Genomic DNA, 48040 nt, shown 5'->3' on the forward strand with positions numbered 1-48040 from the left:
GGTGAAGGTGTACCCGGCGTTCTTCAGGGTGGGGATCACCGTCTTCAGCGCGGTCGCGGTCTTGGACCGGTCGCCGCCGCCGTCGTGGAAGAGCAGGATCGCGCCGGCGTTGTCGTCCGGCATCACCGCCTCGGTGATGTCCGACTGGGTGACGTCCTCCTCCCAGTCCCGGCTGTCCAGGTTGTTGACCACGGTCAGGTAGCCGTCGCCGCCCATCTCGGCCATCACCGACCAGGTGTTGTTGTCCAGCGCGGCGACCGTCGACGAGTACGGCGGCCGGAAGATCACGCTGGTCACCCCGGCCGCGCCGGCGAGCGCGAACTGGGTCTCCTGCATCTCGACCTGCCGGCGCCAGTCGCTCTTGCTGGCCATGTCGGGGTGCGTGAAGGTGTGGATGCCGATCTCGTGGCCCTCCTCCTGGACCCGCTTGACCAGGGAGGGGTACTGGCTGATCTGCGAGCCGATCATGAAGAAGGTGCCGGGTACGTCGTACTCGGCGAGGACGTCGAGGATCTCCGGGGTGTACTTCGGCGCCGGGCCGTCGTCGAAGGTCAGCACGATCTCGTTGTCCGGCACGGTGACCGTGGTGGTCGTGGTGCCGTCGGTCTCGATGATCGGGCCGCCGTTGAGCGCCGCGTCCGGCACCTCGTCGGTGTCGTTGGTCGAGGCCGCCGCGCCGTCCTGGGCGAACTCGCCCTGCACGACGCCGTTCACGGTGAGGATGCAGGCGAACAGACCGAGCACGACCACCAGCAGGATCCAGCGCGGCCGGGGCACCCGTACCCGCCGCCGGACCGGTGTTTCGACGGACACCTATCTCCCCCTCGCCCGCGGCCCGGCTGGCTCACCAGCCCCATCGGCCAGATTCGCGCATATCTGAGGGTTTGACGCGGGATAGTACTGAAATGCCCCTCAAACGAGCCCTGGTCTGTGCCGCCGCCACCACGCTGCTCCTCACGGCGGCATGCTCCGGCGACGACGACTCGGAGAGCAGCAGTGACGCCACGGCGAGTGCGAGCGCCAGCGCGACGGCGAGTTCCGAACTACCCGCGGTGGCGCCGTACGTCGACATCGTGAGCGGCACGGTGGACGTCGACGAGGTCGCCGAGAGCACCAGCCAGACCGACTTCACCCTCGCCTTCGTGCTCGCCGACAGCACCGGGTCGTGCACCCCGACGTGGGGCGGCAAGACCGCGATCGACGACACCACGGTGGCGAGCGAGATCGCGAAGATCGACGCGCTCGGCGGCACCTCGATCGTCTCCACCGGCGGCGAGACCGGCACCTACCTGGAGAACGCCTGCACCACGTCGGACGCCCTGGTCACCGCGTACGAGACGGCCCTGGACGCGGCCGGCAGCAACCACCTGGACGTGGACATCGAGCAGACCATCACCGCGAGCACCGTGATGACCGCGCTCGCCGCGCTCCAGAAGGCCCGGAGCACCACGGTCACGCTGACCCTGCCGGTCGGGGGCGAGTCGGTCGGCCTCACCGACACCGAGATCTCCATCCTGCAGGCCGCCGAGGACGCCGGGGTGGAGGTCACGGTCAACCCGATGGTGATGAACTTCAAGGCCACCGAGGACGACTGGGGCAGCGCGATGACCACCGCCACCGAATCGGTGAAGACCGACGTGGCGAGCGTCTGGACCGACAAGTCGGAGACCGAGATCTACGCGATGATCGGCGTCACCCCGATGATCGGGATCAACGGCTCCGGCGGGCCCACCACGACCACGGCCGCGCAGACCCTGCTGACCTGGGCCGAGGAGAAGGGGCTGGCCTTCGTCCGGTTCTGGTCGGTCAACCGGGACAACGGCGACTGCACCGACGGCAAGGTGGCCAGCAACTGCAGCGGCATCTCGCAGACCGACTACGCCTTCACCAAGCTCTTCACCAGCTTCAGCTAACCGGTCATCACTACACACAGCAACGAAGGCGCGGCCCTGGGGCCGCGCCTTCGTCGTATTGAAATTGCTCAGGAACTGCTGCTGGAGGACGACGTGGAGGCCGTCGACGTCGAGGAGGAAGTGGACGCCGTGGAACTTGTCGACGTCGATACCGTCGCCTTCGTGGAAAGCGCCGAATCGGAGGCCTGAACCACACTGGCACCCACGACACCAATGTACAGAGCTGCGAAAAGTGCCACGAAGAAGCCGAGAACGGCCATCACGCGCTTCCGGCGGCCGGTCGAATCGACGAACACCTGGGTACCGGTGGCGGCGTCCTCGGCAGTCATGACGGCGGTGCGGATCATCGTTTTGATTCCCTTCGTGGTGCGACGTCGTTAACGTTAGGAATCGTTTCTTTGAACCGCCTTTGTGCGCCACGGACGAACTCTGTGTATAAAAACAACAATGCGCAGCTTACTGATTACTGAAGGTAATCAGATAGACGTAGCGTCACTGAGGGTTAGACAGAGCGTTCAGTCGGCCATAGTCCAGGTCACCCTGAAGCGCGGTATACGTCCCGTTTCCGAAGGCCTCCCGGGCCGCCCGGTCCACCACCGAGTACGCCGCCGTGGCCACCGCCACACCGAAACTGATCCGGGCGACGCCCAGTTTCGCCAGTTCCGGCAGCGTGGGGGCGCCCGGACCGGTCAGCACGTTCACCGGGCCCGGAATCCCGGCCACCAGCTCACCGATCACCGCGGGGTCGACCGTGCCGGGCACGAAGACCCCGTCCGCCCCCGCCTCCAGGTACGCCCGGCCGCGCGCGATCGTCTCGGCCACGTCGCCCGCCCCGCGCAGCAGCGTGTCGACGCGAGCGTTGAGGAAGGCGTCCCCGGCCGCCTTCCGGGCCGCCGCGAGACGGGCCACCTGGTCGGCGACCGGCCGCAGCGGAGCCGCCCCGCCGATCCAGCCGTCCTCCAGGTTCATCCCGGCCACCCCGGCGTCCACCACACCCCGGACGGTCTCGGCCACCTCGGCGGGCGTCGCCCCGAAGCCCGACTCGATGTCGACGGTCACCGGCACCCGCACCGCGGCGACGATCCGGCGCGCCACCTCGACGGCGAGATCCCGCCCGAGCGCGTCACCGTCCGGCAGGCCCAGACTCCAGGCCACCCCGCCGCTGGTGGTGGCGATCGCGGCCGCACCGGCCGCCTCGACGATCCGGGCACTGGCCGCGTCCCAGGCGTTCACCAGGATCAACGGGGTACCGGGCACATGAAGAGCACGAAAGTCAGTCACGCCGTCGAGCCTCCACCGGCCGGGCACGCCGCACTACTGTTTTAGCCGTACCTAAAAGGAGGGGTCATGGTGGCCATCGCCCTGCCGGCCGGCGCCGCCGCCCGCATCCGCTTCGCCGTCTCCTGCCTCTGGGAGGTCGTCACCAGCGTCCGCGAGCCCGCCGCCGGCACCCGGATCCTCGGAACCCGTCCGCGCCCCACCGGGCTGCTCGGCCGGCTCGTGCGGCCCACCGGCGGCTACACCCCGGACTTCCTCACCCCGCCGCCCCTCGGTCTCGTCGCCGACCTCGGCGCCGAGCTGGCCGCGCTGCGCGCCACGCCGTCCGCGGCGGTCCGCGCCCACCTCGACCTGATGCCCGGTGACCCGCCCGCCGAGGTCCGCGCCCTGCACGCCGACCCACCCGCCGGTCTCGCCCGGCTGTCCGGGGAGATCGAGGAGTACTGGCGTGCCACGATCGCCCCGGCCTGGCCGCGGATCCACGCCCTGCTCGACGCCGACGTCCGCCGCCGCGCCCACCGGCTGGCCACCGACGGCGCCGCCACCGTCCTCAACGACCTGCACGAGTCGGTGCACTGGGCGGACGGCACGCTCACCGCCGACCAGCGGCACTGCACCGCGCCCGACGTACCGGACGGCAGCGGCCTGGTGCTGATCCCGTCGGTCTTCGCCTGGCCGTCCGTGCTCACCGTCTCCTCGTGGGGCACCCCGCAGCTCGCCTACCCCGCGCAGGGCGTCGCCACCCTCTGGGAGGAGCCGTCCCGCGCGCCGGACCCGCTCGGCGCCCTGCTCGGCCGTGGGCGGGCCCGGATCCTGGCCGCGCTCGCCGGGCCGCTCTCCACCACCGAGCTGGCCGGCCACACCGGCATCTCCGCCGGCGGCGTCTCCCAGCAGCTGCGCGTCCTCCGCGACGCCGGCCTGGTCCGCACCCACCGCGAGGGCCGCCGCCTGCTGAACTCCCGCACCCCGATCGCCGACGCCCTCCTCGCCGCCACCGGCGGTCACACCGGGAGGACGAACGCGGAGGGCTTGCCGGAGAAGCAGGTGACGGACATCCGGTAACGGGCGAAGTCCCCGGTGAAGACGATGGACACGGTCAGCGCCGGCCCGGGATCCACCCGCTCCACCACGAAGCCCTCCGCCGGCGCCCAGTCGATCAGCTCCGCGTCACCCGAGACGCAGCGCGCGATCACCGAACCGCCCACCGAGTCCAGCCGTGTCCCCTCCGGCGGCGCCTCGGTCACCGGATCACTACCGCCACCGGTCTCCCCCGGCGCCGACGGCGACTCCGTACCGGACGTCGTCGGCACGACCACGACCGACGGAACGATCACCGCACCGCTCGCGCTCGCCGACGGATGCCGGCTCAGGCTCGCCCCCGCCGACGCACGGGTGCCCCGCGGCGAGCTCGGCGGTCCGCTGTGGCGCGCCTTCGGCCGCTCGCTCACCGGCGGCACGACGGTCGTCTCCGGCAGCGCGGCCGGCTCCTCCGCCCGCGACCACCAGAGCGCGGGCAGGGCGATCACCGCGGCCGCGAGGGCGCCTCCCGCCAGGAGTCTTCGCCTTTCGGGTACGCGTGACCGGTCACCGCCGCCCCGGGAGAAGCCGCCGTCCCCCGGGCGCTCCGCGACGTGCCCCGCCGTGACCCGGGTCTCCTCGTCCACCAGCGGCGCCCTCGACCGGCCCTCGGCGAACGTCGGCACCCCCGGTCGGTCCCCGGCGAACGTCGGCCAGTCCTCGACGAGCCTCGGTGCCGCCGGACGCTCCTCCGGAGGCAGGGGGTCCGGCAGTGTCCGGGGCGACCCGGCCGGGACCGCGACGGTGCGCTCCTCGGGCGCGGAGACGCGTACCGGAGGAGTCTGTGCGGCCTCGGCGGCGTCGCCCAGCGTGCCGGACACCTCGGCCGCGACCGGCCGGTCGGCCGGATCCTTCGCCAGACAGCGCTCGACCAGGTCCGCGATGGCCGGCGGCACCCCGGGGAGATCCGGCAGCGGCGCCGGCTCCACGTAGACGTGCGCGGTCAGCATCTGCGTCGTGGTCTCCACCGTCCACGGCGACTCCCCGGCCAGCAGGCGGTAGAGCAGCACACCGAGCGCGTAGACGTCGGAGGCCGGCTCGACGGCGCCACCGGTGAGCCGCTCGGGCGCCAGATAGGCCGGGGTGCCGAGCAGCCCCTCGTCGGGCGCGGCCGGGCCGGCGACCGCCGCGATGCCGAAGTCCACCACCTTGGCGCCGGAGGGCGTGACCATCACGTTGGCCAGCTTGATGTCCCGGTGCACCAGACCGTCCTCGTGCGCCGCCGCGAGCGCCAGGGCCACCTCACCGCAGATCCGGAACACCGTACGCGGCGGAAGCGGCCCCCGCGCGATCCGCTGCTGCAACGTCGGCCCGTTGATCAATTCCATGACGACATAGGGCACCGGCGTCCCGTCGTCGCCGGATTCCCCGAAATCGTAGATCTGCGCGATGTTCGGATGGGAGAGCGTCGCCGAGGCCCGCGCCTCGTGCAGGATCCGCTCCCGGAAGCGCTCGTCCCGCGTGTAGCGCCCGGCCAGTACCTTGACCGCGACCTGCCGGTTCAGCACCTCGTCGGTGGCGCGCCAGACCACAGCCATGCCGCCGCGGCCGAGCTCCTTCTCGAGCCGGTACCGGCCACCGAGTTTCCGCTCCTCTTCCACTCGACGCAGTTTGCCGAAATACTCGCCGAAACGCACATCCGAGACGAGTAAGAATGGTATTCGCCTTTCACGTTTCACGTATTCCGGGGAGCCGGTCAATCGATTTCGGCGCAGTCGATCATGCCCGGCGAGCGCGGGGGTGCACGCCGAGCGCCGGCGGCGCACCGCGAACGCCGGGGGTGCACGCCGAGCGCCGGGGGTGCACCGCGAACGCCGGGAGCACACGGTCGGCGCTGGGAGCACACGGTCGGCGCTGGGAGCACACGGTCGGCGCTGGGAGCACACAGTGGGCCCCGGGAGCACACGGTGACTCTCGTGAGGGCGGTACGGGTGCACGGTGACTCCCGTGAGGGGCGGTACGGGTGCACGATGCTCGATCGCGTCGCGCCACCGCCCACCGGAGGGCGGGCCGGGCACTCGAAACGCGATCGTGGATTCCTACCGCCCGAAACCGGGCTGATCCCGTGCTGCCTGCGCCCCCTGCGAGCGGAACGTGCACTCGTCGCGCCCCTGATGTGCCGGGACTCGGGGGAAGCCGCGATATCCGAGGGCTCGATGTGACTCCGGTGCCCACCGTCGGCGCGTGAACGCCCGGGCTGTGGATAACTCCGGGGCTGCGCCGGGGCGGGGTTTAAGGTCGGCGGATGACGGAGAGCTGGCGCCATCTACCCCCGCCCGCGCGGCCGATCGCGGCGGCGGCCTCGGCTGCGGTCGCCGCGGTCGGGGATGCGGACGAGACCGGGTTGGAGGCGGCCGCCGAGCGCCTCGCCGGGCTCGATCAGGCGCAGACCGGGCTGATCATGGGCACCACGGTGCGGCTGCTGCTGGAGGACGCCCACCCGGAGGGGTTCACCGCCGACGACGTCCGGGAGGTGCTCAAGCACTGCGTCCGCGGGCGGCCGGACGCCGATCCGCAGGTGGTGCTCTGGCTGCTCGCCGGCGCGCTCGGGGTGCTCGACGAGGAGGGCGCCCCCGCCCCGAAGCCGGACGTGCTGGCCCGGCACACCGCGATCCTCCTGGCCGATCTGCTGGCCGGGCGCCCGGTGGCCGCCTGGCTGTCCAGCGCCCTCGTCGAGATCGAACAGTCCCAGCTCAACGACTGACCGGCCGGCCCGCAAGAGCAGAAAGCGGAGGGCGCGAAAACGGACACCACGACGGCGCACCGGAGTGTCTCAACCGGTCGGCTGGCGATCCGGGGCGCCTCGGCTGATGGGCTGGCGATCCGGGGTGCCTCAAGCCGGTCGGCTGGCGATCCGGGGTGTCTCAGGCCGGTCGGCTGGCGATCCGGGGTGTCTCAGGCCGGTCGGCTGGCGATCCGGGGTGTCTCGGACGGCCCGATTGACCCGTGAACGCCAGCCACGCCGGGAAAGCTGGCGCCCAGAGGTCCCTCAAGCCCGCCGAGACACCCCTGACCGCCAGCCGCGAAGATCATCCCTCGCGGTTGATCATGAAATGTCGATCAAGACCGGCCACGCCAGGGCCCACCCCGGGAACACGACCCCGCCGGTGAGGAGCCCGCCGGAATCGACCAGCGGGGTCTCTCCGGCGACCGGCGCCGAGCCCGGGAGGGGGAGCAGACGACCGCGGGGTGATGACCAGAATCGGTCCGTGGCGTCCCCCGGCGAGGCGTGAATCCGCGTGAGAAGCGGATTCACGTGCCGGGACACGCTCAGGACGGGCGCAGGCCGACCGACGTCCGCGGGGACGGCGGCTCGGCGCAGCCCAGCAGGCCGACCAGCCCGGAGACCCAGAGCTGACGGTAGACCGTCGCGCTGGGGTGGCTGACCACCAGCTTGATCCCGCTGGCCGCCGCGGTGTGGAAGCAGGCCACCAGGATGCCGATGCCGATGCTGTCGATCAGCATCACCCGCTGCAGGTCCAGACAGATTCGACTCGGCGTCATCGTGGTCAGGACGTCGTTCACCGCGTCCCGCATCACGTGCGCGTTGTCCAGGTCGATCTCACCGCTCGGTGCGATCTCGACGGTGCCGTCGGCCAGCTGGCGGGTCGTGATCGGCAGATACACAGCTGCCCTCTTCCTGGCACCGGGAACCCGGCGCCGATCCTCCGCGGGACACCGATTTCCCCGAGTCCCGGAGGCTTACGCCCAGGTCTCGGTGCGGCCGGCCGAAGACAGTGGCCTGGACGCGGGTGGCAATCGCTCGGACGCCACCGGGAACCGCGTTCCTACAACAATCCGCTGGTCTGCAAGTTACGCCACGTAGGCGCGGAACGCCAGAGTAGTTCATATGGCCGGAATGTGCTGGAACGGTCACTGCGTGGCGACCACGTTGACTGTCCACCGGAGCGGAACGAATACTCACCGTATGCGATGGAGCTACCGGCGGCATGGGTGAGGCCGCGCTTCGTATCACACCGGCGCCGGGGACCGTCTACTTCGACAGCGTCGGCGCCCATCAGGCCCGGGAGTTCCTGAATCGTTTCTACCACCCGGTCTCGATCGGCGGGCCGCCCGGCGGGGAGCCCGGCCCGGACTCCGGCGTGATTCACGTGGAAGTGATCCAACTCGGACCTCTCACCGTCGGCCACCTCACTTTCGCGGGTGAGGTGACACTGGTCGCCGCGGAGGCGGACGCGTACCACCTGACCCTGCCGACGGCGGGCCGGGTGCGGGCCCGCCGGGACGGGCGCGAGCTCACCGCGACACCGGCCAGCGCGGTGGCGTTCCGGCCCGGCGACCCGGTCTGGCTGCGGCACGAACCACACTCCGCGGAGCTCGACGTACGGATCGAGCAGTGGGCCCTGGAGAGTGAACTCGCCGCGCTGCTGGGTCACCCGGTCGAGGGACCGATCGACCTGCCGCCGATCTTCGGGCTCACCGAGGGCCCGGCGCACAGCTGGAGCCAGCTGATCAAACTGCTCCGCGCCGAACTGGAGCACGAGACCAGCCTGATCCACCAGCCGCTGATCGCCGAACAACTGTGCAGCAGCGTGCTGAGCGGGCTACTGCTGAGCGTGCCGCACCGATATCACGGCGAGCTGGTGACGCCGGCCGCCGCCGGGCCGCCCCGGGCGATCCGGCGGGTGGTCGACGCGATCAACGACGAGCCGGAGCGGAACGTCAGCGTCGGGGACCTCGCGGAGATCGCCGGCACCAGCGTGCGCTCGCTGCAGGAGGGCTTCCGGCGGCACCTGGGGTGCACGCCGATGGCGTACCTGCAACGGGTCCGGCTGGCCCGGGTACACGAGAGCCTGCGGCACGCCGACCCGGCGGTGGTGACCGTCGCCGCGGTCGCGCATCGCTGGGGCTTCGCCCATCTGGGCCGGTTCGCCTCGGCCTACCGGGAGCGTTACGGCGCGTCACCGTCGGAGACGCTGCGCGCCACGCCCTGATTCACTCTCCCGGGTCGCAGCGCCGGGGCTGCGGCACCTCGCCGGCACGGCGGACCCGGGGCATGGCGCCGAAGAGGTGCCCGTGCGACGGCGTCCAGTCCCGCCAGGGCGCCAGGCCGGGTGGCACGGTGGCCACCTCGCCGTCCCCGGCGCCGCGCTTGTCCCGCAGGTAGTCGCGCACCCGGGCGGCGGCCGCCACCCCGTTCTCGGCCAGGCTCAGCATCAGCTGGCGGCCCTCGTCATGCGCCCCGGACGGATCCTCGTCCTCCCGGCGCAGCAGGGCGGCCATCCCGGCCAGCGCCCGCGCCGCCTCGTCGGCGTCCCGTTCCGCGTCCCACAGCCCCGTCACGCCGCAGCTCCCCGCACACGCCCCCCGTTCCCACGACTCCACGACCACTGCCCCCGCGCGCCTCGCCACGGCGCGCCCTGCTCTGATCCGCCACGTCCTGATCCGCCACGCCCTGATCCGCACCATCCGGGCGGGAGGTGCCGTCCTGACGTACGTCGCTCTGCTGCGGTGCGATCGGTCATGCCCATCGTTCCCCTCACCGTCACGCGCCAGGGTGACCCCTGAGCGGGGTTCCCCCCGGACAGACCGTCCGGCGCACCTGACAGCCGAAAATGTATTCGGCTCGCTACTAAGCGTCCATCCGTAACGCGCGGGTTCTGTCCAGTTAGCGCTCAGTTCGGACCCTCTTGCCGCTACCCGGCGTAGACAACGGGGAAACGGGAACACCCGGAGGAGGGAGGGGACCGCCATGGATCAGATCCGGACAGCGCGGCGCTCCCTGATCGCGGTCTCCGCGGCCGGCAGGACCGCGGTGAACCTCGGCGCCCAGCGCCAGACCGGCGGCGGCGGGCGGCGGGCGGGCTGCGGGCGGCGGCGGGCGGGCGGCGGGCGGCGGACCACCCGCGGCGGCCGCGGCGAGCTGGTCCACCGCCTGGCCGAAAGCGGTCACGGGATTGATGTCCGTGGCCGGCACCGGAAGCACCACGGCGAGCGCGTGCGGGCCGACGTCGCAGAGGCTGCCGCGCTCGTACCGCCAGGGTGAGGAGCCGAACGGGTTGCCCGGCGTGGAGGTCGTGCCGAGGCGGTCGACGCGCGCCTCGGTCGTCCCGTCGGCCCCGGAATTCACCGGCACAGGGCAGCCTAAGTAACCTGGCCGGGTGAACGGTCCCCTCTCGGCGGCGACGATCGTGGTCGCCCTGCTGCTCGCGGCGTGGTACTTCCTGCGCTGCGCCCTCGACCGGGCGCCCAGCCGCTACGACCTGCTGGCCACCCTGGTCCTCAGCGCCCTGGTCGCGGTGCTGGTCGTGGTCGCCGTGGTGGGGCTCTTCGACGGCACCAGGCCGTCGGACACCGGCACCTTCGCCGGTTACCTGATCACGACCATCGCCTTCGCGCCGACCTCGTTGTACCTGGCCAGGATGGAGCCGACCCGCTGGGGCAGCCTCATCCTCGGGATCGGCGCCATCGTCCTACCCGTTCTCGTGCTGCGGCTGCAGCAGATCGCGTCGGTGACCGGTGCCTGACGAAACCACTCCCGCCACCTCCGCCCGCCCCCGGGACGCCGCGCTCGGCACCGGGATCGGCCGGGTCCTGCTGCTGGTCTACGGCACGTTCGCGCTCTCGGCGAGCGCGCGTGCCCTGGTCCAGATCGCCACCAAGTTCTCCGAGGCCCCGCTGGCGTACGTGCTCTCCGCGCTGGCCGGCCTGGTCTACATCGCCGCGACCGTGGGCCTGGCCCGCGGCGGCGAGACCGGCCGGAAGATCGCCCTGGTCAGCTGCTCGTTCGAGCTGGTCGGCGTGCTGGTCGTCGGCACGCTGAGCATTGTCGACGCGGTCGCCTTCCCGGACGCCACGGTCTGGTCCGACTACGGCAGCGGCTACGGCTACGTCCCGCTGCTGCTCCCCTTCGTCGGTCTCTGGTGGATCTGGAGCCACCGAGCCTGATTGCCTCGCTCCGCTCGGCTGCATTGCGACTTGGGCCGCTGTCAGCCCTCGCCAAGGGGGAGGGCTGTGTCAGGTGTCCGCCTCGATGGTGTGCGGGACGAAGTTGCAGGTGTCGGTGGTGACCAGGCCCTCGACGCCGAGGCCCTCGCGGATGCCCAGGCCCGCGGGCTCGCCGTCGATCAGCCACGAGCCGATCACCGGGTGGACCGTGCCCTCCAGCCCCTCGAAGGCGGGCAGCTCGCAGAGCTCCTGCACGACGTAGCGGCCGTCGGAACCGTACTCGGAGGGCTGGCTCGTGATCGGCACACCGTCCTTGACCAGGGTGACCGAGCCTCCCTCACGACCCCAGACCGGCTTCTTCGCGTACGACGTCAGGGTGGCGGCCCCGGCCGACTCGGAGAAGTGGGCGGGCAGGAGATAGCGTCCCCGCTCCGGGTCGTCGCCGAAGAGCTGCCAGAGGACCGGCAGCAGGGCCTTGTTGCCGAGCAGGGCCGCCGTGTACGGCGGCTCGATCCAGACCGTGCCCCGTTTGGCCGGGTCGGCCATGTTCCGGAAGAAGCCCTTGCCGCCCTCCTCGTGCCAGAACCACTCCCACGGGTAGAGCATGAAGATCACATCGATCGGCTCGGCCCGGTGCTCCCCGCCCGGCGCGGGGACGTAGAGCACCCGGTCGCCCGCGACGTCCCAGCCGATCTGGCTCATCGCGATCAGCTCGACCGGGAAGCCGGCCTCCTCGGCCGTGGCCATCAGGTACGCCACGTTCATCCGGTCCTCGCCGGAGAGCTCGCTGGTCTCGTACGCGAAAAAGATCTTGGGTTTCTCCGGGAGCCACGGCCGGGCCTCCCGCAGCAGGCCGATGTTGCGCCGCCACGCGCCCGGATCGGCCGGCTCGCCGTCGGACGCCTCCCAGCCGACCAGGCGATCGTGGATCGAGTTCCACTGCCGCCAGGGATGCCGGGTGACGCCGGTCTGGTCCATCCAGTGCCACTGGACCACCGCGGCCTCGACCAGCGACGTCGGCGTCTGTGCGTTGAACTCCAGCAGTCGCGGAGTGGTGCCGGCCCCCGCGTACCAGAAATCGAAGCGACCATAGACGGAGGGTGAGAAATCCGGGGTCTGCATCGGCAGCCGGCCGTCCGGGTCCTTGTCGCGGTGCGTCCACGTCTCGGCGTCACCGTCCAGCCAGGTCCGGATGATCTGCTCGTGGGTGTACTCCGGGATGCCGATCCTCGACAGGAAGCACCGGTCGGGGCCGCAGACCGCGCCGAAGAAGCCCTCGCGGCGGCCCTCGGCGGTGTGCCGGGGGCAGTGCGCCACCATCCAGTCGCCGGCCTCCAGGCACATCGCGTAGACGATCGAGGTGGCGGTCTCCAACTCCTCGATCTCCGCCGCGGTGAAGTCGTAGTACGGCCCCTCCTGCCAGTACGACCGCATCGTCCCGTCGGGCAGCTCGGTCTCGTTGTACGTCAGACCGAGGCTGTAGTTGGTGAGCCGCCAGCCGTCCCGGACCGGCCCGTACGGGATCCGGCGCATCGCTCAGCCACCCGACTTCGACGAGGAGTGACCGCCGCCGGTCCCGCTGCCGCCCTTGCCGACCACGCTGGTCTTGATCGTGCCGTTGCCGATCCGCCCGCTGGAGGAGAGCCCGTACCTGCTGCGGGCGGCGGCGTCGTTGTACGCGAACCTGCTACCCCCGGTGGGCAGTTTGTAGCCCACCGGGTAGCCCGAGCGGTACCGGGGCGAGTGCCAGATGTAGTAACCACCACCGAGGTAGCCACCGCCGTCGTCGTCGCAGTAATCCTCGTCGACGACGACCCCGTCGGCGTCCGCGCAGTAGAAACCCTCGTCCTGGTAGTCGTTGCCCCCGTTGTCGCAGGCCGCCGCGCCACCCGCGGCCAGCAACAGGAACGTGCTGGTCAGCGTGACGTTGCGGGAGCTCATGCGTCGGTTCATGTTCTTCTTTGTAGCCGTTCCCGGCAAGCCGCCGATCTCAGTCCTGGGGTCCACCCGCAACATAGATGACCTGGCCGGAGACGAACCCGGCGCCCTCGCTCGCCAGGAACGAGACCGTGTTGGCGACGTCCTCCGGGCGGCCGGCGCGGGCCACCGGGATCTGGGTGATCGCGCCCTTCTCGAAGTCGGCGAAGTCCATGCCGACCCGGGCGGCGGTGGCCCGGGTCATGTCGGTGACGATGAAACCGGGTGCCACCGCGTTCGCCGTGATGCCGAACTTGCCCAGCTCGATCGCGAGGGTCTTGGTGAAACCCTGGATGCCGGCCTTCGCCGCGGCGTAGTTGGCCTGGCCCCGGTTGCCCAGCGCGGAGGTGCTGGAGAGGCTGATCACCCGGCCGAAACCGGCGTCGACCATGTGCTTCTGCACCGCGCGGCTGAACAGGAACGCGCCGCGCAGGTGCACCGCCATCACGGTGTCCCAGTCGTCCTCGCTCATCTTGAAGAGCAGGTTGTCGCGGAGCACACCGGCGTTGTTGACCAGCACGGTCGGCGGGCCGAGCTCGGCCACCACCCGCTCCACCGCGGCCGTCACCTGGGCCGGGTCGGAGACGTCGGCGCCGATCGCGGCCGCGGTGCCGCCCGCGTCGTGGATCGTGGTGACGGTGTTCGCGCAGGCACCCTCGTCCAGGTCGACGACCGCGACGGCGAGACCGTCCTCGGCGAGCCTCAGCGCGATCGCCTCGCCGATGCCGCGTGCGGCTCCGGTGACGATGGCGACCCTGGACGGTGCGGACTGCGACATTGCGGCCTCCGGTAGTGATCTCCGCTACTTCCTGCGAGGGAACAATAGCGCTCAGGTCTGTTTGCGCAGACGGATCCACCGGTATCCGTATCCCTCGACGGTGAGGGCGTCCAGCTTGCCCGGATCGGCGTACTCCCGGTCGGCCAGCACGTCGTTGGGCAGCACGGCCTCCCCGGCCAGCTCCTGAAGATCGACCACGCACCTCTCCGTGCCGAGATTGTGCAGGAAGAGCATGGTGCCGGTGACGTCGTCGGCGCGGTGCACGAGCAGGCCGTGCGGGGCCGGGACGTCGACGTACGCGCAGGTGCCGTTGCCGACCTCGGGCGCCTCGCGCAGGGTCCGGATCATCCGCTCGAACCAGGAGAGCAGCGAGCTCGCGTCGTGCCGCTGCCGGGTGACGTTGACCCGCTCGTACCCGAAGTCGCCGTCGGTGACCACCGGGCGGATCAGCTTCTCCGGGTCGGCGGTGGAGAAGCCGCCGTTCGGCAGTGCGGACCACTGCATCGGGGTACGGATCGAGTCGCGCCCCTCCAATGCCAGGTCGTCGCCCATGCCGATCTCCTCGCCGTACCGGAGGACCGGGGTGCCGCGCAGGCTGAACTGGAGCGCGTACGCCAGTTCCAGCCGTCGCCGGTCGTTGCCGAGCATCGGGGCCAGCCGCCGCCGGATGCCGCGCCCGTAGAGCTGCATGTCCTCGTCCGGGCCGAACCGGGCGAAGACGTCGTCGCGCTGCTCGGCGGTGAGCCGGGAGAGGTCGATCTCGTCGTGGTTGCGCAGGAAGGTGGCCCACTGCCCGCCGGCCGGCAGCTTCGGCGTGCTGCGCAGCGCGTCGATGATCGGCTCGGGGTCCTCCCGGGCCAGCGCCAGCACCATCCGGGCGTTGAGCATGAAGTCGAAGAGCATGTGGATGCGGTTACCGGAGCCGCCCTCGTCACCGAAGAAGACCGGCAGCTGGCCGGGCTCCACATTGGCCTCGGCGAGCAGCACCGCGTCGCCCTTGCGCCACTGGACGTGCTGGCGCAGCTCGGTGAGGAACGGGAAGTCCTTCGGCGAGTCCGGGTTGCCCGGTTCGGTCTGCTCGATGATGAACGGCACCGCGTCCATCCGGAACCCGGCCACCCCGAGTTGCAGCCAGAACGCGCAGATCTTCTTGATCTCCTCGCGTACCTCGGGGTTCTTGATGTTCAGGTCCGGCTGGAACCGGTAGAACCGGTGGTAGTACCAGAGCTTCGCGGTCCGGTCGTAGCTCCAGGTCTCGCTCTGCTCGCCCGGGAAGACCATGCCCTGGTTGCGGTCGGCGGGTTCGGTCTCGCTCCAGACATACCAGTCCCGGTACGGCGAGTCCGCCGACGCCCGCGCCGACTGGAACCACGGATGCTTGTCCGACGTGTGGTTCACCACCAGGTCGATGATCACCTTGATACCCAGGTTCCCGGCCTGGTGCAGCAGCTCCGCGAAGTCCCCGAGCGTCCCGAACCGCGGATCCACGTTGTAGAAGTCCGCCACGTCGTACCCGTCGTCCCGGTCCGGCGAGGGGTGGATCGGATTGAGCCAGATACAGGTCACCCCGAGCCGGGCGAGATAGTCGAGCCGCCCGATCAGCCCGGGTATGTCCCCGATCCCGTCCCCGTTGGCGTCGGCGAAGGTATCGATGTCCAGGCAGTAGACGACCGCCTTCGTGTACCACCGGTCACTCATGCGCCCTTACATGTCCGGCCGCCGGGACCCCGAAACCGCGCTCGCCGGCCATCTCGCCGTCGTCACCCGTCCTTTCTCGACCGCGGGTCGCCTCCCGCCGGCGGTTCAGCTCCGCCGCCGCCATGAAGGCCGCCACGGGGATCAGCACCAGGGCGGCCCACTGCGCCGGGCCGATCAGGCGCAGCGCCTCGGGGTGACGCATGTTGTGCTCGATGAAGCCGCCGAATCCGAGCCGGGTCAGCGGCAGGGTCACGACGACCGGGACCGCCCAGGCCACCATCCGCCGCCGCACCTCGGGCGCCTGCCGGTAGACCGCGAACGTCACCAGGGCGAGACCGGCGTAGGGCATCGCCATGCGGACCTGCCACGGGCCGAGGAGCAGCCAGAAGCCGTGCAGGATCAGGAGGGCCCCGGCCACCGTCACCGGAACCACACCCCGTACCACGCGGTCGCCCGGCGCACCCGGCTCGGCGCTCTCGCCGCGACCGCGCCGCAGGCGGAGTCGGCCGGGCTCAGCGGCCAGGCCCGCGATCAGCACGACCGCCGCGGCCGCCATCACCCAGTAGGTGTAGAGGACCATCGCGGGAGTGTCCAGGTAGTACCGACCGGGGCCGACGATCTCCCCCGCCAGGCCGGCAACCGCGCCGAGGGCGCCGACGACTCGCAACCCGAACACCGCGGCGATCAGCACCACCGTCCAGGCGCCGACCCGGAACAGGTCCACCGGATCGATCACCAGATGGTCGATCCAGCCCCGCAGCAGACGCACCGGGATCCCCGCGACGCGGCGCACCGCGGCGGCGAGGAGCAGGAGCGCGCCGAAGAGCTGGACCAGCCGGGCCGAGCGCGCCCACCCGTCGCCGGGGAGCGGGGCCAGCTGACGGAGGTGGGCCAGCATCGCGTGCCCCAGGATGTCGAGCACCTGGGCCGGGCCGGGGCGCGGATCGGCCATCAGCACGCCGATCATCTCGTCCTCATACTCCCGGCGGAAGTCGCGCGGATAGAGCGCGAGCAGGCGCCGGTAACGGCTCTCGGTCATGCGGTTGCTCCCCCGAACTGAGTGCGGCGCGCGCTCAGGCGCTGCTCCGCGATGGTGGCCTGGGCGCGCAGCCGGGCGGTCTCGGTGGCGAGGCTCCGCTCACCGGCCCCGGTGAGCCGGTAGTAGCGCCGCAATCGGGACTGCACGATCTCCTCGCGGTCGACCTCGATCAGACCCTCGGCCCGCAGCCGGTCGAGGGCCGCGTAGAGCGTGCCGGCCCGCAGCCGGACCCGGCCCCCGGTCATCCCGGCCACATCCTCGATCACGGCATAGCCGTGCCGGGGCTCGGCGGCCAGGGCCGTGAGCACCAGGAAGGTCGGCTCCCGCATCGGCGCGTCGGTCATGGCGGAAGTATATACCGATGGTCGGTATATACGGTACCGGTTCATCGGCGCCCGCCGGGGTATGGATCGGGAATGGCACAACTGGACGGACTGGCCGGATGGGTGGCCTCGGTCATCGACGCGCTCGGCGAGGTGGGCGTCGGCCTGCTGATCGCCCTGGAGAACCTGATCCCGCCGGTCCCCAGTGAGATCGTGCTGTCGATGGCCGGGTACCTGGCGAGCGAGGGGCGGGTCGGCCTGGTCCCGGTCTGGCTCGCCGCGACGCTCGGCTCGCTCGCCGGGGCGCTGCTGCTCTACGCGCTCGGGCGCGGGCTCGGCGAGGACCGGTTGTACCGCTGGCTGGACCGGATCCCGCTGGTCGACCCGGCCGACCTGCGCCGGGCCGACCGCTGGTTCGAGCGGCACGAGCGGGCCGCGGTCCTCTTCGGACGCTGCGCTCCGGTGGTACGCAGCCTCGTCTCGATCCCGGCCGGCGCGAACCGGATGCCGGTCGGCCGCTTCACCGTCTGCACCGCGATCGGCAGCGGGCTCTGGAACGCGATCTTCATCGGTGCCGGGTACGCCCTCGGCTCCCGTTGGCAGGACGTCGAGCGGTACGGCCACTGGTTCGACTACGGGGTCGGGGCGATCGCCGTACTCATGATCGGGTCCTGGGTGGTGACGAAGCTGCGCGGCCGCCATGCCCGGCGGCCGCGCAGCGGGGAGAGGGTCAGAAGCCCGCGCTGACCTTGGTGAACGCCCAGTCGTCCTGCGCGATGCCGGAGCAGTCGGAGACCACGCCGCCACCCGCGCAGCCGCGGTCCCGGTTCACCGACCAGAACGCCAGCCGCGCCAGGCCCTTGCCCTTCGCGTAGTCCCGGATCCGCGTCCAGGTGTCCAGCGAGGTGAGTTCCTGCTGGTCGGAGAGGCCGTTCATGCCGGAGATGCCGATGTGCGCGTACGCCTGCGCCTCGGTGTACCCGAACGTCGACATCAGCGTGGTCCTGAGCCCCTCGGTCGCGCCGACCGTGGCCGTGTAGATGTCCGAGGCGCCGAAGTCGAACGGCATCTGGGTGAAGACGTCGATGTTCGCGCCGAGCGCCTCGGCCTGCTGGATCAGCCGGGTGCCGTAGTAGGTCGGGCCGGTGGTCGAGGTGCCGAAGGTGACGATGGTCTTCACCGACGGGTTGTTCGCCTTGATGATCTTCAGGGCACCGAGGATCCGGTCCTGGACGGCGGTGTTCTCGAACTCGTCGGTGTTCTCGATGTCGACGTCGATGGCCTTGAGACCGAAAGCGTCGATCACTTTCTGGTACGCCCCGGCGAGCGCTTCCGCGCCGGCACAGTTCGGGCCGAGCTTGTTGCCGCTCCAGCCGCCGATCGACGGGACCACGTCCGCACCGGCCGCCTTGATCTGCGCGATGTACGTGGCGTGCGCGCCCCCGGTCAACCCGGTCTCCCCGTCCCACGCCGGGTTGCAGCCGTTCGACGCCAGCACGAACGCCATGGTGAACGCCTTGATCCCGGTGGCGTTGACGACTGTGGACGGCGCGGGCGGGTTGCCCCAGCCGGGATAGACGTAGGGCGCGGCGGCCATCCCGGTGCCGGTGCCGGCCGTCGGCGACGTGGTGGGTGAGCTGGTCGGCGTGGTCGTACCGCCGCAGGTGCCGTTGTCGGCCCAGACGTCCCAGGTCCCGCTGTGCGTGGCCGGCGACTCGTTCTGGGTCCACCACTTGGCGGTGTAGTCGTGGCCGTTCTGCGAGGCCGTGCCGCCGCCGAGGTAGACGGCGCTCGCGCTCCACGCCGTGGCACAGGCGGTGGCGGCCGAGGCATCGACCGCGAAGAGGGTGGCGGTCCCGCCGGCGATCAGGGCCGCCGCGGCCGCGAGGAGGATAGATCGAGATCGAGGCATACGTAAATATGTAGGACTCTTAACAGTCGATGTGAAGGGTCCGGAACCTTAAACATCCTTAAAAGTCAGAGGGCCGTAGCCGCAGGTCAGCGACTACGGCCCGGGTAAGAATTGTCACCGTCTGAACTGGATCCAGTTCACGTTGACGAAGTCCGCGGACTGGCCACTGGTGAAGGTCAGATAGACCGTGTGCGTCCCGGTCACGCTCGTCACGTTGGCCGGCACCGAGCTCCAGGTCTGCCACCCGCCGGTGGAGGCGAGCGCGAAGCTGCCGATCGGCGCGTTGCTCCGGCTGTCCAGGCGCACCTCGATCAGGCCGCTCACCCCGGACGCCGCGCCCGAGGCGACCCGGCCGACGAAGTCCAGTGGTGTCGACGTACCGAAATTGACGTTGTTGAACTGCAGCCAGTCGCCGTTCGCGATGTAGCCGACGTCCTGGCCGCCCTCGGAGCAGGTCTCGATCGTCACCCCGGACGCGGCGTCGTACGACTCGGCCTGGATGGCCGTGTACGCGTCCCGCGTGGTGCCCGAGGTGGCCGACGCCGAGGCGGTCGGCGACGTCGTCGTGGTGGTGGTCGACTGGTAGACGGCCACGTAGTCGACCAGCATCGGCACACCGGACTGGGTCGCCGAGGTCGGGCCGCCGCCGAAGGCCGCCGGGAAGCCGCCGCCGATCGCCACGTTGAGGATGACGAACATCCCGTGGTGCGTGGCGTTGTTCCAGGTGGTGCTGTCGATCTGGGACGAGTTCAGGGTGAAGTAGTTGACCCCGTCGAGGTACCAGCGCAGCTGCTCCGGGGAGGTGCTGCGGTCGAACTCGATCGCGTACGTGTGGAAGGCGGTCTGGCAGCCGGAGCAGGCATGCTCACCGCTGGTCAGCCCGGTGGTCTCGTTGCAGACGCCGCCGGGGTTGGTGCCGCAGTGCAGGGCGGCGAAGACCGAGGACCGGCCGTTGATGTCCTCCATGATGTCCCACTCGCCGATGCTCGGCCAGTTGGTCGCGCCGACCGGCCGGGCCGCGTCGCCGAGTGCCCAGAACGCCGGCCAGTAGCCGAGCGCCGCGTCGCCGCTGACGTTCGGCTGCTGGATCCGGGCCTCGATCCGCACCTTGCCGCCGGACGGGGCGGCGAAGTCGGTGCGCTGGGTCTCCACCCGGCCGGAGGTCCAGTTGCCGGCCGAGTCGCGGATCGGCTTGATCGCCAGGTTGCCGCTGCCGTCCTGGTAGACGTTCGCGGTCGAGCTGGTCATGGTCTCGACCTCGCCGGTGCCCCAGTTGGCGGCGCCGCCGGCGTATCCCGTGCCGGTGTCGTAGAGCCAGTTGGACGTGTTGAGGCCGGTGCCCGCCGCACCGGTGAAGTCGTCGCTGAAGACCAGCGACATGCCGGACGGGGCGGTGGGGACCGCCGCCTCCGCCGTGGCCACGAACGTCACGGAGGCACCGATCGTCAGCAGGGACGCGATCAGCGCGAGGAGTCTTCGGGGAGCTGCCATGGGGACACGCCTTCCGGGGGACGGATGCCGGGGGAACGGGGGTCGTGAGAGCGCTCTCTTGACGAAGAATTTCACGCTTGTTTCCGGCACTTGTCAACGCTTGTCGATGAGCCGGCGGCGTACCGCCTGCTCCCCCGCGGTCCAGAGAGAGGATGTGACCAGGTAGAGGCCGCCCGCGAGCGGCAGCCAGGCGACCGCCGCGACACTCATCCAGGGCAGCCACCGCAGAAATGACAATTGTTGCGCCGCGGCGGCGACCCGGCGCATCGACCACCACGCGACCGCGGCGGCGATCGCCAGCAGCACGGCGAAGACCGGCAACCCGGCCGAGAGGTGGGCGGTGAGCGGGACGCCGGCCAGCACGCCGGGCGGCGGGGCCGTCGCCACCCGGTACATGATCATGAAGAACGGGGCCTGGGCCAGCGCCGGGAGCAGTCCGGCGAACGGGCCGATCCCGTGCGCCCGCTGCAGGTCCAGCGTCGCGGTGGCGAGCTCCACCGGGTCCCGGTGCTTCGCCCGCAGCCTCTCCATCTCGGGGGCCAGCGCGGCGCGGCGGCGCTCGGTGCGGATCTGCAGATAGGTGAGCGGGGTCAGTGCGAGACGGACGAGCAGGGTGAACAGGACGATCGCGAGGGCGGCGCCGACCGGCCCGGCGAGCAGGGTGATGGCGTGGTGGGCGGCACCGGTGACGGCGCCGAAGATACTGGAGAAAGGCATGGGCGTACCCCGGAATGCCGGCGAAAGCGGAAGGGACCGTCTGAGGCCGGCCGCTTACGCAGCCGGAAGAGCGGTCGCCGGGGCCCGGGGACGAGGCCGTCCGGCAGCGTCGGGGTCACGGAGACGGGGAGCCTGCGTCCGCGATCGGCGCGCGAACGCCGACATCCCCGGAGTGATCGCGGTGCCGAGCACCGGAAGGGCCACCGCGGCGACGACGAGAAGGGCCGCCGCGACCAGCGCGAGGGTCATCACCAGGGACGGTCCGCCGCTCATCTGGGGATCGAGCAGGGCGGCGCGCGCCATCGCCCAGAACCCGAGGAGCAGCATGGCCGCAGCCTAGCCATCGGGGTCAAGTGCGGTTTCCGGGTACCGCGCGAGGGGTAACCAGACGGCATGACAGCCACCGCCGAAGGCGGCACGACGATCTCACCGGAACTCGCCGCCGTGGCGGAGCGCCGGGACCTGCTCACCCTCGGCATCGAGGAGGAGTACCTGCTCGTCGACGCGGTCGAACCGCGCGGCGTGGAGGCCGTCGAGACGGTCCTCGACCACGTGCCCGAGGCGATGCGGGACGGGGTGCAGCACGAGTACCTGCGCAGCCAGATCGAGGTGGCCAGCCCGCCGCAACTGGAGCTGACCGGCCTCTACGGCGCGATGCGGGACCTGCGCGGCGCCCTCGCCGAGGCGGCCGAGCGGGCCGGCGCCCGGCTCGTCGCGGTCGGCGCGGGACCGGCCGCCGGACCCAGCCTGCGGATCGTGGACAGCCCGAGGTACCACCGCATGCGGGAGCGCTTCGGCGACCTCTCCCCCGGTCAGGGCCTCTGCGGCACCCACGTGCACGTCAGCATCCCGGACCCGGAGACCGGCGTCCGGATCCTCAACCACCTGCGGCCCTGGCTGCCCGTGCTGCAGGCGGCCACCGCCAACTCGCCGCTCTCCGGCGGACGGGACACCGGGTACGCGAGCTGGCGCTCGATGATGTGGGAACGCTGGCCCACCGTCGGGCCGACGCCGTATCTGCACTCCCACGAGCACTACCGGACGCTCATCGTGGACCTGGTGGCGAGCGGCGCGATGCTCGACGAGGGGATGCTCTACTGGTACGCCCGGCTCTCCGCGAACTACCCCACCGTGGAGATCCGGATGGGCGACGTCACGCCCGGCCTGGACGACGCGATGCTGCTCGCCGCGCTGGCCCGGGCCCTGGTCGCCACCCTGCTGAACGAGGTCCGCGCCGGCGTCGAGGCGCCGGACGTACCGCATCCACTGCTGATGGCCGCGCACTGGCGGGCCGCGCACGACGGGCTGGAGGGCCTCGGCCTGGACATGGCCTCCCGCGAGCCCCGGCCGGCCTGGCGCCTGATGCGCCAGCTCTTCGACTACGTACGACCGGAGCTGGAACGGCACGGCGATCTGGAGCTCGTCACCGTCCTGATGGGCCGCTTACGGTCCCGCGGCACCGGGGCGGCGCGGCAGCGGGCGATGCTCTCCCGGGGCGCCCCGGTCTCGGACGTGGTCGACTGGCTGGCCCGCATCACCCGCGGAATGGAATGATCTCCACAGATATTACACAGCCCATATCCCTTGACTACCAGGTGATATGACAGAAAGTGCACGCGGCATGACCGATCAGGTATCGCGCTCGATCTTGTCGCACGGTAGGCATAGCGCATGCCGCCGCACACATCGCGTTATTCGACGCAAACGTCCGGCGACGTAGCCGCGACGGGCGGGCGGCACCGTCGGCCGGATTCGTCCCTCCCCACCGGGTCGGTGTACTCGCCGACCGGGGAGCAGACGCTTCTCATTCCGCGCCAGGGACGGGCCACCCAGGCCCGTCACCGTGCCGGTGCCACCGAGTCGTACTCCTTCGACCGGAATGTCCCGCCCCGCCGCACGCGCCGGTATCGCAACGAACGGGCCGGAGCGCACCGCGCGCCCGGCACCCTGACCCTGAGCAACCTCCCCATCGGGGCCCTGCTCAGCGCCGCACGGAACCGCCCCCAGGCCGCGGTGCTGAGCACCCTGGTCGTGGCCGGGCTGATGCTGTCGATCGTGCCCTTCTCCCAGCAGGGCGACGACCCCTCCGTGGTCAACACCGCCGCACAGGCCGCGGCCGCACAGGCCGAGAAGAAGAAGACCGCGGACAAGGCCGCGGGGGGCGCCTCGAACACCGAGGCCGAACCCACCGCGGAGGCCACCGCCTCGCCCACACCGGAGGCGACCACCACCCAGCCCGCCGGGTACGACCCCGAACTGAGCGTCCTGCCGGTGGGCAACGGGCCGGCCAGCTCACTGCTCACCAGCGGTACCCAGGCCGTCTCGCTCACCTTCGACGACGGGCCGGACCCGCAGCTCACCCCGAAACTGCTCAAGATGCTCGACGAGTACCAGGTCAAGGCGACGTTCTGCCTGGTCGGGACTCAGGTGAAGAAGCATCCGGAGCTGGTCCGGGACATCGTGGCGGCCGGGCACACGCTCTGCAACCACACCTGGAACCACGACCTGACGATCGGCAAGAAGAGCGCCGCCAAGATCCGGGCCGACCTGGAGAAGACCAACGCGGCGATCCAGGCGGCGGTCCCGGGTGCCCAGATCCGGTTCTTCCGGGCGCCGGGCGGCAACTTCACCGACAAGCTGGTCAAGGTGGCGCACGCGGAGGGGATGGCCTCGCTGTACTGGGAGGTCGACCCGCGCGACTGGGAGCACACCGAGGACGAGACCGACGCCGAGCACACCGCCCGGGTCATCGCCACGGTGAAGAAGCAGGTCAAGCCGGGGGCGATCATCCTGTCCCACGACTTCAACCAGCCGGACACCATCGCGGCGTACGAGAAGCTGATCCCGTGGCTCGCCGAGCGCTACTCGCTCGGGGTCCCCACCGGTGAGGGTGAGACGCCCGAGGCTCCCGCGAGCACGGCGCCCACCACCGAGCCCACGCCCTCGCCGTCGGTCAGCACCTCCCCGACACCGTCGGAATCCTCCTCGGACTCCGGGGAATCGGACTCGGCGGAGACCGCGGCTACCTCGTCCTAGCGGGCTGGCAGGTCGGACACCAGTAGAGGTTCCGGCCTGCCATCGCCCCGCGCGCCACCGGGGTGCCGCAGACCAGGCAGGGCTGGCCCGGGCGGCGGTAGACGTACACCTCGCCGCCGTGCCGGTCCACCCGCGGCGCCCGTCGCATCGCCTCCGGCGTGTGCTCGGTGTGCACGGTGTCGATCCGGCCGCGGAGCACGCCCTCCTTCATCAGCGCGCGCAGGTCGTCCCAGAGCGCGGTCCAGCGCGCCGGGTCGATCGCCGTGCCCGGGGTCTGCGGGGAGAGGCCCGCGCGGAAGAGCACCTCGTTGGCGTAGATCAGGCCGCACCCGGCCACGATGGACTGGTCCATCAGCAGCGCGGGGAGCGCCTTGGTGCTGGATCGGAGACGCCGGTAGGCCACCGCCGGGTCGGCGTCGTCGCGCAGCGGGTCGGCACCGAGCCGGGCGCGCAGCGCGTCCACGCCGGGTGGGTCGAGCACCTCGCACGCGGTCGGGCCGCGCAGCTCCAGCCAGTGCGCGGGACCGGCGAGCACCATCCGGACCTGGCCGACCGGTGCGGGGGCGGGCAGGGTCCCCTCGGCGAACTTGCCGTAGAGACCGAGGTGCACGTGGACCGTACGGTCGCCCTCGTAGTGGTGCAGCAGATGCTTCCCGTACGCCTCGGTGTCGCGCAGCACGCGCCCGCTGACCAGCGCGGCCCCCGACGCGAAGCGCCCCTGCGGGCTGGTGACCGCCACCGGATGGCCGGCGAGGATCTCGCGATGGCGGGCGGCGAGGCGGTGAATGGTATGTCCCTCCGGCACGCGCCAAAGGTAACCGCCGATCGCCGGAACGGTGCGCACAGGACTTCGGGGGTGACGAGGACCACCGGCGGGCACATTCTGCCGTGAGCGGATTCGCCCTGAGGGGAATCACTGGGCTGCGACACGCTGGCTGGGAGAGGGTGGGAGACGTCAAGAAGCGTGATGCGAGAGGGTTGGGCCCATGACTGTTGACACGACCATGCGCGGTGGCGGCGCCACCTTCGACGACCAGGTCTTCGAGCGGCTGCTGCGGGAGCGGATCATCTTCCTCGGCAGCGAGGTCAACGACGAGGTGACCAACCGGATCTGCGCCCAGATGCTGCTGCTCGCGTCGGAGGACGCGGAGCGCGACATCGCGCTCTACATCAACTCCCCCGGCGGCTCGATCAGCGCCGGGATGGCCGTCTACGACACGATGCAGTACATCAAGAACGACGTGGCCACCATCGCGATGGGCATGGCCGCCTCGATGGGCCAGTTCCTGCTCTGCGCCGGCACCCCCGGCAAGCGGTACGCACTGCCCCACGCCCGGGTGATGATGCACCAGCTCTCCGGCGGTATCGGCGGCACCGCGGCCGACATCGCCATCCAGGCCGAGAGCATGCTGCACATCAAGCAGGTGATGAACGAGCGGATCGCCTTCCACTCCGGTCACACGCCGGAGGAGATCGAGCGCGACTCGGACCGCGACCGCTGGTTCACCGCCCAGCAGGCCAAGGATTACGGCCTGGTCGACCACGTGATCAGCAAGGCGTCCGACGTGACGGCGTCCTCGCTGGTCTGATCCGTTCACCGGCACGACGGAGGGGGCTTCGGCCCCCTCCGTGTCGTTTGCGGTCCGTGCGGGTATAGAGGCGTGTCATCAGAGATGACTGACCCACATCCCGCAGGAGGTGCTGACGTGAAGGTACCCACCTTCTCCCGGCAGACCACGACGGAGACCGGGGAGACGGAACGTATCCCGGTTCAGCCTCGCCGTGACACCGACACCATCACCAAGCCCCGTACCGCGACGGTGACCGCGCCCACCGAGGCCGACCGCAAGCCGGTCGTCGTCGGCAAGCCCGTCACACCGGTCGCGCCCGCGGCCCCGGCCCGCAAGCCGCGGGCCAGCCTGCTCGCCACCCTCGGCCTGATCCTCAGCGTCGCGGGCGCCGCCCTGGTGCTCTCCGGCCCGCTGGCCGGGTACGGCGTCGGCGTCTCCGGCCTGGCCCTGGTGATCTCCATCTTCGGGCTCTTCGCCACCCGCAAGTGGCACGTCGCCGGCAAGACCGACGCGATGATCGGCATCGTGGTCTCGCTCGCCGCCGTCGTGCTCGGCGTGCTCGCCCTGACCGGTTCGCTCTACTGGCTCGGCACCGACGTGCGGCCGGTCGACAACCTGCGCGAGTGGCTTGACGCACAGTTTGCAAACCGGATCTGACGGGTATCTGACATATACCACCGGCGATACGCTGGCGGTTGCACCCTTCGGAACCGGGACGATCTGATCGTCGGCCCGCCCCGAATCTCTCCGGCGGTTCGCCGGAGATCACCTGGCGGTTCGCCGGGTCACAGCATTGCGCCGGGGAGGCGAGCCTCCCCGGCGTTCTGCTGTCGTGCAACGAATCACCGCCGCGGTGCCGCAGGACGCAACGATCGGCCACCGTACGCATGGAAGATCCAGGGTGGGCGAAACGGGCACGCACCTACGGTTTTCTCATGACGTCACCGCGCCGCTATCTGATGTGCCGGCCCACCCACTTCGCCGTCACCTACCGGATCAACCCGTGGATGGACCCCACGGCGCCGTACGACAACGCGCTCGCCGTCGCCCAGTGGGAGAGCCTGCGCCGCGCCTTCCTCGACCTGGGCCACACCGTCGACCTGATCGACCCGCTGCCCGGGCTGCCGGACATGGTCTTCGCCGCGAACGGCGGCACGATCGTCGACGGGCGCGCGCTCGGGGTCCAGTTCCGCGACGCCGAGCGGGCCGACGAGGCCCCGGCGTACGCGTCCTGGTTCCGCGAACAGGGCCTCGAGGTGACGATGCCGAAGCACACCAACGAGGGCGAGGGCGACATCCTGCTCGCCGGGGACGTGCTGCTGGCCGGCACCGGGTTCCGGACCGCCCACGCCTCGCACGCCGAGACCCAGGAGTTCCTCCAGCGCCCGGTGATCACCCTGCAACTGGTCGATCCGGCGTACTACCACCTGGACACCGCGCTCTGCGTGCTGGACGAGACGAATGTGGCGTACCTGCCGGAGGCGTTCTCACCGGGTTCCCGATCCGTCCTCCGGCAGCTCTTCCCGAATGCGATCATCGCAACGCCGGAGGACGCCGCGGTGCTGGGTCTCAACGCGGTCAGCGACGGCCGCAACGTGGTCCTGCCGGTGCAGGCCACCGAGTTGTCCGCCGCGCTGGCCAGGGCCGGATACCACCCGATCGGGGTGGACGTCTCCGAGCTGCGCAAGGCCGGCGGCGGCCCCAAGTGCTGCACGCTGGAGGTGCGCCCATGACCACCGTCGACCTTCGTACGCCCGGTGAGCTCGCCGAGGCCGAGCGCTGGACCGCGCACAACTACCACCCGCTGCCGGTGGTGATCGCCGAGGCCGAGGGCGCCTGGGTGACCGACGTCGACGGGCGCCGCTACCTGGACATGCTGGCCGGGTACTCGGCGCTGAACTTCGGGCACCGGCACCCCGGGCTGATCGCCGCCGCGCACGCCCAGCTGGACCGGCTCACGCTGACCAGCCGGGCGTTCGTGCACGACCGGTTCGCCGCGTTCTGCCGGGGGCTCGCCGAGCTCTGCGGCAAGGACCTGGTACTGCCGATGAACACCGGTGCCGAGGCGGTGGAGACCGCGATCAAGGTGGCCCGCAAGTGGGGGTACCGGGTCAAGGGCGTACCGGACGGGCGCGCCGAGATCATCGTGGCGGACGGCAACTTCCACGGGCGGACCACCACGATCGTCAGCTTCTCCACCGACCCGGAGGCACGGGCGGACTTCGGGCCGTACACGCCGGGGTTCACCGTGGTGCCGTACGGCGACGCCGCGGCCCTGGAGGCGGCGATCACCCCGGACACGGTGGCGGTGCTCCTGGAGCCGATCCAGGGCGAGGGCGGCGTGGTCATCCCGCCGGACGGCTACCTCGCCCGGGTCCGCGCCGCGTGCACCGCGCGGAACGTCCTGTTCCTGGCCGACGAGATCCAGTCCGGGCTGGGGCGTACCGGGAAGACCTTCGCGATCGAGCACGAGGGCGTGGTCCCGGACATGTACGTGCTCGGCAAGGCCCTGGGCGGCGGCATCGTGCCGGTCTCCGCGGTCGCCGCGAACCGGGATGTGCTCGGCGTGCTGAAGCCCGGCGAGCACGGCTCCACCTTCGGCGGCAACGCGCTGGCCTGCGCGGTCGGCGAGGAGGTGGTCCGGATGCTTGCGACCGGGGAGTTCCAGGAGCGCTCGGCCCGGCTCGGCACCCACTTCCAGGCGGGCCTGGAGGGGCTGATCGGCCGAGGGCTGGTCGCTGTCCGCTGCCGCGGCCTCTGGGCCGGGCTGGACATCGACCCGGCGCTGATGACCGGCCGGCAGGCCTGCGAACGGCTCGCCGAGCGCGGCGTGCTCGCCAAGGACACCCACGGGTCGACGATCCGGCTGGCGCCGCCGCTGGTCGTCACCGAGACCGATCTCGATCACGCGCTGACCCAGCTGGCGGCGGTGCTCGGTTCGTGAGGGACGAGGGGCCGCTCTCCCGAGCGGCCCCTCGTAGAATCAGCGGCCGACCGGGCGGATCGCCATGGTCGGCGCCTCGGCCATCACCGACTGCGGCTGCACCACGCCGCCGTTGGCCCAGAGCTTCGCGCGGCCCACGTGCACCCCGGCGTAGAGCTCGACGATGTCCTCCATGACCAGCTTGCGGGACTCGTCCCGGTGCAGCGTGATCCGCTCGTCGTCGTCCATCGAGCCGCCCGGGCGGATGCCGGTGCCGTTGGTGCTGATGTCCTTCGCGGTCACCTCGCCGGCGCGCAGCGAGAGGCTCACGTGGCCCCGGCTGATCCACTTCCGGGCGTCCTCGGTGAGCCACTGGCCGAGCATGACCCCGCCGCCGCCCTCCGGAGCGCGCCCGATGATCATCGGTTTCTCCTCGGAGACCACGAAACGCTGGCGGATCACGCCCTCGATGCGTACCGAGAAGACCTCGGTGGCCGGGCGCGGACCCGCGTCCTTGAGCCGCTCCCCGTGCCGCGGGCACGTCGGCGCCGCGGACCGCAGGGCCGGCGGCGGCTGGGCCACCGGGCTGGTGAAGGTCCGCATGTCCGCGAACGGGCTGTCCGGGTCCCCACCGCTGCCGTAGGCGTTGCAGTTGGGCGCCGGGCACCGCCAGACACGGGCCAGCAGACGCTCGCCCAGCGGCGACCGCGGGGTCGGCGGGACCGCCTCGCCCCGGCCCACCCGGGCCACCAGAGCCGGGCCGCCCTGCTGCGACACCAGCGCGAGCAGCCGGCCGGGCTCGGCCACCCAGGGCCGGCTGGCCCGGTACCGATCCTCCCGGTCCCGGGTGAGCACCGGCAGGCCGAGCATCTCGGCCACCTCCAGCACCCGGTCGTCGACCTGCGGAACCACCTCGATCTTGCCGTCGTCGGCCCACCGGCGCACCACCATGCGCTCGTTCGAGGTGAGATCGGTGTCCGAGATCAGGCCGCGCGGGGCGACGGCGTAGACCGGGACGTTCTCCTCGGCGACATAGCGGCCGAGCGCGTCGACCAGAAGGCCGAGCCGGACCAGACTGGCCGGGCGACCGCCGTCGAGGTCGGCGTAACGCACCACCTCGGCGAGGTCGACCACTGCCCGGGCCAGCGCCGGGTCGGTGGTGAGCCGCACCTCGATGGCGTCGAGGACCTTGCTGACCTCGAATCTCACGAGTCCTCCCCCTGTCCTGGGTTTCCTCGGGTTCATCATGCCCCGCCCATGATCGGCGCAGCGAACCGGGCGGGCCGGTCCGGCTGTTTGCCCGATCAGTGGATCGGGAAATCCGCTATCGACAGGCATCATCCCCCACCCCAAGGGAGCGACAAGACATGCGGACATCACGGCTTGCCGGGGTAGGCATCGCGGCCGTTCTCACGGTGGCCGGCTGCACCGCCAACGGCACCGGCGGCGCCTCCCCCAGCGCCAGTGCCGGTGCGGGCCCGAGCGGCACCGCGTCCTCCTCCGCCGACCCCGCCGCGGTCAAGGCACTCACCGACGCGGCCGACAAGCTCGACGACACCACGGTCAAGCTCACCGTGACCAGCGGCAGCGGCTTCCAGCTGACCGCGCTGACCGACGCGCCGCACGGCACCGGCACCGCCGACCTGGTCGCGCAGAGCGCCAACGCCAAGCTGACGGTCAAGTCCCTGCTGGTCGGCGAGGACCTGTACGCGCAGATCCCGGGCATCACCACCGCGGACAAGTGGACCCATCTGGACATGGCCCGCCTGCCCGAGGACGCCAGCGTCGGCCTGCGCCCCGGCCAGATCGACCCGGTGAACACCGCGAAGCTGCTCTCCTCGGCGACCGACGTGCACCAGTCCGGCGAGGCGGAGTACGCCGGCACGCTCGACCTGAGCGACGCCGCCGGGGTCGCCGGGCTCGGCCAGGTGACCATCGACGGCTCGTCCGTCCCCTTCAGCGCCGCGCTCGACAACGAGGGCCGGCTGGAGATCCTCACCATCCAGCAGGAGCAGCCGGTGGTCGCGAAGTACAGCGGCTACGGCACCCCGGTGACCGTGACGGCCCCGGCCGCGAGCGAGGTCGTCGAGGCGCCGGACAGCGTCTACCAGGCGCTCGGCGGTAGGTGACACCTCTCAGGCGGCGCCGCGGTCGATCCACAGGGGCCGCGGCGCCGGCCGGTTCTCCTCGATCCACCGGTCGATCCGCTCCCACCACTCGTAGAGCCAGTCGATCCGCTCCTGCTCGCCGGCCGGCACCTCCTCCGGCGGCACGCTCCAGAACCGCATCACCAGGTGCTTGTCCATCGGCAGCTCGCGCCAGACGTCGCCGATCGTGATCATCCGGTCCAGCCCGGTGTGCGCCACGAAGATCACCCCGGCGTCCGGTGCCGCGTCGATCGCCGCGAGCAGCCCGCCCGGCTTCGGCGGGAGCAGGTTGCGCAGTCCCTCGGCCCGCTCCGCCATCTCGTCCAGGCCGCTCGCCCGCAGCCGGGCGATCGCCCTGACCCTCCGGCGCGGCGTGAAGTTGCCGCCCTCCGGGAAGATCACGAAGGCGTCGTTGTCGTCCAGGCCGGTGGCCAGGTCACCGATCTGCTCCTCCAGGGTCGCGGTTCGCGTACGCCCCGGGGTGATGAACCGGTTGGGCAGACGATTGAGCAGCACGTCCACCGCCGGGTCCCACTGCAGCGCGGCCTTCAGCACGATCCGGGGCTCCCGGGCGAACCAGTTGACCAGCGCGTGGATCAGCGTGAACGAGTCGCCCGGACCGGCGTGCCGGCTCACCACGATCTCCGGCCGGCCCGGTTGAGCGGTGTCCGGATCGGTGCCGACCACGTCGATCGCCAGGTGCAGTGACCAGCGGGCGAACCAGAACAGCGAGCCCAGGAACCACCCGGTCAGCACGTAGTGCGCCCGCTGGAAGGCCGGGGTCCGGATCCACCGGCCGAAGCCCGCGACCACCCAGAGCACCGCGAGGGCGATCAGCGCGGCCGCGTCCCAGACCACGTAGACGATGATCAGGAAGACCAGCCGGGGCACCCGGAGCCGGCCGGGCACCAGCGGGGAGAGGGCGAGCGCGAGCAGCAGCCAGATCGGCAGCGTGGTCAGCAGCAGGACGGCGAGCAGCACCACGGCGGGCGCCACCACGAGACGGCGGACCCGGATCGGCGGCAGCCCCATCGTCTAGCCGCCCGGCAGCGGGTTGACGTTGGCGCTCAGGTAGCGCCGGGAGGCCGTGTAGGCCCGGCTGATCCGGCGCCCCACCGCCGCCATGTCCCGGTACGCCCACGGCGAGTCGTCCCGGCCCTCCCCGCCACCGGCCGGCAGCACGTGCACGCGGACGTCCTCCGGCAACGCGGCCATCTCCCGCGCGAACCGGTGCCGCCGGGCGATCTCGAACGCCACCTGTGCCACCTCCCACGGCCGTCTCGGCACGGCCAGCGGGCGCTCCACCCGTCCGACCTGGAGCACGAAGAGCAGCTTCGCGCCGATCCGGACCGCCTCGCCGATCGGGATCGAGTTCACGATGCCACCGTCCACATAGTGCTCCCCGGCGATCTCCATGGGTGGGAGCAGCCCCGGCACCGCCGAGGAGGCGAGCACCGCGTCGACCAGCGGACCGCTGTCGAACCAGTGCTCGGCCGCCCGCTCGATGCTCGCCGCGCAGCAGTGGAACGGGATCTTCAGATCGCCGAAGGTGGAGCCCTCACCGAGCTCACCCTCGAGCAGCCGGCGCAGCGGCAGCGGCGAGTGCAGGTGGGTACGGGCCGCGAACCGGCGCATCTGCCGCCCGATCGAGTCGCCGTAGACCGCCGCGGCCTCGGGCGACGTCCAGAGCCGGACCAGCCGGTCGGTGACCGACTCGCTCGGATCGGCAGCGACCAGGGCGCCGTTCACCGCGCCGATCGAGGTGCCGACCACCACGTCCGGCCGGAAGCCGGCCCGGAAGAGCGCCCGCAGCATGCCCACCTCGACCGCGCCGAGCACCCCACCGCCGCCGAGCACGAAAGCCACCGGACCGTCGACCATGCCGTCCATCGTCCCACGTCCCGGCCGTCACACGGCCTTGCCTTGACACCGGTGTCAGGCCATACCGTCGGGACATGCTGATCGGAGAGCTCGCCGGACTGGCCGGGACCAGCCCGCGCACGCTGCGCTACTACGAGGCTCAGGGCCTGCTCCGGGCGAGCCGGGACGCGAACGGTTACCGGCAGTACGAGGACGCCGAGCTCCGGGTGGTGCACGAGATCCGTACCCTGCTCGCCTCCGGTTTCGGCCTCGACGAGATCAAGCCCTTCGTCGCCTGTCTCCGCGCCGGCAACAGCGCGGGCTTCGTCTGCCCGGACTCGGTCGCCGTCCTGCGCCGCAAGCTGGCCGAGGTCGACGACTACCTCGCCCAGCTGACCGAGGTCCGCGCCCGCCTCCACGACCAGCTCGCCCAGGCCCTGCTCTCGGAAGGGGGATCCCCGTGCCGGATCCTGCCCTGATCACCGTCACCGACGCCACCTTCGCCGAGCTGGTGCTCGCCGCCGAGGTCCCGTTCGTCCTCGACTTCTGGGCCGAGTGGTGCCCGCCCTGCCGCCCGATGGCCGCGTCGCTGGCCGAGCTGGCTCCCGAGTTCGCCGGCCGCCTGCTGATCGGCTCGCTCAACGCCGACGAGAACCCGGCCACCACCCTCGCCTACCGCGTCCTCTCCATGCCGACGCTGCTCTTCTTCCAGTCCGGCACGGTGACCCGGTCGCTGGTCGGCGCCCGCCCCAAGTCCCTGCTGCGCGCCACGCTCGAGGCCTCCGTCACCCCCTACGCCAACCACACCTGATCTCCGGTACGCCCGGGACCGCGCTCTCAGTCGAGCTCGGGCATGGCGACTGGCTGGGGCCGGGGACGGCAGGTGCCGCACTGGACGGCGTCCTCGACCACCAGGGCCTCGGCGCGGTCCCGGGCCGAGGAGCGGGTCACCTCCAGCAGGTAGGGACCGAACCGGGCGTGATCGGGGCAGACGCCGCGCCCACAGAAGCGGCAGGACCCGCGAGCGGACTCGGAGCAGAACCAGCACAGCATTCGGGTCGGCCCTTTCCTCGCGGGTCGGACCTCCATAGTGCCCCGTCGAATCCAATGATCCCTATCGGTCGTTCCCCCACGGGGGTGACCACTTGACGATTGACACGCGCCGCACCACGTCTACTCGTTGGCCGACGCGTCGGTGTCGTCGGGCGCGGAGCTCGAGGTGGTCGCCTCGGGGCTCGGTGACGTGGTCGCCGAGGCCGAGGGAGACGCGGATTTCGAGGTGGCCGACGGGCTCGGGCTGGGCGACCGCGTGGTCGGCTTGATCGTGATCGTCGTCGTGGCGCCCGCGGTCGGGGTGGCCGAGGTGGTGGTGGCGCTCGCCGAGGCCGACGCCGACGCGCTGGCCGACGCCGAGGCCGACGCGGAGACCGACGGCGAGACGGACGGCACGGCCGACGCGCTCTCCGACGGGAAGAGCTCCTCGTCCGGCTCGTCGCTGCTGGACTCGGCCGTGGGCGGGCTGACCTTCTCGCCGTCGCCGCAGGTCAGCTCGGAGCCGGTGGAGGCCTTGACGATGCCGCCGACGGTGACCAGGCCGGTGGAGACGGTGACCGTGGACGGGTCGACCGCGAACCACGACTTCCCGCCGTTGCTGACGTCGCCGCCGTCCCGGGCGATGGTCAGGCGCACCGGCTGGAACGCGCCGCTCGTGCTGCCGGTGTCGGCGAGCAGGCGGCCGGTCTTCAGGCCGACCCGGGCGGTCGGGGTGCCGTCACCGCCGTTCGCGGCCTTCAGCGTGACCTGGGAGCCGGCGCAGAGCACCAGCGCCGAGCCGCCGGGGAAGGTGAGCCGGGCCCGGCTCTGCGACGGCACGTCGATCAGGGTGCCGGTCGCGATGTAGCGCCGGTCGCCCGCGGCCAGGCTCGCCGACGCGCCCCCACCGGTCGCCGAGGAGGTGCCGCGGTCCACGGTGAGCAGGGCGCGGCCGGTGGGCATCTCGGCCCAGGCCGGACCGGGGTTCACGTTCACCACCACGCTGCCGATCGCCACGAAGAGCAGCAGGGTCACGAAGACCCACATCCGGCGCTCGAAGTGGCGGTCGACGTCGTACTCCCCGGTGCCGTCCGGCGGGCCGGGCGGTACGGCCAGCGGCGGGTGCGCGGCGCCCGGGCGGACCGCGAGCGGGCTGCTCGGGCGGACCGTGGGCATCGTCGCCCCGAAGCGGGCGCCCGCGCCGACCAGCGGGGGCAGGTCCGAGGCGTCCGGGATGATCCAGAGCCGGACCGGGGTACGGGTCTGCGCGACCACACCGGGGCTGCCGTCACCGACCGGGCCGACCAGCGTGCCGCGGCGCAGCTCGACACCGTCCGGCATGGCGATCACACCGGACTCGACGACCACGGCGTGGGTCGGGCCGGGCAGGATCACCGGCGCGCCCGGGTCCAGGTTGACCGGGTGGGCCGCGGCGATCAGCGCGAGCCGCTGGTCGTCCTCCAGGGCGGCGAGCGCCGGGGTGTCGGCGAAGAGCTCCTCCGCCTCGGCGCGCTCCTGCGGGGGCGGGCCGGGCATCGGGCCGACCACCGCGGTCACCGTCGAGGTGGGCAGGGCGAGCAGGGTGGCGCCGGCGGCGTGCCAGTCCAGGTGGGCGCTGCGGCCGGTGAGCGCGCTGGCCAGGCCGACGAGCCCGCCGGGGCCGACGTGGTGGCGGATGGTGCCGCCCGGGTCGCCGGGGCGGCGGCCGTGCATGGCGCCCTCGACGACCAGGTAGACCGCGGGCAGCGTCTGGCCGGCCAGGACCAGCTGGCGGCCGGTCGGCGGGTGCAGCCAGCGGGCCCGGGTGGCCAGCGACTGCAGCGCCGGCTCGGGCAGGCCGCCCAGGTCGGAGGCGGTCAGCGCGGCCATCCGGCGGGGCATGTCGGCGTCCTGGTCGCGTTCGGCGGAGCGCTGCCGCCAGCGGCGCCAGCCCCGGCCGAGCCGGCCGGCCAGGAACCAGAGCGGCGGGGCGAGCATGCCGAGCAGGATCACCGCGAGCAGCAGGCGGCCGGTCGTCCCGTCGTACCAGAGACCGAGGCTGAGACCGCGCAGCCGGTCGGTCCAGAGGCGGTAGCCGACCCCGGCCGCGGTGGCGAGCCAGAGCAGCGACAGGAAGCCGTAGAGGGCGATCAGGCGGCCCTCGCCGTCCAGCGAGCGCCAGCCCGGGCCGCGGCGGCGGAACCGGCCGGAGACCCAGGAGAGGGCGCGGGCCCGCAGGTCCGGGATCTCCAGCCAGTCCATCAGCAGGTACTGCCCGTCGAGCGGGAGCAGCGGGCTGAGGTTGAAGAAGGTGTGCAGGTAGAAGAGGAAGGCCAGCTTGAAGGCGAGCCCACCGCCGGCCGGCACCACGAGGGCGACCAGCTGGGCGAGGCCGGCCAGGGCCAGCCCGGTGGCCGGCCCGGCGGCGGTGGCCGCGATCCGGGCCCGGCGGCCGGCCATCCAGACGTCGCTGGTGTCCACGAAGACCGTCGGCACGCCGAAGTGGAGCAGCAGCCCGGCCTTGGGCACCTCGCGGCCGATCCGTTTGGCGGCGAGCCCGTGCCCGAGCTCGTGCAGGCCGAGGGCGGCCACGTTGAGCAGCATCAGCACGACCGCGCCGAGCAGGTACGAGTTCCCGGTCAGGAAGAGCGACTCCCCGCCCTGCTGCCAGGTACGCGCGAAGAGCACCGCCCCGGCGATCGCGAGCAGGCCACCGAGCCACATCGCGAACCGGGTGAAGAGCAGCTTGCCGCCCGCGTTGTAGAGACCGGTGAGCAGACCGTCCACGTTGACCGAGAGGACCTTGCGGCCGCTCAGCGCGCCGCCCACCCGCCGGGGCAGCGGCTCGCCGTGCATCTCGCGCAGCGGGCGGAAGGCGTCCATCGGGAGGTCTTCGAGCATCCGGTTGGCGGCCAGGTCGGCGACGACCCGGCGGACCTGGTCGGGGGCGAGGCGGCCGGCGATCCGGGCGAACTCGGCGACCAGCCGGGCGACCGTGCAGCCGCCGTCCATCAGCAGCGCGAGGGAGTACTCCTCCGGGGTGAGCCGCAGGTAGCTGGGGCGGCCGCCGTCGTCGGGCGAGCGCAGCATGACGTACTGCCCGCCGCGGACCGCCGTACGGTGCCGGACCTCGATGCCGGGGCGCAGCTCGGGCCGCGCGCGAGCCGGGTCGAGCCGGTCGGCGACGGTGTGCCACAGGCCGGAGTCCGCAGGCCCCGGGGCCGATGAAGCACGTCCGGCCAACGCTTCCCAGACGTTGGTCCGGGTCTCGACATACGTCAACTCAGGGGGCCTTTCACTCCGCCGAAGTGAACCGCTTCAAGCGACCCGCGACACCGGCGACACATCGCACATGGCGAAAGGAGATTAGGCGGTAGCTCGGACAAACGCGAGACCCCGGTGGGAAAGATTGCCGGTTAGTCGCGAAAGTCCTGAATAGCGGCATAGATAGGAATACGGCGGGTGACGTGCCCACCCCCGGGTCACGTCACCCGCCGTAGCGGAAGGAGTACTGGCTTACTGGGCCTCGGCGAGCGTGACGGTGACCGTCTTCGCGGCGCCGTTGCGGGTGAAGGTGATGGTCATCTTCTGGCCGACGGTGCCCGCCTGGACCGCGGCGACCAGGTCGTCGGAGTCGTCGATGGTCTTGTCGTCCACCTTGGTGATCACGTCGCCCTGCTGGAGGCCGGCCTTGCTGGCGGCGCTGCTCGCGGTGACGCTGCTGACCAGGGCACCGCCGTTCTCGCCGTCGGCCACGCTGACGCCGAGCGCCGGGTGGCTGACCTTCTTGCCCGACATCAGCGACTCGGCGACCGACTTCACCTTGTTGCTCGGGATGGCGAAGCCGAGGCCGATGTTGCCGGAGCTGGAGCCGGAGGTGGCGATCGCCGAGTTGATGCCGATCACCTCGCCGTTCGTGTTGACCAGGGCGCCACCGGAGTTACCCGGGTTGATCGGCGCGTCGGTCTGCAGCAGGCCGGTCATCGTCGTGGTGGTCGACGAGGTCGAGCCCTGCTGCTGCTGGCTGCCGAACGGGCTCTGCTCCTCCTGCTGCTGCTCCTCCTCGCTGCTGGACTGGATGGTCCGGTCCTTGGCGCTGATGATGCCGGCGGTGACCGAGCCCTCCAGGCCGAGCGGGCTGCCCAGCGCGAGGACGGTGTCGCCGACCTGCATCTGCGAGCTGTCGCCGAAGGTCGCGGCCTTGAGGTCGGAGACCCCGGTCGCCTTGACCACGGCGAGGTCGGTGCGCTCGTCGGTGCCGACGATGGTGGCGGTGGCCTTCGTGCCGTCCGCGAAGATGATGTTCACGGTGTCGCCGGTGGCGGTGGCGACCACGTGGTTGTTGGTGACGATGTAGCCGTCGGCGCTGAGCACCACACCGGAGCCCTCACCGGACTCGGTGGTGATCGACACGACGCTGTCCTGCACCGCGGCGGCGATCTGGGCGAGCGACGAGCGGTCCACCACGCGGGTGACCGACGAGTTGGCGGACTGGACCGAGGCGGTGGTGCCGTCGGAGTCCAGCGCCAGTGCGGTGGCGGCGCCGACCCCGCCCGCACTGAGCGCGATCAGCACGGCCGCCGCGCCGGCCAGGAAGATCTTGCGGCCACGGCCGGAGCGTCGCGGCTGCTCGGTGCCGGGCTGCTGGGCCCAGATCGGGACCGCGCCCTCGGCGGTCTGCGTCTGGGTGGCGCCGTGCTGCCAGGCTCCCGCGTACTGCTGCTGGGAGTAGTCCTGGTAGCCGGTGCCCGGGTAGGTGGTCTGCTGCTGGCCGTAGCCGGCCGGCGGGGCGTAACCGGCCTGCTGGGCGTAGCCGGTCTGGTAGCCGGGGGCAGCCGGCGCCGCCGGGGACTGCCAGGGCGACTGCGGCACCGCGGAGACCGGCTGAGCGGAGGCGGGCGCGGCGGAGACGGGATGGGCGGCCGGCTGGTGGGTGGCGGCCGGCGGGCCCCACTGCGCGTGCGGCGCGGGGGGCGTCGAGGGGGATGCCGCGGACTGGGGAACGACGGGCTGCGGAGCGACCGGCGGCTGCACGGCAGTCGGCTGCTCAGACTCCACCCGCTCCGAGCTGAGGAACTCAGCACCGGCGTCCGCGGGCCGCGGGTTGGTCTCGTTCTCGTTCATGCTGCTTACTCTGCCCCGTGCGACTCGTACCGAACTGTGTCAGTCCTGGATGTTTTCTGTGAACCCTTTATCCGCATTTGCGGCAGTGCCGACCGTCGGCAGGATCACCCTGAACGTGGCCCCGGCACCCGGCTCGCTGACCACCTCGACGGTGCCGTCGTGCGAGCGCACCAGGGCCGCCACGATGGCCAGGCCCAGGCCGGTGCCGGTCTTCTCCCGGTCGGTGTTGCGGGTCCGGGCGCCGTCCGCGCGGTAGAACCGCTCGAAGACGTGCGCCTGCTGTTCCGGGCTGAGGCCGGGGCCGTCGTCGGCCACCTCGACAACGGCACGGTCACCGGACTCTGCGTACAACCTGAGTGTCACGGCGGCGTCGGCCGGCGTGTGCACCAGGGCGTTGGTCATCAGGTTGCCGATCACCTGGCGCAGCCGGGCGTCGTCCCCGTACGCCACCAGCCGCTCGTGGTCGTCCCGGACCTCCAGGGTGATCTCCCGGTCCGGAGCGGTGGCCCGCGCGGCCTGCACCGCATCCATGGCCAGCACCGGCAGCTCCACCGGGGCCAGTGTGAGCGGGCGCTCCTGGTCGAGCCGGGCGAGCAGCAGGAGGTCCTCGACCAGCAGGCCCATCCGGGCGGCCTCGTCCTCGATCCGCCGGACCAGCCGGGCCACCTCCTCCTGGTCGGAGACCGCGCCCTGGCGGTACAGCTCGGCGAAGCCGCGGATGGTGGTCAGCGGCGTCCGCAGCTCGTGCGAGGCGTCCGCGACGAACTGCCGCATCTTGCCCTCGGACTGCACCGCCCGGCTCTCCGAGAGCTGGGCGGCCGAGGCGGCCTCGTTGGCCAGCTGCTCGGAGCGGGCCTGGGCGTGGAAGGCCGCCTCGATCTGGGTGAGCATCGCGTTCAGCGCGCTGGAGAGACGGCCCAGCTCGGTGGTCGGCTCGCCGCCGTCCACCTCCGGGTCGGGCACCCGCTGGCTGTAGTCGCCGGCCGCGATCCGTCCGGCGGTCCGCTCGATCTGCAGCAGCGGGACCAGGCTCTGCCGGACCAGGGCGGCGCCGACGATCGCCAGCGCCAGCAGCACGCCGACGCCGACCAGCACGTCCACCCAGATCAGCCGGGCGATCACCGCGTCCACGCCGGTCATCCGCTCCGCGACGTGCACCACCGAGTCGTCGTCCGGGCGCTCGACCAGCACCCGCCACATGTACTTGCCGTTCTTGGAGCGGACCGTGTACGGCTGCCCGGCGTGCGCCTCGACCTGCTCCAGGCCGGAGGCGAGCACGGGCAGGTCGTCCCGCTCCATGTTCTTGCCGTAGATCGCGGTGCCGGCGCCGCTGACCGCGGTGTACGCGATCATGTAGTCCACCGGCATGTAGACCTTGAAGTCGGACTCGGCGAGCAGCCCGAGGTCCTGGGAGAGCTGGCGGAGCTGACCGTCCAGCCGGCTGACCATGTAGGTGTGCAGGGCGATCGTGCTCGCCGAGCTGATCAGGGTCAGCGCCGCGAAGACGAGGACCAGGACCGACGCGACGAGCTTGGTACGCAGGGAGATCTTGCGCAGGCTGGCCTGCGGCGGGAGCGACGTACGAACCCGCTCGGTGATCGTCATGGCGCGCCTACACAGCTGGCTTGCGCAGCACGTATCCCACTCCGCGCAGCGTGTGGATCAGTCGCGGCTGCACGTTGTCCACCTTCCGCCGGAGGTAGGAGATGTACGACTCGACGATGTTGTCGTCACCACGGAAGTCGTACTTCCAGACGTGGTCGAGGATCTGCGCCTTGGAGAGCACCCGGTTCGCGTTGAGCATCAGGTAGCGCAGGAGCTTGAACTCGGTCGGCGAGAGCTGCACCCGGTTGCCCGCCCTGTACACCTCGTGGGTCTCCTCGTCCAGCTCCAGATCGGCGAAGACCAGCCGGGACGGCTGCTCCTCGCCGGCCGTGGTGCGGCGCAGCACCGCCCGGATCCGGGCGGTGAGCTCCTCCAGGCTGAACGGCTTGGTGACGTAGTCGTCGCCGCCGAGCGTGAGCCCGCGGATCTTGTCCTCGGTGCCGTCCCGGGCGGTCAGGAAGACCACCGGGGTGCGCTGCCCACCCTCCCGCATCAGCCGGATCACCTCGAAGCCGTCGAGGTCGGGGAGCATCACGTCGAGCACCACCAGGTCGGGCGTGGCGTTCCGGGCCGCACTGACCGCGGCGCTGCCGCTGGTCGCGGTGGTGACGTCGAACCCGGCGAAGCGCAGGCTGGCGGAGAGCAACTCGAGGATGTTCGCGTCGTCCTCGACGACGAGGAGCTTCGCCTCGCTCTGCTTGGGCTGGGTCTGGATCGCCATGGCGCCATTCTTTCCCCGGCCGCTGCGGCTCTGCTGCGCGCTTGCTGAAAATTATCTGTGAGGAGGACCCCGTTCCCAGCGTGCTTTACGCCGCGAGCCGGTATCCCTCGCCCGCCATGCTGCGCTGCGCCGCCCGGGCCAGCGCCCGGCGGTCCGCTCCGGCGGCCGGCCGCAGCGGGGGCGCGGTGACCACCGTCACGGTGACCCGGCGCAGCCGGACCACCCGGAGCACCGACGCGAGCAGGGTGTCCTCGCCGATGTAGGAGACCTCGGTGGTGGCGTAGCCGATCGAGGTCGGCACCACCGGGGCGCCGGCGTCGATCGCCGCCTGGAAGAGCGCCGGACGGAAGCGGCCGCTCTCGGCGCCGCAGTACGTCGTACCCTCGGGGAAGACCGCGACCGAACGCCCGGCTCGCAGCGCGGCAGCCACCTCGCGCACCGTCTCCGGCAGCGTCGTCGGCCGGGTCCGGTCGATGAAGATGGTGCCGGCGCGGCGCGCCATCGCGCCGAGCCCCGGCCAGCCGCCCACCTCGTGCTTGGCCACCAGCCGCATCGGCGTCACCGCGACCACCGCCAGCACGTCGATCCAGGAGACGTGGTTGGCGACCAGCAACGAGCCCGGCCGGGGCGCCGGGCCGCGGTGGACCACCCGGACGCCGAGGACCGCGAGCAGGCCGCGGGCGACCAGGCGGGCGGCCGAGCCGCCGAGGAGCAGCAGCAGCGCCAGCCCTGCGGCCAGGGCGGCGATCAGACCGGTCAGGCGCAGGCCCGCGAGCCAGGGCGCGGCGTGCGGGCCGGCACCGGGCCGGCAGCCGTCGCCGCACCCCGACGCGGGCCGCCAGAGAGCGGTGTTCATCGGGTCGCCCCCAGGAAGTGCCGGCGGTACCGCGGGTCCATCCGGTCCATCGAGAAGAGGACGTAGAAGTCGGCGCAGTCGAAGTCCGGGTCCCAGGCCGGCTCGCCGCAGACCCAGCTACCCAGCCGCAGGTACCCCTTGAGCAGCGCGGGCACCGCGACCTTGGCGTCCGGGACCAGCCCCTCGGGTACGGTCCACGGCCGGCGCGGACGGGCTCGCAGGGCCGGCGGGGCGAGGTGCCTGGCGTTGATCCGCTCGCGGACGCCGGCCGCGACGATCCCGCCGTCGGCCAGCGGCACCGAGGCGCAGCCGCCGAGCCAGCGCAGGTTGTTCAGGTGCAGGTAGCGGGCGATACCGGCCCACATCAGGTTCACCACGGCGCCGGAGCGGTGGTCCGGGTGCACGCAGGAGCGGCCGATCTCCACCAGCTGGTCGCGCAGCGGGCGCAGGGCGCTCAGGTCGAACTCGGTGTCGGCGTACCGCCGGCCGGCCAGCTCGGCGGCGCGCGGCGGGAGCATCCGGTAGGTGCCGACCACGTCACCGGTCGCGTCGTCGCGCACGATGAGGTGATCGCAGTAGACGTCGAACTCGTCGACGTCGAGGCCGTCCACCGCGGTGGTGAGGGTGGCGCCGAGCTCGCCCGCGAACACGTCGTGGCGCAGTCGCTGAGCGGCCTCCACCTGAGCGGCGTCGTCCGCGATGAGAAGCGTGTAGCCGCTGGTCCCGATGGGTGCGGCGGCGGTCATGAGAACTGCCATGTGATCTGTGTAAGGGCGGCACCTGCCGATGGCGTGTCGCGCTTGGTGGCGATGCGTGACCGCTGGATGAACGCCTTGTGCGACCCGTTCTCCCCGGGTACGCCGTACGCATGGCTCCGTCCCGGTATTCGAGAAGGTGGACGTGCTCAATCCCACCGTCACATCGGCGTCGATGATCTCCCGAAGGCTCCCGCGGCGCGGGATCCGGGCCCTGATCCTTCTCGGATATCCCCTGGCAACGGGCATTCCGGGTGGTTCACTCGTCAGGAGGCGCGACGGCACTCGGCGCGTGATCACTGCGTGCGGTCCGCGTTCGTCACAGACCGGACGTCCGGACGGACCGCGCCCGTGCACGGCGTAGCCTGGACACCGGATCCTAACCCGTCCCGCGTGACAGGGCTGTCACGTGATGACAAACACGGTGAAAGAGGCGAACGCGGCAGTGTCGACGCAGCAGACTTCGCAGGACAATCCACTCGGGGATTTCGGTCCCAACGAGTGGATCGTCGACGAGATGTACCAGCGATACCTGGCCGATCCGACCAGTGTCGACCCTGCCTGGCACGATTTCTTCGCCGACTACAAGCCGGCGAAGGCCTCGGGCTCGATCGTGACGCCGGACGAGGCGACCGCGGCCAACGCGACCAAGAGCGCCGCCAAGGCAGGCACGGACGCACCCGCCGCCGCGCAGGTCGCCCCGGCGAAATCGGTCACCCCGCCGGTGCCGGCCGCGCAGGCCGCACCGAAGCCGGCTCCCGCCAAGGCCGCGGCCAAGCCCGCCGCGAACGGTGCCGCCCCCGCCGGGAAGCTCACCACGCTGCGCGGGGTGGCCGGCAAGATCGTCCAGAACATGGAGGCCTCGCTGCAGGTCCCCACGGCGACGTCGGTCCGCGCGGTGCCGGCGAAGCTGATGGTCGACAACCGGATCGTCATCAACAACCACCTCTCCCGCGGGCGGGGCGGCAAGGTCAGCTTCACGCACCTGATCGGCTGGGCGCTGATCCGCGCGGTCGTGGCGCACCCCGAGATGAACAACACCTACGCCGAGGTCGACGGCAAGCCCACCCTGGTGCAGCCGGAGCACGTCAACCTCGGCATCGCGATCGACCTCGCCAAGAAGGACGGCTCACGCACCCTGGTGGTGCCGTCCATCAAGGGCTGCGAGGCGATGGACTTCCGGCAGTTCTGGCAGGCGTACGAGGACGTCGTCCGGCGCGCCCGCCGCAACGAGCTGACCATGGACGACTACGCCGGCACCACGATCTCGCTGACCAACCCGGGCGGCATCGGCACGGTGCACTCCATCCCGCGCCTGATGAACGGCCAGAGCGCGATCATCGGCGTCGGCGCGATGGAGTACCCGGCCCCGTACGCCGGGATGAGCGACGAGATGCTCACCGAGCACGGCGTCAGCAAGGTCACCACGCTGACCAGCACGTACGACCACCGGGTCATCCAGGGCGCGCAGTCCGGCGAGTTCCTCAAGGTGATGCACGAGCTGCTGCTCGGCGGGCACGCGTTCTACGACGAGATCTTCACCTCGCTGCGGATTCCGTACGAGCCGGTGCGCTGGGTGCGCGACGTGGCCCGGACCTCCGAGGGCCAGATCGACAAGACCGCCCGGGTGGTCGAGCTGATCCACGCGTACCGGGTGCGCGGTCACCTGATGGCCGACACCGACCCGCTCGAGTTCACCATCCGCAAGCACCCCGACCTGGACGTGCTACAGCACGGCCTGACCCTCTGGGACCTGGACCGCGCCTTCCCGGTCGGCGGCTTCGCCGGCAAGCAGAAGCTGCGGCTGCGCGACGTGCTCGGCGTGCTGCGGGACAGCTACTGCCGGCGGGTCGGCATCGAGTACATGCACATCCAGGACCCCGAGGAGCGCCGCTGGATCCAGGAGCGCATCGAGGTCAAGTACACCAAGCCGGACACCGACGAGCAGAAGCACATCCTGGCCCGGCTGAACGCCGCCGAGGCCTTCGAGACCTTCCTGCAGACCAAGTACGTCGGCCAGAAGCGGTTCTCGCTCGAGGGCGGCGAGTCGCTGATCCCGCTGCTCGACGCGGTACTCAAGGCCTCCGCCGAGCAGGGCCTGGACGAGATGGTCATCGGCATGGCCCACCGCGGCCGGCTCAACGTGCTCACGAACATCGTCGGCAAGCCGTACGAGAAGCTGTTCAACGAGTTCGAGGGCTGGATGGACCCGAAGTCGGCGCACGGCTCCGGCGACGTGAAGTACCACCTCGGCCAGACCGGCAAGTACACGACGCCGGACGGCGAGCACTCGACCACCGTCTCCGTGGTGGCCAACCCGTCCCACCTGGAGGCCGTCGACCCGGTCCTGGAGGGCATCGTCCGGGCCAAGCAGGACCGCCTCGACCTGGGCCTGCACGGATACACGGTGCTCCCGGTCCTGGTGCACGGCGACGCCGCGTTCGCCGGTCAGGGCGTGGTCGCCGAGACGCTGAACCTCTCCCAGCTGCGGGGCTACCGCACCGGTGGCACGGTCCACGTGATCGTGAACAACCAGGTCGGCTTCACCACCGCGCCGGAGTACAGCCGCTCCACGATGTACTCGACCGACGTCGCCCGGATGGTCGAGGCCCCGATCTTCCACGTGAACGGCGACGACCCCGAGGCCGTGGTCCGGGTCGCGAAGCTCGCCTTCGAGTACCGCCAGACGTTCAACAAGGACGTCGTGATCGACATGATCTGCTACCGCCGCCGCGGTCACAACGAGGGCGACGACCCCTCGATGACCAACCCGCGGATGTACCAGATCATCGACACCAAGCGCAGCGTGCGGAAGCTCTACACCGAAGAGCTGATCGGCCGGGGCGACATCACCGTCCAGGACGCCGAGGAGCAGCTCCGGGACTACCAGTCCCGGCTGGAGGAGGTCTTCAAGGCCACCCGGGACGCCGCCGGCACCCCGCCGCGGCCGCACATCATCGCCGAGGAGCCGGAGCCGCAGGTCGACACCGCGATCGACTCGGACCTGGTGCGCGCCGTCGGCCAGTCGCACATCGAGCTGCCCGAGGGCTTCACCCCGCACAAGCGGGTCCAGCAGCTGCTCGACCGGCGCGCCAAGATGTCCACCGACGGCGGCATCGACTGGGGCTTCGGCGAGCTGATCGCATTCGGCTCGCTGCTCGCCCAGGGCGTCACCGTCCGGCTCGCCGGCCAGGACTCGCGCCGTGGCACGTTCACCTCCCGGCACGCCTCGATCGTGGACTCGCAGACCGGCAAGGACTTCCTGCCGATCACCTCGCTGGCCACCGGCACCGCCCGCTTCTTCGTCCACGACTCGCTGCTCTCCGAGTACGCCGCGATGGGCTTCGAGTACGGCTACTCGGTGGAGAACAAGGAGGCGCTGGTCCTCTGGGAGGCCCAGTTCGGCGACTTCGTCAACGGCGCCCAGTCGATCGTCGACGAGTTCCTCTCCTCCGGCGAGGTGAAGTGGGGCCAGCAGTCCTCGCTGGTGCTGCTCCTCCCGCACGGCATGGAGGGCCAGGGCCCGGACCACTCGTCCGGCCGTCCCGAGCGGTTCCTGCAGCTCTGCGCGCAGGACAACATGCGGGTGGCGAACCCGACCACCCCGGCGAACTACTTCCACCTGCTGCGCCGCCAGGGTCTGTCCACCAAGCGCAAGCCGCTGGTGGTCCTCTCGCCCAAGTCGCTGCTGCGCCACAAGCAGGCGGTCTCGCAGGTCTCCGACTTCACCCAGGGCACGTTCCAGCCGGTGATCGGCGACGCCGGGATCAACGGCACGCCGCTCGACGCCGGCTCGGTGAAGCGGGTCCTGCTCTGCTCCGGCAAGGTCTACTACGACCTGCTGGCGGCCCGGGGCGACCGGAACATCACCAACACGGCGATCATCCGGATGGAGCAGATCTACCCGCTCCCGGTCGAGGAGCTCAAGGCGATCCTGGCGCTCTACCCGAACGCCGAGGACTTCGCCTGGGTCCAGGAGGAGCCGGCGAACCAGGGCGCCTGGTCGTTCGTGGCGCTCAACCTGCTGGAGCACCTGGAGGGCGTCCGGCTCCGCCGGATCTCCCGCCCGGCTGCGGCCGCCCCGGCGGTCGGCTCGGCCAAGATGCACGAGGCCGAGCAGTCGGCACTGATCGAGGCGGCCCTGCCGCGCCCGTGACACGCTGCTGAAGAGGGGGCGCTCCGCATCGGCGGGGCGCCCCCTCTTACTATCCGGACATGTACTTCACCGATCGCGGCATCGAGGAACTGGTCGAACGGCGTGGCGAGGAGACCGTGACGCTGGAGTGGCTGGGCGAGCAACTGCGCACCTTCGTCGACCTGAACCCGGAGTTCGAGACCCCGATCGAGCGCCTCGCCACCTGGCTGGCCCGCGACGACGAGGACGACGAGTAACCGCCCTCAGTTCGCGCTCGGCGCGCCCCCACCCAGCAGCTCGAGGATCCGATCCAGCTTCCCGTCCTGAGCGTCGAACCTCTGGTCGATGCCCTCGAACCTCTGATCGATGCCCTCAAACCTCTGGTCGATAGCCTCGAACCTCTGGTCGATGGCCTCAAACCTCTGGTCGATGGCTTCGAACCTCTGGTCGATCTCCCGGAAGCGGGCCTCGAAGACGTCTCGCATGCCGTCGAGTCTCACCTCCAGCCGGTCCATCCGCTGCACCACCGACTTGAGCTGAGCGCTCATCGCCTCGAAACGTCGTTCCAGGCCCTCGAGACGTCGTTCCAAGCCCTCAAAACGTCGTTCCAAGCCCTCGAGACGTCGTTCCAAGCCCACGAAGCGGCGGTCCATCCCGTCGAGGCGGGCGATGACCATCTCGAGCTTGCCCTCGACATCGGCCAGGCGCCCTTCCTGTGCCTCGTAGCGATCCTCCAGCGCGGTGAACCGCATCGTCAGCGTGTCGATGCGGTCGGCCAGCTCGTCGATCTTGCGGCCGTGATCCGACTGCGTCTCGGCCAGCGCCTTCACGAGATCCGCGATCCGGTCGACCTTCTCGTTGAGATCGGACAGGTCCCGGTCGATCGCGGCGCGCAGACCCGACTCCATGTCCATTCGCTCCTCCAAGACCGACACCCGCCCCTTGAGTTCGCCGAATTCCCTACGCACGTCTTCCCTCCCCATTATGGGCCGCCAGGACAGCGACCACCATGCATCAAAAGCAGGATTGACCTGCGACAACTTCACGCCAGTCCGATCAATCCGCACCGACGGAGCCATTAGCAGGGGACTAGTACGGCAGCCGCCATTTGCTAGTTGGCCAGGGAATACTCTCGGTTGAGTCGGGTGCGTTGGTGGAACCAGCGTGCTCGGGCTTGGTGGCGG

The 48040-nt window shown here is 71.2% G+C and carries 47 protein-coding genes (1 of these 47 running past the window's edge); 19 read left to right on the forward strand and 28 right to left on the reverse strand.

The window, feature by feature from the left end; all coding sequences use genetic code 11:
• On the reverse strand, nt 1–813 hold the beginning of the coding sequence (locus tag AB0M08_RS16500) for a bifunctional polysaccharide deacetylase/glycosyltransferase family 2 protein (protein WP_364493345.1). It extends 1335 nt beyond the left edge of the window; 813 of the gene's 2148 nt are visible here — the first part of the coding sequence; its start codon is at nt 811–813; its stop codon lies off the left edge, out of view.
• 92 nt (nt 814–905) lie between these two features.
• On the opposite strand from AB0M08_RS16500, the gene AB0M08_RS16505 reads away from it, so the two are divergent.
• On the forward strand, nt 906–1913 hold the full coding sequence (locus AB0M08_RS16505; RefSeq protein ID WP_364493347.1) for a glycosyl hydrolase: 1008 nt from the start codon (nt 906–908) through the stop codon (nt 1911–1913).
• Between the two features lie 68 nt (nt 1914–1981).
• On the opposite strand, the gene AB0M08_RS16510 is transcribed toward AB0M08_RS16505, so the two are convergent.
• On the reverse strand, nt 1982–2260 hold the full coding sequence (locus tag AB0M08_RS16510) for a hypothetical protein (protein ID WP_364493349.1): 279 nt from the start codon (nt 2258–2260) through the stop codon (nt 1982–1984).
• 145 nt (nt 2261–2405) lie between these two features.
• Entirely contained in the window at nt 2406–3194 is a 789-nt protein-coding gene (locus AB0M08_RS16515) for an isocitrate lyase/phosphoenolpyruvate mutase family protein (RefSeq protein ID WP_364493351.1), read from the reverse strand.
• 66 nt (nt 3195–3260) lie between these two features.
• On the opposite strand from AB0M08_RS16515, the gene AB0M08_RS16520 reads away from it, so the two are divergent.
• Entirely contained in the window at nt 3261–4253 is a 993-nt protein-coding gene (locus AB0M08_RS16520) for a DUF5937 family protein (protein ID WP_364493353.1), read from the forward strand.
• Here the strand turns inward: AB0M08_RS16520 and AB0M08_RS16525 are convergent.
• Complete coding sequence (locus AB0M08_RS16525) at nt 4193–5869, reverse strand: protein kinase (RefSeq protein WP_364493355.1); 1677 nt, start codon at nt 5867–5869, stop codon at nt 4193–4195. The two genes, AB0M08_RS16520 and AB0M08_RS16525, sit on opposite strands and share 61 nt — an antisense overlap.
• Before the next feature lie 644 nt (nt 5870–6513).
• Here AB0M08_RS16525 and AB0M08_RS16530 point away from each other — a divergent pair.
• The gene (locus AB0M08_RS16530) at nt 6514–6972 is read left to right on the forward strand and encodes a hypothetical protein (RefSeq protein ID WP_364493357.1); all 459 of its coding nucleotides are present in this window, start codon (nt 6514–6516) and stop codon (nt 6970–6972) included.
• A gap of 566 nt (nt 6973–7538) precedes the next feature.
• Here AB0M08_RS16530 and AB0M08_RS16535 read toward each other — a convergent pair.
• Nucleotides 7539–7895, reverse strand: a complete 357-nt coding sequence (locus AB0M08_RS16535; protein ID WP_014694448.1) for an STAS domain-containing protein — start codon at nt 7893–7895, stop codon at nt 7539–7541.
• Nucleotides 7896–8218: 323 nt separating this feature from the next.
• Here AB0M08_RS16535 and AB0M08_RS16540 point away from each other — a divergent pair, with 323 nt between their 5' ends.
• Entirely contained in the window at nt 8219–9223 is a 1005-nt protein-coding gene (locus AB0M08_RS16540; RefSeq protein WP_364493359.1) for an AraC family transcriptional regulator, read from the forward strand.
• Between the two features lies 1 nt (nt 9224).
• Here the strand turns inward: AB0M08_RS16540 and AB0M08_RS16545 are convergent, their stop codons facing one another.
• Complete coding sequence (locus AB0M08_RS16545; protein WP_364493361.1) at nt 9225–9572, reverse strand: hypothetical protein; 348 nt, start codon at nt 9570–9572, stop codon at nt 9225–9227.
• Nucleotides 9573–9981: 409 nt separating this feature from the next.
• Between AB0M08_RS16545 and AB0M08_RS16550 the strand changes: the two genes are divergently transcribed.
• From AB0M08_RS16550 to AB0M08_RS16560, 3 genes are all read left to right on the forward strand, one after another.
• Entirely contained in the window at nt 9982–10275 is a 294-nt protein-coding gene (locus tag AB0M08_RS16550; RefSeq protein WP_364493363.1) for a hypothetical protein, read from the forward strand.
• 115 nt (nt 10276–10390) lie between these two features.
• Nucleotides 10391–10756: a hypothetical protein gene (locus tag AB0M08_RS16555; protein WP_364493365.1), complete on the forward strand. Its 366-nt coding sequence runs from the start codon at nt 10391–10393 to the stop codon at nt 10754–10756.
• On the forward strand, nt 10749–11177 hold the full coding sequence (locus AB0M08_RS16560; protein WP_364493367.1) for a hypothetical protein: 429 nt from the start codon (nt 10749–10751) through the stop codon (nt 11175–11177). The genes AB0M08_RS16555 and AB0M08_RS16560 overlap by 8 nt, the downstream gene beginning before the upstream one ends.
• A gap of 69 nt (nt 11178–11246) precedes the next feature.
• Here the strand turns inward: AB0M08_RS16560 and AB0M08_RS16565 are convergent, their stop codons facing one another.
• The 6 genes from AB0M08_RS16565 to AB0M08_RS16590 are packed head-to-tail and all read right to left on the reverse strand — an operon-like array spanning nt 11247 to nt 17013.
• Entirely contained in the window at nt 11247–12710 is a 1464-nt protein-coding gene (locus tag AB0M08_RS16565; RefSeq protein WP_364493369.1) for a glutathionylspermidine synthase family protein, read from the reverse strand.
• 3 nt (nt 12711–12713) lie between these two features.
• Nucleotides 12714–13130, reverse strand: coding sequence for a hypothetical protein (locus AB0M08_RS16570; protein ID WP_364493371.1), 417 nt, complete (start codon nt 13128–13130; stop codon nt 12714–12716).
• Between the two features lie 37 nt (nt 13131–13167).
• Entirely contained in the window at nt 13168–13932 is a 765-nt protein-coding gene (fabG, locus tag AB0M08_RS16575) for a 3-oxoacyl-ACP reductase FabG (RefSeq protein ID WP_364493373.1), read from the reverse strand.
• 51 nt (nt 13933–13983) lie between these two features.
• A complete protein-coding gene (locus AB0M08_RS16580) occupies nt 13984–15630 on the reverse strand; it encodes an alpha-amylase family protein (protein WP_364493375.1) in 1647 nt (548 codons plus the stop codon).
• Nucleotides 15623–16669 (reverse strand): hypothetical protein, encoded by a 1047-nt coding sequence (locus AB0M08_RS16585; RefSeq protein WP_364493377.1) that lies wholly within the window; start codon nt 16667–16669, stop codon nt 15623–15625. The genes AB0M08_RS16580 and AB0M08_RS16585 overlap by 8 nt, the downstream gene beginning before the upstream one ends.
• The gene (locus AB0M08_RS16590) at nt 16666–17013 is read right to left on the reverse strand and encodes a PadR family transcriptional regulator (RefSeq protein ID WP_364493379.1); all 348 of its coding nucleotides are present in this window, start codon (nt 17011–17013) and stop codon (nt 16666–16668) included. Before AB0M08_RS16590 ends, AB0M08_RS16585 begins: the two co-directional genes overlap by 4 nt.
• A gap of 72 nt (nt 17014–17085) precedes the next feature.
• On the opposite strand from AB0M08_RS16590, the gene AB0M08_RS16595 reads away from it, so the two are divergent.
• Nucleotides 17086–17739, forward strand: coding sequence for a DedA family protein (locus AB0M08_RS16595; protein WP_364493381.1), 654 nt, complete (start codon nt 17086–17088; stop codon nt 17737–17739).
• On the opposite strand, the gene AB0M08_RS16600 is transcribed toward AB0M08_RS16595, so the two are convergent.
• The 4 genes from AB0M08_RS16600 to AB0M08_RS16615 form a co-directional block, all read right to left on the reverse strand.
• Nucleotides 17723–18904 (reverse strand): chitinase, encoded by a 1182-nt coding sequence (locus AB0M08_RS16600; RefSeq protein ID WP_364493383.1) that lies wholly within the window; start codon nt 18902–18904, stop codon nt 17723–17725. The genes AB0M08_RS16595 and AB0M08_RS16600 overlap by 17 nt on opposite strands.
• A gap of 114 nt (nt 18905–19018) precedes the next feature.
• Complete coding sequence (locus AB0M08_RS16605; RefSeq protein ID WP_364493385.1) at nt 19019–20395, reverse strand: carbohydrate-binding protein; 1377 nt, start codon at nt 20393–20395, stop codon at nt 19019–19021.
• A 93-nt stretch (nt 20396–20488) separates the two neighbouring features.
• On the reverse strand, nt 20489–21112 hold the full coding sequence (locus tag AB0M08_RS16610) for a membrane protein insertase YidC (RefSeq protein WP_364493387.1): 624 nt from the start codon (nt 21110–21112) through the stop codon (nt 20489–20491).
• A 54-nt stretch (nt 21113–21166) separates the two neighbouring features.
• On the reverse strand, nt 21167–21439 hold the full coding sequence (locus AB0M08_RS16615; protein WP_364493389.1) for a DUF6412 domain-containing protein: 273 nt from the start codon (nt 21437–21439) through the stop codon (nt 21167–21169).
• Nucleotides 21440–21505: 66 nt separating this feature from the next.
• On the opposite strand from AB0M08_RS16615, the gene AB0M08_RS16620 reads away from it, so the two are divergent.
• Both AB0M08_RS16620 and AB0M08_RS16625 read left to right on the forward strand, forming a co-directional pair.
• Nucleotides 21506–22666 (forward strand): glutamate--cysteine ligase, encoded by a 1161-nt coding sequence (locus AB0M08_RS16620; RefSeq protein ID WP_364493391.1) that lies wholly within the window; start codon nt 21506–21508, stop codon nt 22664–22666.
• A 219-nt stretch (nt 22667–22885) separates the two neighbouring features.
• A complete protein-coding gene (locus tag AB0M08_RS16625) occupies nt 22886–24148 on the forward strand; it encodes a polysaccharide deacetylase family protein (protein WP_364493393.1) in 1263 nt (420 codons plus the stop codon).
• Here the strand turns inward: AB0M08_RS16625 and AB0M08_RS16630 are convergent.
• On the reverse strand, nt 24135–24953 hold the full coding sequence (locus AB0M08_RS16630; RefSeq protein ID WP_364493395.1) for a zinc finger domain-containing protein: 819 nt from the start codon (nt 24951–24953) through the stop codon (nt 24135–24137). The genes AB0M08_RS16625 and AB0M08_RS16630 overlap by 14 nt on opposite strands.
• Before the next feature lie 181 nt (nt 24954–25134).
• Here AB0M08_RS16630 and AB0M08_RS16635 point away from each other — a divergent pair, with 181 nt between their 5' ends.
• From AB0M08_RS16635 to rocD, 4 genes are all read left to right on the forward strand, one after another.
• Nucleotides 25135–25737, forward strand: a complete 603-nt coding sequence (locus AB0M08_RS16635) for an ATP-dependent Clp protease proteolytic subunit (RefSeq protein ID WP_364493397.1) — start codon at nt 25135–25137, stop codon at nt 25735–25737.
• 117 nt (nt 25738–25854) lie between these two features.
• Nucleotides 25855–26376 (forward strand): hypothetical protein, encoded by a 522-nt coding sequence (locus AB0M08_RS16640; RefSeq protein ID WP_364493399.1) that lies wholly within the window; start codon nt 25855–25857, stop codon nt 26374–26376.
• Between the two features lie 278 nt (nt 26377–26654).
• Nucleotides 26655–27452: a dimethylargininase gene (gene ddaH, locus AB0M08_RS16645; protein WP_364493401.1), complete on the forward strand. Its 798-nt coding sequence runs from the start codon at nt 26655–26657 to the stop codon at nt 27450–27452.
• Nucleotides 27449–28663 (forward strand): ornithine--oxo-acid transaminase, encoded by a 1215-nt coding sequence (rocD, locus tag AB0M08_RS16650; RefSeq protein WP_364493403.1) that lies wholly within the window; start codon nt 27449–27451, stop codon nt 28661–28663. Before ddaH ends, rocD begins: the two co-directional genes overlap by 4 nt.
• A 39-nt stretch (nt 28664–28702) precedes the next feature.
• Here rocD and AB0M08_RS16655 read toward each other — a convergent pair whose 3' ends face one another.
• On the reverse strand, nt 28703–29851 hold the full coding sequence (locus AB0M08_RS16655; protein ID WP_364493405.1) for an FHA domain-containing protein: 1149 nt from the start codon (nt 29849–29851) through the stop codon (nt 28703–28705).
• A 158-nt stretch (nt 29852–30009) separates the two neighbouring features.
• Between AB0M08_RS16655 and AB0M08_RS16660 the strand changes: the two genes are divergently transcribed.
• Nucleotides 30010–30771, forward strand: a complete 762-nt coding sequence (locus tag AB0M08_RS16660; protein ID WP_364493407.1) for a hypothetical protein — start codon at nt 30010–30012, stop codon at nt 30769–30771.
• A gap of 6 nt (nt 30772–30777) precedes the next feature.
• On the opposite strand, the gene AB0M08_RS16665 is transcribed toward AB0M08_RS16660, so the two are convergent.
• A complete protein-coding gene (locus tag AB0M08_RS16665; protein WP_364493409.1) occupies nt 30778–31821 on the reverse strand; it encodes a 1-acyl-sn-glycerol-3-phosphate acyltransferase in 1044 nt (347 codons plus the stop codon).
• 3 nt (nt 31822–31824) lie between these two features.
• A complete protein-coding gene (locus tag AB0M08_RS16670; RefSeq protein ID WP_364493411.1) occupies nt 31825–32670 on the reverse strand; it encodes a patatin-like phospholipase family protein in 846 nt (281 codons plus the stop codon).
• Between the two features lie 74 nt (nt 32671–32744).
• Here AB0M08_RS16670 and AB0M08_RS16675 point away from each other — a divergent pair, with 74 nt between their 5' ends.
• Nucleotides 32745–33128 carry a MerR family transcriptional regulator gene (locus AB0M08_RS16675; protein ID WP_364493413.1) on the forward strand — a complete coding sequence of 128 codons (384 nt, stop codon included), beginning with the start codon at nt 32745–32747 and terminating at the stop codon, nt 33126–33128.
• Nucleotides 33110–33460, forward strand: coding sequence for a thioredoxin domain-containing protein (locus AB0M08_RS16680; RefSeq protein WP_364493415.1), 351 nt, complete (start codon nt 33110–33112; stop codon nt 33458–33460). The genes AB0M08_RS16675 and AB0M08_RS16680 overlap by 19 nt, the downstream gene beginning before the upstream one ends.
• 26 nt (nt 33461–33486) lie before the next feature.
• Here AB0M08_RS16680 and AB0M08_RS16685 read toward each other — a convergent pair whose 3' ends face one another.
• The 7 genes from AB0M08_RS16685 to AB0M08_RS16715 all read right to left on the reverse strand — a co-directional run bounded on the left by AB0M08_RS16685 (nt 33487) and on the right by AB0M08_RS16715 (nt 42724).
• On the reverse strand, nt 33487–33702 hold the full coding sequence (locus AB0M08_RS16685; protein WP_364493417.1) for a hypothetical protein: 216 nt from the start codon (nt 33700–33702) through the stop codon (nt 33487–33489).
• 120 nt (nt 33703–33822) lie between these two features.
• Complete coding sequence (locus AB0M08_RS16690; RefSeq protein ID WP_364493419.1) at nt 33823–36942, reverse strand: cyclic nucleotide-binding protein; 3120 nt, start codon at nt 36940–36942, stop codon at nt 33823–33825.
• Nucleotides 36943–37176: 234 nt separating this feature from the next.
• The gene (locus AB0M08_RS16695; protein WP_364493421.1) at nt 37177–38784 is read right to left on the reverse strand and encodes a trypsin-like peptidase domain-containing protein; all 1608 of its coding nucleotides are present in this window, start codon (nt 38782–38784) and stop codon (nt 37177–37179) included.
• Between the two features lie 39 nt (nt 38785–38823).
• A complete protein-coding gene (locus AB0M08_RS16700; RefSeq protein ID WP_364493423.1) occupies nt 38824–40389 on the reverse strand; it encodes an ATP-binding protein in 1566 nt (521 codons plus the stop codon).
• A gap of 7 nt (nt 40390–40396) precedes the next feature.
• Entirely contained in the window at nt 40397–41110 is a 714-nt protein-coding gene (locus AB0M08_RS16705; protein WP_364493425.1) for a response regulator transcription factor, read from the reverse strand.
• Between the two features lie 85 nt (nt 41111–41195).
• Entirely contained in the window at nt 41196–41966 is a 771-nt protein-coding gene (locus AB0M08_RS16710; protein ID WP_364493427.1) for a lysophospholipid acyltransferase family protein, read from the reverse strand.
• Complete coding sequence (locus AB0M08_RS16715; protein ID WP_364493429.1) at nt 41963–42724, reverse strand: GNAT family N-acyltransferase; 762 nt, start codon at nt 42722–42724, stop codon at nt 41963–41965. The genes AB0M08_RS16710 and AB0M08_RS16715 overlap by 4 nt, the downstream gene beginning before the upstream one ends.
• Nucleotides 42725–43166: 442 nt before the next feature.
• On the opposite strand from AB0M08_RS16715, the gene AB0M08_RS16720 reads away from it, so the two are divergent.
• Together AB0M08_RS16720 and AB0M08_RS16725 are read left to right on the forward strand one after the other, a co-directional pair.
• On the forward strand, nt 43167–46877 hold the full coding sequence (locus AB0M08_RS16720; RefSeq protein ID WP_364493445.1) for a multifunctional oxoglutarate decarboxylase/oxoglutarate dehydrogenase thiamine pyrophosphate-binding subunit/dihydrolipoyllysine-residue succinyltransferase subunit: 3711 nt from the start codon (nt 43167–43169) through the stop codon (nt 46875–46877).
• A gap of 59 nt (nt 46878–46936) precedes the next feature.
• Nucleotides 46937–47113 carry a DUF6104 family protein gene (locus AB0M08_RS16725; protein WP_364493431.1) on the forward strand — a complete coding sequence of 59 codons (177 nt, stop codon included), beginning with the start codon at nt 46937–46939 and terminating at the stop codon, nt 47111–47113.
• A 6-nt stretch (nt 47114–47119) separates the two neighbouring features.
• Here AB0M08_RS16725 and AB0M08_RS16730 read toward each other — a convergent pair whose 3' ends face one another.
• Nucleotides 47120–47902 (reverse strand): tropomyosin, encoded by a 783-nt coding sequence (locus AB0M08_RS16730; RefSeq protein ID WP_364493433.1) that lies wholly within the window; start codon nt 47900–47902, stop codon nt 47120–47122.
• Nucleotides 47903–48040 lie beyond the last annotated feature (138 nt).

The organism is Actinoplanes sp. NPDC051851 (assembly GCF_040681165.1).
Taxonomy (GTDB): domain Bacteria; phylum Actinomycetota; class Actinomycetes; order Mycobacteriales; family Micromonosporaceae; genus Actinoplanes.

Bases quoted from the DNA above. Each gene is read 5' to 3' on its own strand.
- AB0M08_RS16505 (WP_364493347.1), top strand. From the start codon at position 906: ATGCCCCTCAAACGAGCCCTGGTCTGTGCCGCCGCCACCACGCTGCTC.
- AB0M08_RS16510 (WP_364493349.1), bottom strand. From the start codon at position 2,260: ATGATCCGCACCGCCGTCATGACTGCCGAGGACGCCGCCACCGGTACC.
- AB0M08_RS16520 (WP_364493353.1), top strand. From the start codon at position 3,261: ATGGTGGCCATCGCCCTGCCGGCCGGCGCCGCCGCCCGCATCCGCTTC.
- AB0M08_RS16530 (WP_364493357.1), top strand. From the start codon at position 6,514: ATGACGGAGAGCTGGCGCCATCTACCCCCGCCCGCGCGGCCGATCGCG.
- AB0M08_RS16540 (WP_364493359.1), top strand. From the start codon at position 8,219: ATGGGTGAGGCCGCGCTTCGTATCACACCGGCGCCGGGGACCGTCTAC.
- AB0M08_RS16550 (WP_364493363.1), top strand. From the start codon at position 9,982: ATGGATCAGATCCGGACAGCGCGGCGCTCCCTGATCGCGGTCTCCGCG.
- AB0M08_RS16565 (WP_364493369.1), bottom strand. From the start codon at position 12,710: ATGCGCCGGATCCCGTACGGGCCGGTCCGGGACGGCTGGCGGCTCACC.
- AB0M08_RS16570 (WP_364493371.1), bottom strand. From the start codon at position 13,130: ATGAACCGACGCATGAGCTCCCGCAACGTCACGCTGACCAGCACGTTC.
- fabG (WP_364493373.1), bottom strand. From the start codon at position 13,932: ATGTCGCAGTCCGCACCGTCCAGGGTCGCCATCGTCACCGGAGCCGCA.
- AB0M08_RS16580 (WP_364493375.1), bottom strand. From the start codon at position 15,630: ATGAGTGACCGGTGGTACACGAAGGCGGTCGTCTACTGCCTGGACATC.
- AB0M08_RS16585 (WP_364493377.1), bottom strand. From the start codon at position 16,669: ATGACCGAGAGCCGTTACCGGCGCCTGCTCGCGCTCTATCCGCGCGAC.
- AB0M08_RS16590 (WP_364493379.1), bottom strand. From the start codon at position 17,013: ATGACCGACGCGCCGATGCGGGAGCCGACCTTCCTGGTGCTCACGGCC.
- AB0M08_RS16595 (WP_364493381.1), top strand. From the start codon at position 17,086: ATGGCACAACTGGACGGACTGGCCGGATGGGTGGCCTCGGTCATCGAC.
- AB0M08_RS16600 (WP_364493383.1), bottom strand. From the start codon at position 18,904: ATGCCTCGATCTCGATCTATCCTCCTCGCGGCCGCGGCGGCCCTGATC.
- AB0M08_RS16605 (WP_364493385.1), bottom strand. From the start codon at position 20,395: ATGGCAGCTCCCCGAAGACTCCTCGCGCTGATCGCGTCCCTGCTGACG.
- AB0M08_RS16610 (WP_364493387.1), bottom strand. From the start codon at position 21,112: ATGCCTTTCTCCAGTATCTTCGGCGCCGTCACCGGTGCCGCCCACCAC.
- AB0M08_RS16615 (WP_364493389.1), bottom strand. From the start codon at position 21,439: ATGCTGCTCCTCGGGTTCTGGGCGATGGCGCGCGCCGCCCTGCTCGAT.
- AB0M08_RS16620 (WP_364493391.1), top strand. From the start codon at position 21,506: ATGACAGCCACCGCCGAAGGCGGCACGACGATCTCACCGGAACTCGCC.
- AB0M08_RS16635 (WP_364493397.1), top strand. From the start codon at position 25,135: ATGACTGTTGACACGACCATGCGCGGTGGCGGCGCCACCTTCGACGAC.
- ddaH (WP_364493401.1), top strand. From the start codon at position 26,655: ATGACGTCACCGCGCCGCTATCTGATGTGCCGGCCCACCCACTTCGCC.
- rocD (WP_364493403.1), top strand. From the start codon at position 27,449: ATGACCACCGTCGACCTTCGTACGCCCGGTGAGCTCGCCGAGGCCGAG.
- AB0M08_RS16660 (WP_364493407.1), top strand. From the start codon at position 30,010: ATGCGGACATCACGGCTTGCCGGGGTAGGCATCGCGGCCGTTCTCACG.
- AB0M08_RS16665 (WP_364493409.1), bottom strand. From the start codon at position 31,821: ATGGGGCTGCCGCCGATCCGGGTCCGCCGTCTCGTGGTGGCGCCCGCC.
- AB0M08_RS16670 (WP_364493411.1), bottom strand. From the start codon at position 32,670: ATGGTCGACGGTCCGGTGGCTTTCGTGCTCGGCGGCGGTGGGGTGCTC.
- AB0M08_RS16675 (WP_364493413.1), top strand. From the start codon at position 32,745: ATGCTGATCGGAGAGCTCGCCGGACTGGCCGGGACCAGCCCGCGCACG.
- AB0M08_RS16685 (WP_364493417.1), bottom strand. From the start codon at position 33,702: ATGCTGTGCTGGTTCTGCTCCGAGTCCGCTCGCGGGTCCTGCCGCTTC.
- AB0M08_RS16695 (WP_364493421.1), bottom strand. From the start codon at position 38,784: ATGAACGAGAACGAGACCAACCCGCGGCCCGCGGACGCCGGTGCTGAG.
- AB0M08_RS16700 (WP_364493423.1), bottom strand. From the start codon at position 40,389: ATGACGATCACCGAGCGGGTTCGTACGTCGCTCCCGCCGCAGGCCAGC.
- AB0M08_RS16705 (WP_364493425.1), bottom strand. From the start codon at position 41,110: ATGGCGATCCAGACCCAGCCCAAGCAGAGCGAGGCGAAGCTCCTCGTC.
- AB0M08_RS16710 (WP_364493427.1), bottom strand. From the start codon at position 41,966: ATGAACACCGCTCTCTGGCGGCCCGCGTCGGGGTGCGGCGACGGCTGC.
- AB0M08_RS16715 (WP_364493429.1), bottom strand. From the start codon at position 42,724: ATGGCAGTTCTCATGACCGCCGCCGCACCCATCGGGACCAGCGGCTAC.
- AB0M08_RS16725 (WP_364493431.1), top strand. From the start codon at position 46,937: ATGTACTTCACCGATCGCGGCATCGAGGAACTGGTCGAACGGCGTGGC.